This window comes from Desulfovibrio piger (genome assembly GCF_900116045.1).
In the GTDB taxonomy this organism is placed as follows: domain Bacteria; phylum Desulfobacterota; class Desulfovibrionia; order Desulfovibrionales; family Desulfovibrionaceae; genus Desulfovibrio; species Desulfovibrio piger_A.
Genome location: NZ_LT630450.1, coordinates 1,472,772 through 1,529,307, shown reverse-complemented (window position 1 = coordinate 1,529,307; position 56,536 = coordinate 1,472,772). Strand labels below are relative to the sequence as shown.

Here is a 56,536-nt window from a genome sequence, read left to right as displayed (position 1 = left end):
GCCTGGCAGGAGCTTTCGCGCCGCCTGGCTGCCGACGGCATCTCCGGGCCGCAGGTGGACGCCCTGCTGGCGGGCCTGCCGGCCACGCCCACCCAGTCGCCCATGGGCCGCAAGATCAAGGCCCTGTACAATCGCAAATTCTTCCCCGCGCCGCCGTCGGACAAGCCCCTGGCCCAGTATTACAAGGGCGTGGTCACGGATGCCAACGCGCGTCTGTGCCGCCGGTTCATCACGGCCAACAGCACAGCCTTCCGGCAGGCGGAGCAGCGCTACGGCGTGCCTTCGTCCATCGCGGCGGCCCTGCTGTTCGTGGAGACCCGCCTCGGCAAGGTGCTGGGCGATACCTCGGAGAACGCCTTCTACACCCTGGCCAGCATGGCCGTGAGCCGGACGCCGGAAAGCATCAGCGACTGGCTGCCGCAGCTGCGCGACCATGCGCAGCACATGGACTGGATCGCCGAGACCATGCCCAAACGCGCGGACTGGGCCTACAAGGAAACCAGGGCCCTGGTGGAACACATGCTGCGCGACCGGGTGCCGCCGGAGCATCTGCCCGGTTCCATCTACGGCGCCGTGGGCCTGTGCCAGTTCATGCCGTCCAATATCGCCACCTACGGCGCGGACGGTGACGGCGACGGCCGTGTGGACCTGTTCACCGTGCCCGATGCCGTGGCCAGCCTTTCCCACTATCTTGCCCGGCACGGCTGGAAGGCCGGCCTCTCCCGCGAGCGCCAGCACGCCCTGCTGATGCGCTACAACCACTCCACGGTCTATGCCAACACCATCCTGGCCCTGGCGGACCGTGTCGCCGCTCTGAAGTAATCCGGGGGACGGCAGGTTCGCCTGCCGTCCTGCCCGCGCGGGGCCGTGCCCCCGGCCCGGACCGCCCCGGCGCTCTGGGGCGGGCACGTTTCCCCCCCTTTCCCGGGGCCTTCCGTCGCTCCGCCGATCCTTTCCGCCGTTCCTGACATCCCGCTGACGCGCCCTGTGGTGTGCTCTGACCGGCTCCACCGTACGGGCCGGAGCCGCCCGGCCTGCGGGCAACTCCCGCGGCGGGTCCCCCATCCTTCCTTTGCGCAGGTAACTGACATGACGTTTCTCCCGACCTTGTTGAAAGCGGCCGCGGCCCTTTTCATGCTCGTCATCCTGATGCTGCTGCTCCAGCTGGACCTGACGGCCTTCCAGACCGTGGAAGTGCTGGCCCCCGGCCGGGGCTGGCTGGCCTTCGTGGCCCTGCTGGCCCTGGAGGCAGTCGCCGTGCTCTGGCTGGGCCTGTCCTGGTTCGCCCGCAAGCCCCGCCTGGTGCTGCGGGACGATCCCTCGGAGGCGGAACGCCGGGACTTTGCCCGGGAACTGGAACGCCGCCTGAAGAAGAACCCCCATGTCCGCGCCGCGGGCATCCGCGCCACGGATGGGAACTTTCTGGAAAAAGCCCTCGACGTGCTGGACGCCCGCGCCGGGGAAGAGATCCGCAGCAACGCCAAACGGGTGTTCCTGGGCACGGCCCTGTCCCGGAACGGCCGTCTGGACGCGCTCATCGTCTTCATCTCGCTGGCGCGCATGGTCTGGCGTGTTTCGGGCATCTACAACCAGCGTCCCTCCCCGGCGGAGCTGTGGAGCGTCTACAGCGCGGTCTCCTCGGCCACCTTCATCTCCTTTTCCATCGAGGCCCTGGACATCCCCCGGACCATCACCGAAAGCATGAACGAACTGCTGCCCGCGGTCACGCCCGCCCTGGCGGCCTCCAGCGTGCCGCTCATGGGGCCCATGATGCAGCAGTGCACGTCCGCCGTCATCGACGGGGCGGCCAACTGTCTGCTGGCCATCCGGGCCGGGGTGGTCACGCGCAGCGCCTTCCGTTTCGCGGCCCTGGGCAGGGAAGAGGCCCGGCAGCAGGCCTGTGTCCGGGAGGCGGGCACCATGCTGGCGGAGATCTCCCGGGAGACCGTGGGGGCCATCGTGGACGGCTTCCGCAGGCAGCTGGCGGACCTGCCGGCCTCCGTGGGGCAGAAGATCTCGGAGACCGTGGGCACCATGACCGGCAGCGCCCTGGAAAAGACCCGGGACGCCGCCCGGAGCGTGGCACGCGGCGGCAGTGCCGTGGCAGATGCCGTGAGCTCCGGCGCCGGTGCGGTCATCGGTGCCGGGCAGGCCGTGGCCGGAGCCGTCAGCAATGGGGCCGGCGTCATGGCGGATGCCGTGGGCAGCGGCGCCCATGCCGTCATCCATGCCGTGGGCGACTGTGCCGCCACCGCGGAACAGGCCGTCCTGCGCGGGGGCAGTGCCGTCATGGAGAGCGTCGGCAGCGGGGCCGGGGCCGTGGCGGGCATGGTGAGCAGCGGGACCAGCGCGGTCATCGGTGCGGTGAGCGATGGTGCCGCCGCTGCCGGTCAGGCCGCGGCACGGGGCGGCAATGCCGTGGCCGGTGCCGTGAGCTCGGGCGCCGGTGCGGTCATCGGTGCCGGTCAGGCCGTGGCCGGGGCCGTCAGTCATGGGGCCGGCGCCGTGGCGGATGCCCTGGGCAGCGGGACCAGCGCCGTCCTGGGGGCCGTGCGGGGCATACTGCCCGGCAACCGGAGGCGGGAGGCCACGGCGGACGAGCGCTTCGTCCTGCATCTGGCCCTGGTCTGGTCGCAGGGACGGCCGGGCTGGCAACGCCGCCGCCAGCTGGCCCGCCTGTGCGATGCGGAAGGCGTGGGCGCCGGGCTGCGCACGCTGGTGGACAGGCACCCCGATCTCGACCTGCTGGAACCGCAGCTGTCGTTCTGGCGGGGCAGGGTGGAGGAGGTGCTCGCCTGCAGCCGGGCCCTGGGACTGGAACGCGGCACGGCGGCCGTGGCCTGGCTGGCGGAACTGGATCACCGGCTGGGGCTGGGCGGCAGCCTGCAGGGCGGCCATGAGGCGCCCGCCACGGGCTGGAAGCGCCTGCGGAAGCGGCCGTAGGGGCCGGGCGCCCCGTGCCGTCCTGCGGAAGCTCCGGCAAATAACCGCTGTTTTGTGACGATGGTCACAGTGCGGGCCGGGAAAATATGCTGTAGTCGCGTCAACAGACCTCATCCTCTCAGACAAGGAGTCCCCCATGTTTTGCAATCAGTGTGAACAGACTTCCAAAGGCAAGGGCTGTACCCGCCTTGGTATCTGCGGCAAGAACGAGGCCGTGGCCATCCAGCAGGACAAGCTGGTGTGGCAGCTGCGCGAACTGGCGGCCGTGGCCCTGATGGCCCGTGAGGCCGGCATCGTGGATACCGCCACCGATGATTTTGCCTTCAAGGCCCTGTTCTCCACCCTGACCAATGTGAATTTCGATCCTGTGTCCCTGCGCGCCGTGCAGGAAGAATGCCTGGAGCGCACCACCGCCCTGGCCGCCCGCGTGCCCGGCGCGCCGGCGCCCACGCCGCTGGCTGCCCTGGACCTGCGCGACACGGCCACCGACCACCTGTCCGGCGACGAGGACGTGCGTTCCGCCATGCAGATCCTGCTCTACGGCCTCAAGGGCGTGGCCGCCTATGCCGACCATGCCGCCGAGCTGGGCCAGCGTGATCCCGATGTGGCCGCCTTCCTGTATCGCGGCCTGCGCGCCGGCACCGAACTGGACCCCGAGAGCCATGACCTCAACGGCTGGCTGGGCCTGGTGCTGGAATGCGGCAAGGTCAACCTGCGCGCCATGGAACTGCTGGAGGCGGGCAACACCGGCACGTTCGGCACGCCCGTGCCCACGCCCGTATCCCTGGGCCGGCGCAAGGGCAAGGCCATCCTCATCTCCGGGCACGACCTGCCCGACCTGCTGGCCCTGCTGGAGCAGACCCGTGACACGGGCATCAACGTCTATACCCACGGCGAGATGCTGCCCGCCCATGCCTATCCGCTGCTGCACGCCTTCCCGCATCTGGCCGGCCATTACGGCACGGCCTGGCAGAACCAGCAGAAGGAGCTGCCCGACTTCCCCGGTGCGGTGCTCTTCACCACCAACTGCATCCAGGACCCCAGGGGCTATGCCGACAAGGTCTTCACCTCCGGCAACGTGTCCTGGCCCGGCCTGACCCATTGCAAGGGCCGTGATTTCTCGGCCGTCATCCAGAAGGCCCTGGAGCTGCCCGGTTTCGCGGAAGACGTGCCCGGCAGGGAAGTGCTGACCGGCTTCGGCCGCGAGACCCTGCTGGGTGCCGCGCCCGCCGTGCTGGACGCCGTGGCCCAGGGCAAACTGCGCCACATCTTCCTGGTGGGCGGCTGCGACGGTGCCCGTCCCGGCCGCAACTACTACACCGAACTGGTGGAGAAGATCCCGGCCGACTGCCTGATCCTGACCCTGGCCTGCGGCAAGTTCCGCTTCTTCGACAAGGAGCTGGGCAGCCTGGGCGGCATCCCGCGCCTGCTGGACGTGGGCCAGTGCAACGACGCCTACGCTGCCGTGCGCGTGGCCCTGGCCCTGGCCGATGCCCTGAAGTGCGGCGTCAACGAGCTGCCGCTGTCGCTGGTGCTTTCGTGGTACGAACAGAAGGCCGTGAGCATCCTGCTGACCCTGCTGGCCCTGGGCGTGAAGAACATCCGCCTCGGCCCCACGCTGCCTGCCTTCGTGTCCCCCAACATCCTCAAGGTGCTGGTGGAGCAGTGGAACATCATGCCCGTGACCACGCCTGACGAGGACCTCAAGGCCATCCTGGGCTAAGACGCTCCGCAGGGGAAGGCCGTGACAGCGGCCTTCCCCTCGTTTTGTGGGGCCCGGCGGGGCCGCTTTCCCCGTCCGGCCTTCCTTTCCCGCCCCTGTGTCCGTGCAGGGGCCAACCTTCGTGGAGGTCGCGCATGGAACGGTGCAAAGGAAACCGTGATCCCCAGAGCCTGCGGGATGCCGTGGGCCAGAGCCCGCTGGGGCATCTTCTGGACGCGTCCCAGCTGGCCCTGCTGCTGGGCACGGGCCGTCTTGCCGTGATGCGGGCGGGCGATGTGCTCTTTCGTGAAGGCGACAGGGCGCGGCATGTGCCCTTTGTCCTGTCCGGTGAGGTGAAGCTGGTCAAGATGGGCCCGCAGGGAAAGGAATATGTGCTGCATCTGACCCGCGGCGGGGCCTTCCCCGATCCGGGGGCCCTGTTCTACGAGGCCCCCCTGCCGGCCACGGCCGTGGCCCTGGGGCCGGGGCGCCTGCTCTGGCTGGAGCGGGCCACCATGGACAGGCTGCTGGACGAGAATCCCCGGCTGGCCCGCTGGCTTTTGCAGGTGCTGGCTGCCCGGCAGCGCCTGTTCGTCAACAAGGTGGCCGGCTCGCAGGGGGTGATCTCGGTCTCCCGGCGGGTGGCCGGATGGCTGCTGCACCGCTCCCGCATGGAGGCGGGCCGCCGGCAGCTGGAACTGCCCGGTACCCGGGAGCTCATGGCCCGCCTGCTGGGCCTGAGCCGCGAGAGCCTGAGCCGGGAGCTCAACAAGCTGGCCCGGGAAGGAGCCATCCGCCTGGAGCGGCGGCGGGTGGAACTGCTGGACATGGCCGCGCTGGAACGCCGGGCCCAGGACTAGGGGCCTTCCCGGGCGCGGGGTCCCGCTCCGGCGTTGCCTTCCCTGTCCCCGGACGGCCCGGGACAGGGGCCCGGTCCCGGCCGTGCCTTTTTTGAATGACGCCTCCGCCGCGGCGTGTCCCCGGCCCGGGGCAGCGCGGCACAGGCCTGACCGAGGGCGGCAGCCCGCAGCATACCAGACATGACAGACATCCATCCGCATCCCGTGCCCCCGCATATCCTGTGCTCCAGCATCACCGGCAATACCCGCTCCCTGGCCGATGCCCTGGCCGGAGCCACCGGGGGCCCCGTGTTCCCCGCCGGGCATCCGCCCCTGCTCGATCATGCCGGGACGCTGCTCCTGGGCTTCTGGGTACGCCGGGGCCTGCCCGATGGCCGCAGCCTGCGCCTGTGGCAGGACATACGCGGCAGGCGGGTCTTTTTTTTCGGCACCCACGGCACGCGTCCCGGCTCGGAGCATTCCCGCCACTGTCTGGCGGCGGCCCGCCGCCTGCTCCAGGACAACGGCAACGAGGTCCTGGGCGGCTTTTTGTGCCAGGGGCGGGTCAATCCGCAGCTGGTGGCCCTGGCGGGCAAGCCGGGGCACCATCCCATGACGCCCGCCCGTGCGGCCCGTCTGGCCGAGGCCGCCCGCCATCCTGACGGGGCGGACCGCCAGGCGCTGGTGCGCTGCTGGGACTGCTGCCGCCAGGGGCTGCCCCTGCCCGGGGCCGATGCCGCCGGGGAGCTGGACGGCGGCCACTTTTTTGCCTGGTCCGCCGGGACGGGACGCTTGTCCTGAGCCCGCGGCCGTTACCCGCAAGGGGAGGAGAGAACATCATGCACCAGACCGTCAGCCGCGTGGAACTGAGCGCGGACCCGGCCCTGCCCGGCGAGATCCTCAACAGGGCGGAATCGCTTTTCGTGGCCTTCCAGACCGGGGATTTCCCCTATGTGCTGCCCTTCAACCATGTCTGGCTGGACGGGCGCATCTATATCCATTGCGCCTTTGCAGGCCGCAAGATCGACGTGCTGCGCCGGGATGCCCGGGTGGGCTTTTCCACGGCGGTGGACGTGCGCATCATCCGCGAAAGGTCCACCACCCACTTCCGCAGTCTTTGCGGTACCGGCCGGGTGAGCGAAGTGACCGATACGGAAGAGAAGCGCCGGGCCCTGGACGCCATCAGCCTGCGCTTCGACGCGCGCTGCCCGCGCCCCGCGCCCGATGCCGCCCTGGCCCGGGTGAACATCCTGCGCATCGATGTGGAGAGCCTGACCTGCCGCCACAAGGACGGATCGCGCCGCAAGGACAAGGAATAGGGGAAAGTTTGTGCTTTTTAGCACAAACTGGAGAAAAGGCCTTGTCTTGTGCGGGGAAAGTCCTTACATTGAAATCGTAAGGGAAAAAGGCTGCGCCGGCTCTGGAGCCGACGGGGAAAGGGCCATCCCCCTTTCCGATGGAACCGGATTTTCAACATTTTACTTCTGTCCGTCTGGGCGGTAATGGAGCGTACCATGAAGGAAATCAAGAAGATTCTTTGCGCGGTTGACCTTTCCGAACACAGCGCGGCCGTGGCAGAGTACGCCACCATGCTGGCCAAGGGCCTGGGGGCCAGCATCATCGTCGTCTACACGGCTCCCTCGTTGAGCCAGTATGTGGGCTTCCATGTGCCGCCCAACACCATCGAAAACTTCGTGGGCGAGATCGTCTCCGGTGCCGAAAAGTCCATGGACGCTTTCGTGGCCGAGAACTTCCCCGGCGTGGAAGCCAAGGGCCAGGTGCTCATCGGCTACGCCGCCGAAGAGATCCTGACCCGTGCCAATGACGAAGGCGCCGACCTCATCGTCATGGGCACCCACGGCCGCAAGGGCATCGACCGCATCCTCTTCGGTTCCGTGGCTGAAAAGGTCGTCAAGAACGCGTCCATGCCTGTGCTGACCGTTCGCCCCACCAACTAGGCCATGTCCCGCCGGATCGGGGACTGACCACGGTTTCTCGGGCCGCCGCACCTGCGGCGGCCCTTTTTTTCTTTGCATCTGGAGTCTGTATGTACACCTGCGCCGTCCGCCCGGAAATAGCCGCCCTGAGCGCCTATGTTCCCGGCATGTCCATTGCCGAAATTCAGGAGAAATACGGCCTTGCCAAGGTCGTCAAAATGGCCAGCAACGAGAACCCCCTGGGCGTCTCGCCCCTGGTGAAGGAAGCCCTGGGCCTGCACGCCGGGACCGCCTTCCGCTATCCCCAGGGCGGCAATCCCCGCCTGGTGGCGGCCCTGGCCCGCACGCACGGCGTCAGCCCCGACCAGGTGGTGGTGGGCAACGGCTCGGACGAGATCATCGACATGCTGATCCGCATGCTCCTGGTGCCGGGCAAGCATTCCGTGGTCTGCTTCGATCCCTGCTTCAGCATCTATCCCATCCAGGCGCAGGTCTGCGGCGTGGAAGTGCGCCGCCAGCCCCTCAACCCGGATTTCAGCTTCGACCTCGACGCCCTCTTCGCCCTGGTGGATGACGGCACCCGGCTGGTCTTCGTGACCACGCCGGACAACCCCTCCGGCTACTGCCCGCCGCTGGCCGACGTGCGCCGCCTGGCGCAGCGCCTTGGCGAGCGCTTTCCCCACTGTCTGCTGGTGGTGGACGAGGCCTACATGGACTTCGCGGGCGACAGCCCCGAGGACGAGGCCCGCTTTTCCCTGCTGGCCTCCGGTGACGTCCCGGACAACGTGGCCATCATGCGCACCTTCTCCAAAAGTTACGGCCTGGCCGGACTGCGCCTGGGCTACGGCATCCTGCCCGCGGAGCTGGCCCAGTATTACTGGCGGGCCCGCCTGCCGTTCTCGGTCAACATCCTGGCCGAGGAAGCCGGCATCGCCGTGCTCCAGGACAGCGCCTTCCGGGCCGCCACGCTGGCATGCGTGCGCGCCGGTCGCCGCCGCCTGACCGAAGGCCTGCGCGCCCTGGGCTGCACGGTGTGGCCCAGCGCCGCCAACTTCATCATGCTGCGCCTGCCCGAAGGCTGCGGCACGGCGGCGGCCTGCTTCGAGGCCCTGCTGCGGCGCGGCATCATCATCCGTCCGCTCAAGAGCTACAGCCTGCCCGAACATCTGCGCGTGAGCGTGGGCAGCGACGAAGAGAACAGGGCCTTCCTCGAGGCCATGCGGCAGTGGATGCAGGAGGTGCGGGCATGAGGACGACCCTGCCTGTGGTGACCCTGGACGGCCCCGCCGGTGTGGGCAAGACCACGCTGGCCCAGCAGCTGGCCGAGAGCCTGCACGTGGCTTATCTGGATACCGGTGCCATGTTCCGTTGCCTGGCCCTCAGGCTGGGCCCCGGCGCGGAGGCCCTGCCCGAAGAGGAACTGCGCGAAAAGTGCCGCCAGTGGACCTTCAGCCTGTCCGGCAAGGGAAGGGCCTCCACGGTATGCTGCAACGGCGTGCCCGTCCGCGGCGAGATCCGTACCGAGCAGGTGGGCATGCTGGCCGCCCGCATCGCCACGGTGCCCGTGGTGCGCGAGGTGCTGCGCGAGGCCCAGCGGGCCATGGGCGAAGCCACGCCGCTGGTGGTGGAAGGGCGCGACATGGGCACGGTGGTCTTTCCTGACGCCCGTTTCAAATTCTTTCTGGATGCCTCCCCCGAAGTGCGGGCCCTGCGTCGCCTGCGCGACCTGGCCGCCCGCGGGGTGGAAGCCGATCTGGTGACGCTCACCGAGCAGATCCGCCAGCGGGACTCCCTGGACCGCAACCGGGCCGTGGCGCCCCTGCGTCCCGCTGCCGATGCCGTCATCGTGGATACCTCGGAGCTGGACATCGCCGGTGTGCTGGGCGTGCTAGTGCACCGCATCAGCGTGCACGAAGGCAGCGTGACCCTGCTGCCGTAGGCGGAAGCGGCGGACGCCACAGGACATGATGACGGGCCGGAAGGGAGATCCCTTCCGGCCCGTTCGCGTTCCTGTTGCGGCCGGAGAGGCGCGGGAGGCGGAGCCGACGACCTCTTGCGGCAGGCAGTTCCCTGTCCGGGAGGTGAAAGAGAGTGCCGCGCGGCAGGGGCGGCCGCATACGTTTCCCGGGCTTTCCCCGCAGTCTTTGGGCACCCGGTGCGTCCGGGAGGCCGGGGAGGGCCCCGCGCGGCGTGGCGACGCTGGCAGACGCGCGCCGTGGCAGGGGGGACAGAGAAGGGGACCTCACCGCCGGAGCGGGAGGTCCCCCAAAAATCGGCCTGTGGCGCGGGGGCCGTCTAGGCGTGGTGGCGGCGCTGCAGGTGGTCGCGCAGGATGATGGCCAGCAGGTTCATGCCCAGCACCAGCAGGATGAGGACCAGGCCCGTGCCGTACTGGAGCGGGCGGGTCTTCTCGATATCCGTACCGGCGGTGGCCAGCACATACATGTGGTAGGGCAGGGCCATGACCGAGCTGAAGAGGGAATCCGGGTTCTTGGGCGTATAGAAGACCGCGGCGGTGAACATGATGGCCGCCGTTTCACCGGCAGCGCGGGCCACGCCCAGGATGGCGCCGGTGAGCATGCCCGGCATGGCGCAGGGCAGGACCACGCGGGCGATGGTCTGGGCCTTGCCCGCACCCAGGGCCAGGGAGGCCTGGCGGTAGGTATCGGGCACGGAGCGCAGGCTCTCCTCGGCGGTGCTGATGATCACGGGCAGGGTCAGCACGGCCAGGGTCAGCACACCGGACAGGATGCTGACGCCCATGCCGCAGAAGGTCACGAAGAACGAAAGCCCGAACAGGCCGAAGACCACCGAGGGCACCCCGGCCAGGTTGTTGACCCCCAGACGCACCATGCGGGCGAAGGGGGCGTTGCCCGCGTATTCGTGCAGGTAGACGGCCGTGGCCACGCCCAGGGGGAAGGCCAGCAGCAGGGAGCCCAGGGCCAGGATGGCCGTGCCCACGATGCAGGGCAGGATGCCGCCGGCGGTCATCATCTCGCGGGGCGGTGTGCTGAGGAATTCCCAGCTGAGGGCGGGCAGTCCCTGCACCAGCAGGAAGAGGCAGATGGCCACCAGCAGGATGACGTTGAAGGCGGCCACCAGCCGCAGGGTGCCGAGCATGGCGCCCTGGACGAAGAGGCGGCGGCGCGGATCGGGTGTCGCAAGAGGCATGGAAGGGCTCCTTAAAGGCTGGCCGAGCCCACCTGACGGTGTTTTTCGGCGATGCGGGAAGCGATCATGTTGAATGCCAGCGTCATCAGGAACAGGACGATGCCTGTGGCGAACAGGGCGTAGTAATGGTCGCTGCGGAAGGGGGCTTCAGCCATTTCGGCGGCGATGGAGGCGGGCATGGGCCGCACGGGGTCCAGCAGGGACTGGGGCAGCATGGCCGCGCCGCCGGCCGCCATGAGCACCACCATGGTCTCGCCCATGGCGCGGGACATGCCCAGCATGATGGCCGTGCCGATGCCGGACAGGGCCGCGGGCACCACCACGCGCACGATGGTCTCCCAGCGGGTGGCGCCCAGCGCCAGGGAGGCCTCGCGCAGGGAGCGGGGCACGGCGCGCAGGGCGTCCTCGGAGACGGAGCAGATGGTGGGCAGGCTCATGACGGCCAGCACCAGCGAGGCGTTGAGCAGGTTGAGGCCCGTGGCGGCGCCCAGCACGTCCTGGAGGAAGGGGGCCAGCACCACCATGCCCAGGAAGCCCAGCACCACCGAAGGCAGGGCCGCCAGCAGTTCCACGAAGGGCTTGATGACGCGGCGGGCGAAGGGCGGCGCTATCTCGGCCAGATACACGGCCGTCATGACGCCCAGGGGCACGGCCAGCAGCGAGGAGAGCACGGTGACGGCCACGGAACCCACCAGCAGCGGAAAGATGCCGAACAGGCCGGGATCTTCCGTGGGGTACCAGAGGTCGCCCAGCAAAAAGTCCAGCGGGCTCACATGCCGGAACAGGGGCAGGCCTTCGGTGAACAGGAAGATGACGATACCTGCCAGCGCCAGCAGGGACGAGGCCGCGATGGCGGTGAGGCAGATGCGGATGGCCCGCTCGCGGGAAGAGCTGAACATGGTTTTCTCCGAAGGTTTCCTTGCGGGACGCGCCCGCCGGAGGAAGCGGGAAAAAAGCGGAAAAAGGGGAAAGGGGAGGCAGGCCGGCATGATCGGCCAGGCCGGCACGGCCCTTTCCCCTTGCGGGGGACCGGGCAGGGGGCCCCGGAAGGAGAGGGGGGGCCGCCCGCCCGGCGCTGCGGGGCTTAATGCTGCAGGGGGACGTAGCCCACGGCCAGGACGTCCTTCTGGCCCTTGTCGGCGGCCAGCAGGTAGTCCACCAGCTTCTTCACGCCGCCCTTGGGCTCGCCGTCGGTGAAGATGTAGAGTTCGCGGGCGATGGGCCATTCGCCGTCCAGGGCGGTCTTGGCGTTGGCGGTCACCTTGCCCACGGTCAGGCCCTTGACGCTCTTGTCAAGATAGCCCAGGCCGATGTAGCCAAGGGCGTTCTTGTTCTTGGCCACGGCCTGCACCACGGTGCCGTTGGAGGCCTGCATCAGGGCGGCGGGGGTCACGCGTTCCTTCTTCATGACCAGCTCCTGCCAGGATTCAAAGGTACCGGAAGAGGTATCGCGGGAGATGACCACGATGGGGGCATCCTGGCCGCCCAGTTCCTTCCAGTTGCGCACCTTGCCGGCGTAGATGGCGGACAGCTGTTCCAGGCTCAGGTCCTTGACGGGGTTCTCGGGGTTGACCACGGGCACGATGGCGTCCACGGCCACGGGGATGCGCACGGGCTTCACGCCCTTCTTTTCAGCGGCGGCGCGTTCCTTGTCCTTGATGTCGCGGGAGCTCATGGCCACGTCGCACTGCTTTTCGCCCAGGGCCTTGATGCCGTTGCCGGAACCGCCGCCGGAGATCACCAGCTTGATGTCGGGGTTGGCGGCCATGAAGGATTCGGCGGCCTTCTGCATGACGGGCAGCACGGTGGTGGAGCCGTTGACGACGATATCCTGGGCGTGGGCGGCCACGCTCAGACCCAGGGCGGCACAGGTAAGGACCAGAGTTTTGGCGAGATTCATGATAGTGCTCCTTCAAAAGGAAAAAAGTCGTTGCTTCGGCTCGATCCCGAAGCACCTTCCTTTTCCTCAGGCATTGTTACAGGAATGTGACGCCACGGCGAAGATGCGGAGACACTTTCAGCCCCACGGTTTTTGCCGCCCCGTCACACAATTGTAACCTTCCGGGCGCATTGCTGGCGCATGGGAAAGGCACTACTTCTCCAAGGCAAAGGATGACTCCATGCAGCGTATACTTGTTATTGAAGACGAAAATGATATCCGCCAGCTGCTGCGCTTCAACCTTGAGCGCGAAGGCTTTGCGGTACTGGAAGCGGCCGACGGGCTGGGAGGGCTGCACATGGCGACCTCCGAGCTGCCCGATCTGGTGGTGCTGGACCTCATGCTGCCCGGCATGGACGGCTGCGATGTCTGCCGCAGGCTCAAGGCCCAGCCGGTCACGGCGGCCATCCCCGTGCTCATGCTCACGGCCCGCGGCGAGGAAGTGGACCGCATCGTGGGCCTGACCCTGGGGGCCGATGATTATGTGGTCAAACCTTTCAGCGTCCGGGAGCTGGTGTTGCGCATCCGGGCCATCCTGCGCCGCGGCAGCCGTCCCGGCATGGGGTCGGCCCTGTGCCGCGGGGCCCTGCTGCTGGACGTGGAGGCCCACCGCGTGACCCTGGACGGGCAGGAAGTGGCCCTGACGGCCACGGAGTTCCGTCTGCTGGAAGACCTCATGCGGCATGCGGGCGCCGTGCGTACCCGCGAACAGCTGCTCAATGCGGTCTGGGGATATTCGTTCGAAGGCTACGCCCGTACGGTGGACACGCATGTGCGCCGTCTGCGGGCCAAACTGGGTGAAGAAGCCGCCGCGCTGGAGACCGTGCGCGGCGTCGGTTACCGCTTGAGAGGCTGAGATGACGGGGATGTTCCGTTCTTTTAGGGCCCGGATCTTCTGGGCCATCCTGCTGGTGGCCGCGGTGGCCGCAGGGCTCTCCCTGTGGCTGACGCGTGAATGGCTGGAAGAGCGCCAGCTCGACGAGGCGCGCACCGGCCTGCTGCGCGAGGCGCGCGTGGCGGGCGAGCTGATGCTGCGCGGCGAAAACGATCTGGCGGCCCTGACCCGTGTGCTCGACCTGCCCGACCTGCGCCTTTCCCTGCTGGATGCCGACGGCAGGGTGCTGGCGGAGACCGGCGGCGTTTCGCCCGAAGGCATGGACAACCACGGCGACCGGCCCGAAGTGGTGCAGGCCCGCAGCGGGGGGGAAGGCTATTCCCTGCGTGCCAGCGGCACCCTGCACAGGAATTTTGCCTATGCGGCCCGCCGCCTGCCTGACGGGCGCGTTTTGCGCCTGGCCCTGCCGCTGGACAGCGTGAACCTGCTCATCCAGAAGCGCCTGCACGTCTTCGCGCCCATGATCCTGCTGGCCGTGGTGCTGGCCGTGGTGCTGGCCGCCTTCATCTCCGGCGCCATGCGGCGTTCCCTGGGACAGATGGTGGACGTGGTCTCGGCCATTTCCCGCGGCCGCCTGCAACGCCGCCTGCGCCGTCTGCCGGGCACGGAATTCGCCCCCCTGGCCGAGGCCGTGAACCGCATGGCCGACAGCATCGGCGAACAGGTGCGCATCGCCTCGGACAAGACCGCCCAGCTGGAAAGCGTGCTCAACACCATGAGCGACGGCGTGCTCGTCCTGGGCCCGCAGGGCCGCATCCGCCGCTGCAACGGCGCCTTTGCCCGTCTCTTCCCCCAGGTGACCGACATGGCGGGCAGCCCGGTCATCGAGGTGATCCCCTCGCCCGAACTGCAGGATGCCGTGGATGCCCTGCTGCGTTCGGCCCAGGTGGCGCGTACCGCCTCCGGCAGCGGTGACGAGGATCTGGACGTGCCCCGTTCCCTGCGCCAGGTGCAGCTGCATCTGGGCGGCCGGGCCTTTTCGGTGCTCATTTCCCTGCCCGTGCTGGCCGATGCCCGCCTGGGCGCGGTGCTGGTCTTCCGCGACATCAGCGATTTGATGCAGCTGGAACGCATCCGCAGCGATTTCGTGGCCAATGTCTCCCATGAGCTGCGCACGCCGCTGACCGCCATCCAGGGCTATGCCGAGACCCTGCTCAGCATGGATTCCCCGGAACAGGCGCAGCACTTCGCGGCCATCATCTACCGGCACAGCTGTTCCCTGGCCCGCATGCTGGAAGACCTGCTGGTGCTGGCCCGTCTGGAAGGCCAGGGTGGCGCCCTGGAGCTTTGTCCCACGGAATGCGCCGCCACCCTGGAGGAGGCGGGCAGCCTGTGCCAGAGCCGCCTGCAGGAACGCAGTCTGCGTCTGGAAGGGCATCTGGAAGAGCTGCCCCTCGTGCTGGCCGACGACCGCCTGCTGACGCTGGTGTTCCGCAACCTGCTGGAGAACGCCTGCCGCTATGCCGAGGAGGGCACGGCCATCCGCGTCACGGGCCGGGTGGAAGGTGACGACGTGGTCATCCGCGTGGTGGACGACGGCGCCACCATCCCCGCGGACGACCTGCCGCGCATCTTCGAGCGCTTCTATCAGGTGGAACGCCATCGCGGGCAGAACTCCACGGGCCTGGGACTGGCCATTTGCAAACATGTGATCGAACGGCACGGCGGCCGCATCTGGGCTGAAAGCCCGGCCGAGGACGGCAGCACGGCCATCATCTTTACCCTGAGGCGCGCGGACGCCCCCCGGACGCCCGCGCAGGAGTAGTTATGGCAACAGCACTTTCGGCGCAGAAGATCAACGTCTACTACGGCGCTTCCCACGCCCTGCAGGACGTCAGCCTGGATTTCGAGACCGGCGGCGTCACGGCCCTCATCGGCCCTTCCGGCTGCGGCAAGTCCACGTTCCTGCGTTGTCTCAACCGCATGAACGACCTGATCCCCGGCTGCCGGGTGGAAGGCCGCATCATGCTGGACGGCGAGGACGTCAACCAGCCCCGCACCAATGTGGTGCGTCTGCGGCAGAAGGTGGGCATGGTCTTCCAGAAGCCCAACCCCTTCCCCAAGAGCATCTTCGAGAACGTGGCCTACGGCCTGCGCGTCAACGGCGTCAGGGACGAGAACCTCATCACCGAGAAGGTGGAGCTGGCCCTGCGCCGCGCCGCCCTCTGGAACGAAGTGGAAGACCGCCTTTCCTCCTCGGCCCTGGGCCTTTCCGGCGGCCAGCAGCAGCGTTTGTGCATCGCCCGCGCCCTGGCCGTGGAACCGCAGGTGCTGCTCATGGACGAGCCCGCCAGCGCCCTGGACCCCATCGCCACCCGCAAGGTGGAAGAGAGCATCGTGGAGCTCAAGGAAGGCCTGACCATCATCATCGTGACCCACAGCATGCAGCAGGCGGCCCGCATCTCCGACAGGACGGCCTTCTTCTACATGGGCCGTCTGGTGGAAAGCGACAGCACGGACGTCATCTTCACCCGTCCGTCCCAGAAAGAGACGGAAGACTACATCACAGGCAGGTTCGGTTAATGGTTCTTCAGGATTACACGCCCCAGCACATGCTGGCCACGCTGCGCACGCGCCTGCTGGTCATGTATGCGCAAGTGGACATCGCTTTGGAAGAGGCTGCGCGCTCCTATGAAAAGGGCGAGGCCGTGCGCGCCATCGCCGTCTGTGACGGTGATACGGCCATCGACGCCCTGGAAAACGAGATCGACGAGCTCTGCCTGCGCCTCATGGCCCGCATCAAGCCCGTGGCCGGTGATCTGCGCTTCGTGGTGGCCGCCCTGCGCATGGTGGTGGATCTGGAGCGCATCGGCGACGAGGCCGTGACCGTGGCCGAGCAGACCGTGCTCATGGAGGATGTGCCCGGGCGGCGCATCCTGACGGACGAGGTCTGCGGCATGATGCAGCGGGCCCGCGAGGCCTTCATGCGCGCCATGGACTGCTTCCGCGAAGGCAACGGGCAGGAGGCCCTGGCCCTGCGCAACTGCGAGGACGAGGCCCTGCAGAACGAGATGCGCATCGTGCAGCGCCTGCTGGAGCTGCTGCGGCAGGAAGAAGACAAACGCCCCGATCCCCAGCTGGTCATGCATACCCTGCTGGTAGTGCGTGCCCTGACCCGCATCTGGCGACGCTCCGTCAATCTGGCCGAGCAGGTCTACTTCATGCAGCACGGCCAGAGCCTCAAGCACAGTGCCGACAAGAAGTAACACATCATCTTCCCTTGTTTTCCGGTAAAAGCGGGTGCAGGCCACTGCCCCGCTTTTTTTGCATGAAAGAAAACCTCCCGCTAGGCGGGAGGTTCAAAAAAGCTTAAAGCTTTGCATATGTTATAAAAACTCCTTTTGATCTGCTGCCATCACGTCGCGGTCTGGCAACTGCGACAATGAAGCAAATCAAAAGGAGGTCACCGTGGGTGACACCAGAAGTTTAGCCCATACAAAAGGGAACTGCAAATATCATATCGTAGTTGCGCCTGGCATCGCCGCCAGGTTTTTTATGGAGAGAAAAAGCGAGCCGCAGGCGAAATTTTCGCGTAAACTGTGTGAATGGAAAGGGGGCAACATCATCAAGGCCGAGTGCTGCCCTGACCTTGTCCGCATGCTGCCCGAAATTCCCCCCAAAACGAGTGTCTCTGGAGTTATGGGATAGTTGAAGGGGGAAAGCCGCTCCCCTTCCTGCCTAGGACTTCCTGAGCATGATGTCCAGGATGACCTTGTCGGCCTCCTTCATGCCCGTGGAGCCCAGGCGGCCCAGGTTGGCGATGCAGACTTCGATATCGTCGTCGGTGATGCCTTCGTTGCCGGGCACCACGGAGCCGTCCAGGGCCAGCATGACGGCCTGGATGCCCGCGCCCACGGCGGTGGCCACCTTGAGGGCGCAGCTGCTCTTGGCACCGTCGCAGATCATGCCGGCCACATTGCCCACCATGTTGCGGATGGTGCGCTCCATGACCGCCAGATCGCCGCCCAGCAGCAGGGCGATGCCGCAGCCGGCGGCCGTGGCGGCCACCATGGCACCGCAATGGGCGGAAAGGCGGCCCAGGTGATGCTTGATGTGGATGGAGGTGAGGTGGCTCATCATCAGGGCGCGGGCCAGTTCCTCGTCGCTGCTTTCCTGCCGGATGGCGCAGGCCACCACGGGCATGGTGCAGGTGATGCCCTGATTGCCGCTGCCCGAATTGCTCATGACGGGCATCATGACCCCGGCCATGCGGGCGTCGGCCGCGGCGGCGGTCAGACGGATGGCAAAGGTGGGCAGGTCATCGGAAAGGATGTGCCTGCGTACCCGGGCATCCATGGATTTGCCCACGCCCAGGCCGTACTGGCTGGAAAGGCCTTCCTCGGCCACCTGGCGGTTCATGCGCGCGGCCTCAAGGATGAAGCTGATCTCTTCCAGCGGCGCGGTGGTGGCGAATTCGTAGACCCGGGCCAGGGTCAGGGGCCAGTCGGCGGGCGCGGCCTCGCCGGCTTCCGCGGGCCTGCGGTCTTCCACCAGGGCCCCGTCCTGCCAGACGCGGGTGATGTTGTCATGGCTGTCGCGCAGCTCGGCGGCGGCGCTGTGCCCGGCGGTATGGGCCGTCACCAGGCAGTACAGCAGCAGGTCGTTGTCCGGCAGGTGCAGCTCCACGGCCCCGGCGGCCACCATGGCCCGGGCGGCGTCGGCCTGCGCGGGGTCGAGGGAGGCCAGGCATTCCAGGCCAAGGGCGCTCTTCCCGCCCAGGGCACCGGCCGCGGCGGCGATGGCCAGGCCCATCTCGCCCGTGCCGGGGACCATGACGCCCATGCCGTTCTTGAGCAGATTGGCGCTGACGGCCACGTCCAGGCGTTCCGGCGTCCGGCCCAGCGCCTCGGCGGCACGGGCCGCGGTCAGCGCCACGGCGATGGGTTCGGTGCAGCCCAGGGCGGGCACCACTTCCTGATGCAGCAGGGCCAGGATGGCCTGCCTGTCGGCAAGAGACAGACTCATGCATTCTCCGGGCCTGAGGCCCACGATGTAGAAGGTTGGCGCAAGGGGCGGGAGACAGGCTCCCGGGGACAGCGGGCAGCGGCCTTCCCGGGACAGCACGGCGCGGCCAGCGGGGCGGCGTTTTCGGCGGATGTCCGTTCAGGAATCCCGGCAAGACGGGGGACGCACGGGCAGCGCGAAGGGGGAAGGACTGCCGCAGAGGACACGACAGGACGGGAAGGGCCCGGAGACAGGGGCCGGAGCGTGCCTGCCGCCGGGCCCCTCCCCGTCAAACGATGGGAACCGAAAAAACGGCTAGACCTTTTCCGCCGGGGCCACGTCCTGCAAGGGCCCCAGTTCGCCATTGCGGTTGAACAGGCCTTCCAGCATCAGGGTCAGGGCGCCGTCGCCGGTCACGTTGCAGGCCGTACCGAAGCTGTCCTGCAGGGCGAAGATGGCGATGAGCAGGGCCACCCCGTTGGGGTCGAAGCCCAGCACGCCGGTCACGATGCCCAGCGACGCCACCACGGTACCGCCGGGCACACCGGGGGCGCCCACGGCGAAGATGCCCAGCAGCACGCAGAAGAGCAGCATGGTGCCCACGGACGGCAGGGAGCCGTAGAGCATCAGGCTGATGGTCATGACGAAGAAGGTCTCGGTCAGCACGGAGCCGCACAGGTGCACGGTGGCCCCCAGGGGCACCATGAATTCCACCATGGTACGGCTGAGGACGGGGGACTTGCGGGCGCATTCCAGGGCCACGGGCAGGGTGGCGGCGCTGGACATGGTGCCCACGGCGGTCAGGTAGGCAGGCGCGTAGTGGCGGAAGACCTGCGAGGGATTGCGGCCGGACAGGGCGCCGCCGATGCCGTAGAGCACGGCCAGCCAGATGAAGTGGCCCACGATGACGATGAGCACCATCATGATGAACACGGGCAGATGCCGGCTGAGGGAGCCCTCATAGGCCAGGCCCAGGAAGGACAGGCCCACGAAGAAGGGCAGGATGGGGATCATGATGCGGTTGACCAGGGCGGTCATGATGCGTTCCATCTCGCAGAAGATCTTGCCCAGGGTCTCGGACCTGGTCCAGACGATGGCCACGCCCATGGTCAGGGCCAGCACCAGGGCGCTCATGACGCTGAACAGCGGCGGGATGTCCAGGCGGAAGACCATCTCGGGCAGGGAGCGCAGGGTCTCGGTGCTGGTGGCGATGGAGAGGTTGGGGATGATGCAGTAGCCGGAGATCATGGAGAACAGGGCCGCGCCCAGCGAGGAGATGTAGGCCAGGCCCACGGCCACCAGCAGGATCTTGCTGGCGTTTTGCCCCAGGCGCACGATGGCGGGCGTGATGAAGCCCACGATGACCAGGGGCACCAGGAAGAAGATGATCTGGCCGAAGATGTGGCGCAGGGAGACCACCACATCCATGACGTGCCTCAGGGAACCTTCGGCGTTCTCGCCGATGTACAGACCAAGCAGGGCACCGATGATGATACCGCCCAACAATTTGAGAATAAGGGAAAAATCGCCGACCTTAGCAGCCATCCTGCACCTCCGGGGGTTAAGATACGCAAACCGTGGACACCTTGGCTACCGTAGCGCAGGCCAGAGGCTTTTGCAATTTGATTTGCTTCATTGTTGCGGTTGCCGGACCGCGACGTGATGGCAGCAGGTCAAAAGGAGTTTTTCTCCTATATAAAAATTTTAAGTTTTTTTGAATATTCCGCCTAGCGGGAGGTTTTCTTCCATACAAAAAGGAGGCCTGCAAAGCAGGCCTCCTGCGGATGTCCTCGATCAAAGGGGGAACGGCGTCCTAGCGGGGACGGGGACCATCAGGCCGGTGATCGGGCCGCGGGCCGTTGGGACGCGGGCCGGGGCGGGGGCCATCGGGGCGCGGGCCGCGGCCGTCATGGATGCCGGGGCGGGGACCGGGACGGTCGCCGGGGCGATGATAGCCCGGACGGGGGCCATCGGGGCGCGGACCGCGACCGTCATGGATGCCGGGACGCGGGCCCGGGCGGTCACCGGGACGGTGATACCCCGGGCGGGGACCGGGGCGGTCACCGGGACGATGGTAGCCCGGACGGGGGCCGGGAGGCGGTCCCTTCTTGTAATGCTTCTTGGGACGGGGCTTGTCCTTGTGCCAGCCTTCATGACGGCCGTTGTCGTTGCGGGCCACCAGGGTACCGGGCATGATGCCCGCATGGTCGGCATGATCCGAGACCACGGGCATCCCGCCGGCCACATGCTGCGCGGCCTGCCCATCATCCGCGAGAGCGAACGTGGCCGTACAGGCCAGGACCAGGGCCGGCAACAACAGACGAAAGTTCTTTGCTCTCATGGCATAACTCCTTGCGAGTCGGGGACTGCCCGTTGCGGGCAGCTCTGCCCCACGTTTCCCGCATAGCACTCCTGAAGGAGTGGAGCAAGGCTAAATATTTTTACAGGTATTGGAAAAAGCTTTCATTTTCTCCCAAAGCGCAGGGCCGGGGCCCCCAGTCCCAGCGCCGCAGCCTGACGGGCCACGGCGTCGGCCTCCGGCCGGACATACCAGCGGCCTTCCACTTCGTATTCCTTGGCGGGCAGGCCGGTTCCGCCGCATGTGCAGGTCGTGGCCCTGCGGGGCAGCACCAGGCGCTGCAGCAGCTGGCGCCGCAGGCCCAGGGTGTGCGTGTGGCGCAGGACGGCCCGGGCGACGTCTTCCGTATCGGCGGGGCGGCAGAGCACCCGCAGCAGGCCCGCGGGCCGGTTCTTCTTGCCCGTGCCCGGCAGCCAGAGCACGTCCAGCACGCCGTCGGCGGCGGCCAGCATTTCCAGGGCCGTGCCCAGTTCCTCGCCGGTCAGATGGTCGAGATGGCATTCCAGCTGCATCACGTCCTCGTCGCCTCCCCGGCCGTGATCGGCCTGCCGGGGCTCCCGGCCCTCCACGAGCCAGGCCCGCAGGCCGGTGGGGGCCGGACGTGCGCCGTAGCCCGTGCCCAGGGCCAGCAGACGGCCTGCCGGACCGTCCACGAACTCGTCCACCAGCACACGGGCCAGGGCCGCGCCGGTGGGGGTCACCAGTTCCGTCTTGGCATCGGTGGGATGCACGGGCAGGCCGCGCATGAGGTTGGCCGTGGCGGGCGCCGGCAGGGGGATCTCGCCGTGGGCGCAGGTGATGCTGCCCCCGAACCAGGGCAGCGCACAGGCCGTCACCCGCTCCACGCCCAGCCGGTCCAGGGCCCAGCAGGCCCCCAGGATGTCCACCAGGGTGTCCACGGCGCCCACCTCATGGAAGTGGACCTTTTCGGGGGCGATGCCGTGGGCCTCGGCCTCGGCCAGGGTCAGGGCCTCCAGCACGGCCAGGGCCCTGCGGCGCACCCTGTCCGGCACGGGCACGGCGGCGAAGATGGCGGCGATGTCCGCCGGGTGCCGCAGGGGCTGGCCCTCCGCCTCCCAGCCGACCTCCACCCGGCAGCCGGGCCCGCCGCCCCGTTCTTCCCGCCAGACCTCCAGGCGGCAGGCCACGCCCGCCTGTGCCAGCAGGTCCGGCAGGGGGGAAAGGTCCACACCAAGATGGGCAAGGGAGGCCAGGGTCATGTCCCCGCTCATGCCGTGACTGCAATCAAGAAAAAGATGCTGCATCTGAAATGGCTCCGTCATGAAAATCCGCGCTGCCCCGTCTGCCTACAGGCTTGTTTGTGGGCGCGGCTTGGTATAAGGTGAAAGGACAGGACAGAAAAGGGAACGTTCCCGCCCGCGGCATGCCGCAGGGTCTCTGTTCAACAGGAGGATCCATGCTCGTAGAAAACTGGATGGCCACCAACGTCATTGCCGTCAAGCCCGACACGTCCCTGCTGAAGTGCCGCAACCTGCTCAAGGAGCACCAAATCCGCCGCCTGCCCGTGGTCGACGACCAGAACCGGGTGGTGGGCATCATCTCCGACAGAGACGTCAAGGGCGCGTCGCCCTCCAAGGCCACGGCGCTGGAAGTGCATGAAATGCAGTACCTTCTGGCAGAGCTCAAGGCCAAGGACATTATGACCGCCAAGCCCGTCACTATCAAGCCCTGGGACAGCGTGGAACAGGCGGCCATCCTCATGATGGACAAAAGGTTCGGCGGCCTGCCTGTAGTCGCCGAAGACAACAAGCTGGTGGGCATCATCACCGACCAGGACATCTTCAAGCTGCTGATCAACATCACCGGCGCCCGCGTGCCCGGCATGCAGTTTGCCTTCGAGCTGCCCGACACCCCCGGCAGCATGCGCGTCATTTTCGATACCCTGCGCAAGCACAGCGCCCGCATCATCTCCGTGCTGTCCTATTATCTGGACGGCGACAAGCGTCAGGTCTATGTCCGCATCCGCAGCGTGGACGACAAGGCCGTCGAAGACGCCCTCGTCAAGGATCTGGAAGCCACCGGCACGCTGCTGCTGGCCGCGCCCTATGATGTGGCCGGTTAGTGCCCCCTGCAACATCAGAATATAGAGAGCAAATCTTCGTATCTGCGTAGGTTTTGGCGGTTTTTTCGGGACTTGCCAAGATTGTTTTTTTGTGGCAAAAGAAGTGTGCATTTGCGATTGCAGAGCTTTCGCAATCAATGGGGAATGAGCCGAATACAAATATGCTTCGGCTGTCTGGCCGGGCCGCAAGGCCCGAATAGAGCAAACGTCCAAGGAGGACACGCATGGCTGAAATTAGCTTTCAGGGCAAAACCTTCGAAGTTGATGAAGACGGCTTCCTGCTCCGTTTCGACGACTGGTGCCCGGAATGGATGGAATTCGTGAAGGAATCCGAAGGTATCGCTGAAATCACTCCTGACCACCAGAAGATCCTGGACTTCCTGCAGGACTACTACAAGAAGAACGGTATCGCTCCCATGGTCCGTATTCTTTCCAAGAACACCGGCTACAAGCTGAAAGAAGTGTACGAACTGTTCCCCTCCGGCCCCGGCAAAGGCGCCTGCAAAATGGCTGGCCTGCCCAAGCCCACCGGCTGCGTGTAGTTCCCAGCATTGCTTGAAAGGCGGGGCCTCGTCCCGCCTTTTTCCTTTCAGGCGTCCCCTCCCGCAGGCGGACGCCTTTTTCTTTCCCGGTCCGCGGCGCTCCGCCCTCCCTTTACGCGCAGTCAAAAAAACGGTATCCGCCTTGCCATGAACGTAAAAAAAGTCTTCCTCTGGTCCTTCGGTCTGCTGTTCACGCTGGGCATCCTCGGCTGCGCCGCCGTGGCCGGCCTGTTCTACTGGGCCTCGCGCGACCTGCCCGACCTGGAACGCCTTACCGGTTACGAAGCCCCGCAGGCCACGGTCATCCTAGCCCGTGACGGTTCCATCATCGGCACCCTCGCCACGGAAAAACGCTACAGCATCACCCTCAAGGAGATGTCCCCCTGGCTGCCCATGTCCTTCCTGGCCGCGGAAGACGATTCCTTCTACCAGCATCACGGCGTCGATCCCGTGGCCATCGCGCGCGCCTTCATCTACAACCTGCGCAACAAGGCCGCCGGCGGCGGCCAGCAGGGCGGCAGCACCATCACCCAGCAGATCATCAAGCAGCTCCTGCTGAGTTCGGAACGCAGCTACACCCGCAAGATGAAGGAGGCCATCCTGGCCTACCGGCTGGAACACACCGTCAGCAAGGACGACATCCTCCAGACCTACCTCAACTATATCTATCTGGGGCAGCATTCCTACGGCGTGGAGGCCGCGGCCCGGACCTATTTCGGCAAGCACGCTTCCGACATCACCCTGGCCGAGAGCGCCGTCATCGCCGGCCTGCCCCAGGCCCCCAGCCGCTACAACCCCTTCCGGCATCCCGATGCCGCCAAGGCCCGCCAGATGTACGTCCTCGGCCGCCTGCGCACCCTCAAGTGGATCACCGAGGAGCAGTACCAGCAGGCCATCAACGAGCCGCTGGTCTACTGGAGCATGCCCGAGAACCGCGGCGGGGCCTCCAAATGGTATTTCGAGGAAGCCCGCCGCCTGCTGGTGGAATTCTTCACCGAGGAGAACCTGCGCACCCTGGGCATCGATACCCTGAAGAGCGGCGAGGAATACGTCTATACCGCGGGCCTCACCGTGCGTACCGCCATGGACCCCGTGCAGCAGGACGCCGCGGGCGCGGCCCTGCGCCGCGGTCTGGAAGAGCTGGACAAGCGCCAGGGCTGGCGCGGCCCGGTCAAGAAGCTCTCCCCTGCGGAGGTGACCGAATTTACTGAAAAAAGCACCTTTGCCCCTGCCGACCTCATGGGCAAGGCCTGGGTGCAGGCCGTGGTCACGGCCGTGGACGCCAAGGGCGCCCGTGTCCTGCTGGGCAAGGGCTATACCGGCTACATCCCCGTGGCCAACATGTCCTGGGCCCGTACCCCCAACCGCAAGATCTCCGGCTGGGGCGCTCCCGCCGTGCGCGACGCCCGCAAGGTGCTGCACGTCAACGACCTGATCATGGTCTCGGCCGCGCCCGTGACCGTCCAGGCCGAGGGCGGCAAAAAGGGCAAGCCCGCCACCAGGACCGTGGATTTCGATGCCGCCACGGCCTCGCCGCAAAAGCCCATCACCCTGCTCCTCCAGCAGGAGCCGCTGGTGCAGGGGGCCCTGGCTTCCGTGGAGACCCAGAGCGGCGATGTGGTGGCCCTCATCGGCGGCTACCAGTTCGGCGACAGCCACTTCAACCGTGCCACCCAGGCCCGGCGCCAGCCCGGTTCCAGCTTCAAGCCCGTGGTCTACTCCACGGCCCTGGACTTCGGCTTCACGCCCACGTCCTCGGTGCTGGACGGCCCCTTCGTCTATGTGAACCCCTACACCAACGAAGTCTGGCGGCCCGGCAACTACGAAAAGAACTTCCGCGGCATCATGCCGCTCTATGAGGCCCTGACCCTTTCCCGCAACACCTGCACCGTGCGCCTGGCCCACAAGGTTGGCATCAGCAACGTCATCCAGCGTGCCAAGATGCTGGGCCTCGAGCCCCACTTCCCGCAGGAACTGTCCATCAGCCTCGGCGCCGTGGCCGTCTCGCCCCTCAACCTGACGCAGGCCTACGCCGCCTTCGCCAACCAGGGCCTGGGCGTGCGCCCGCGCATCATCACCTCCATCACCGACAACAACGGCCGCGAGCTCTACCGGCAGGACATCCAGCACTGGCAGGCCCTCACCCCGCAGAACGCCTACCAGATGGCCACCCTGCTCAAGAACGTGGTCAACTCCGGCACCGGCAGCCGCGCCCGTGTGGAAGGGCACGTCATCGCCGGCAAGACCGGCACCAGCAACGACGAGAACGACGCCTGGTTCGTGGGCTTCTCGCCCTCTCTGGTCACGGGCGTCTATGTGGGCTTCGACCAGCTCCAGTCCCTGGGCAAGCAGGAGCAGGGCGGCCGTACCGCGGCCCCCATCTTCCGCTATTACCGCAGCCAGATCGAGGACCTGTACAAGGACCAGCCCCAGGACTTCATCATGCCGCCCGGCATCACCATGCAGGACGGCCTGGCCTTCCAGGGCGTGCCCGGTCCCGGCCTCTCGGCCATCGACAATGCCAGCGAGGACCCGGCCACGGGCAGCAGTGCCCCGGCGGCCCCCGATACCTCCGGCGGCGGCGAGGACCTCATGCGGCAGATGTTCTAGCGCCGCGCCGCCGCGATGCTTGCGGGGGGCCTTCCCCGGATGCGCTTTGTCCGGGAAGGTCGCTCCCCCGGCAGGGGAGCAGCTCCCCCACGCGGCACACGCACCCACCGCGGGGCCTCCGTCCGCCGGAAGGAGGCCCCGCCTGACGTACACGCACGAAGCCCCCGCAGCCAGGCTGCGGTCCGCGCCGCCGCACGTCACGGATCCGCCCTGCCCGCCTTTTCCCGGACGGGCAGGCCTGAACGCTCACGAAAGGCCCCGGCCGCCCGGCAGCTCCTGCCCCGCGGCGCCCCTTTCCGGGCAGCGCCCGCGCCCTGCCCCCATCCACTCCAACCACAAGGAAACACATGATCCCCTACGGCTCTCTGGTGGTCTACGTCACCCCCAACAAGGACCGGCGCTACATCAAGCGCCTTGAGGAAGGTCAGGACTGGCACAGCAACGACGGCGTCCTCAGCGCCGAAGCCGTACACGACGCCAGCTTCGGCAGCGAAGTGCGCACCAGCCTGGATATCCCCATCCGTGTGCTGGAAGCCACCCTGCACGACCGCCTCAAGGGCCTCAAGCGCCAGACGCAGATCATCTATCCCAAGGATATCGCCTACATCTGCCTGCGCCTCGGCGCCGGTCCCGGCCGTACCATCATCGAGGCCGGTTGCGGCTCCGGCGGCCTGACCACCGGCCTTTCCTGGTTCTGCGGCCCCACCGGCCGCGTCGTCAGCCACGAGGCCCGCGAAGAATTCATGAAACTGGCCCGCCGCAACCTCGAATGGGCCGGCGTGGGCGACAATGTGGAGATCGTCCACCGCGACATCGCCGACGGCTTCTGCATCGACAACGCCGATGCCCTCTTCCTTGACGTGCGCACCCCCTGGGAATACCTCGACCACGCCGTCAAGGCCGTGAAGCCCGGCGCCACGTTCGGCTTCCTCGTGCCCACCGTGGACCAGGTCAGCAAGCTGCTCATGGGGCTGGAAAAGGGCCCCTTCGCCGATATCGAAGTCTGCGAGATCCTCATGCGCAACTGGAAGCCCGTGGCTGACCGCCTGCGCCCCGAAGACCGCATGAACGCCCATACCGGCTTCCTCATCTTCTGCCGCCATCAGGAACGCAGCGCCGACTTTGAATACAGCCGGCCCCTGGGCACCCGCCAGCGCAAGCAGGAAGCCGCCCGCCAGGCCCGCCTTGCCGAAAGCGGCGCCAATCCTTACGACGATGGCGAGACCGCCGGCGACGACGAATAAGTGCCGGCAATATGGCGGCGTTGAACGGGAGAGGGGCGTTTTTTGTGGCAGGTCGGCAAAGGCATTTTTTGCCGCACACCGCAAGCAGGATGCCCTTTTCCCGCGGCTGCCCGGCAGTCGAAAGATGACCGGACCTCTTTCCTGGGCGGTGGTTTATGAGAGCCACCGCCCTTGCTGTCTCTTTATTGGTCAGCCGGGAAAAATCCCTCCTTCGGGGAAAGAACCGCCGCAACAGGCCGTTGCCCTGTTCGTGCAGCGCACGTTCCCCCGGACAGCCCGGATGGCGGGAGCAACGTTTTCCCTGGAGGGCCTCATTGACCTGCCGGAAGCCGAGGAATTCCTTGCCCCTGCCACAGGTCAAGGTATGCCGGTAGGGTGCGGGGACGCAGGAAAGCCCTTTCAGGCAGGAAGAGAGGCACTCCACATGTCGTGTCCGGCCAAATGCCGCCATGGGGAAGCCGTTTTTGCGTTCCACAGCCGTCAGGATATAGCCTGAATGCCGATGGCCATATGAGACATTCCCAGTGAATGGACAGTGGTCCGGGCGGTCGTCCATGTCGGACAAATCGGGCAGATGGCGAACAGCAGATTTGGTGAGTGCAGGCCACAAAAAGCCCTCCATGCGGAGGGCTTCGTCATTCCCGACGGGCGACAGGCTTCCGGGACTGTCATCGGGAGGGGCACGGCATGTCTGCAACCGGGCGGGATGCCGTCCTGTCTGAAAAATGCGCTACGAAGGGTGAGGACCGGGAGGAAGGGGCCTCTCTTCTCATGCGGGAGAAGCCCCTTCCGTCGATGTCCGTTTCGTCTGTGTCCGGCCTCAGGCCTGGGCCGAAGCGGTTGTCGTATCTTTTTCCCTGCGGGCGGCGTTGCGGCGGCAGGCGTCGTTGAGGTCGCGTTCCAGCAGGGCCACGATGGTGAAGCGGTTGATGAAGGCGCGGGCGAACTGCAGGTAGTTCAGATACAGGTCGCTGCTGCGCATGGACAGGCCTTCGGTGTCGATGCGCTGCAAAAGCTCGATCTGGATCTTGCTGATGCGGGAAGAGCAGTGGTCGGCATAGGCCGAGAGCTCGGCACGGGAGCCTTCGCCCGCGGCATAGGCCCGGAAGTGGCGGGCGGCGTCTTCCAGGATGCCCAGCATCTGTGCCAGATTGTCGCCCAGCGCGCCGCTGTAGGGGCGGTGGCGGTTGGCGATGTGGTTGGCGGACATGCCCAGCACCGAGCGCAGTTCGTGGCTCAGTTCCTTCATGCCGTTGAAGATGCGGTAGTAGATATGCCGCGCCTCGTTGTCCAGATCGTCGCCACCGCCGCGCAGGGCCATGCGGTAGTAGGAACCGCGGGAGCGCGAGATGTCTTCGAAAAGGTTCACGGCTTCGTTCTTGCAGCGGTTCAGGACCTTCTCGTCCTCGGCCTGGAAGGCGGTGAGGCCCTCGCGCATCAGGCGTACGGCGGTATCGATGCTTTCGTCCACCGAGGCGCCGATATTGGCGCGGATGCTGTCCTTGTCGGTGTTGTCGGCCACGATGTCGAAGCTGCTCTCTTCCTTTTTCTTGCCGAAGAAGTTGGAGCGCACCAGGCTGACCACGGCCACCAGCATGAAGATGACGGCCACCACGCTGCCGCCCTCGAACAGGGCCCAGGTGACCAGGGCGCAGGCGCTGAAGGCGCACATGGCGGTCAGGAACCAGCCGCTGATGACGGCCAGCACGCCGGAGATGCGGTAGACGGCGCTCTCACGGTTCCAGGCGCCGTCGGCGAAGGAGGAGCCCATGGCCACCATGAAGGTCACATAGGTGGTGGACAGGGGCAGCTTGAGGGACGTGGCCGAGGCGATGAGGATGCTGGAGACCACCAGATTGATGGCCGCACGCACCTGGTCGAAGGGCAGCACGGGCGCGCCCTTGACCTGCTCCACGGGCCGCATGCGGCTTTCGAGGGCGGTGAAGAGCGAATGGGGCAGGATCTGGTGCAGGGTCTTGCTGGCGCTCAGGCCCGCGCGCACGATGAGGCGGCCGGGCAGGGAGGAGCCGAACTGTTCCTGATCGCCGCGGGTGCTGCTGCTCAGGTTGATGGAGGTCTGCACCACGCGGTGGGCCTTTTTGGAGAACCACAGGGTCAGCACCATGATCAGGCCGGAGAGCAGCAGGTAGAAGGTGGGCGTCTGCACGGCCTTGCGCAGGCCCTCCATGGTGAAGGCATCGGCGGCCATGCCGCTGGCGGTGAACTGCTGCCAGCTTTCCCAGGCGGCCAGGGGCACGCCCACGAAGTTGACCAGGTCGTTGCCGGCAAAGGCGAAGGCCAGGGCAAAGGTGCCGGCCAGGATGACGATTTTGAAGATATTGACGCCGCGGCGCACCATGAGCAGGTGCAGCACCACGCTCAGGCCCGCGAACAGCACCAGCAGGATGGGCAGGGTGTGGGCATTGATCCAGGCCAGATATTCCGGCTTCATGAAGGACGCGCCCTTGGCGCCTTTCATGATCAGGAAATAGAAGATGGCCGTCAGGGACAGGCCGCCGAAGATGCCGCCGATGCGGCGGTACATGCGCTCATAGTGGAAGGTGAAGATCAGGCGGGTGATGTACTGCACCACCACCCCGGCCACGAAGGCCACCACCACGGAGATGAGGATGCCGGACACGATGGCCAGGGCCTTCTGGCTGTTGATGAAGTCCCCCAGCTGGGAGAGCAGGATGTCCGAGGTGGAGATCTTGATGAGGGCCGCGGCCACGGCACCGCCCAGCAGCTCGAAGACGATGGACACGGTGGTGGAGGTGGGCAGGCCCATGGAGTTGAAGGCGTCCAGCAGCAGGACGTCGGTGATCATCACGGCGAAGAAAATGATGATGATCTCGTTGAAGGTGAACATCTCGGGATTGAAGACCCCGCTGCGGGCGATCTCCATCATGCCGCTGGAAAAGGTGGAGCCCAGCAGCACACCGATGCTGGCCACCACCATGATGACCTTGAAGCTGGCGATGCGCGAGCCTATGGCCGAGTTGAGGAAGTTGACGGCGTCATTGCTGACGCCCACGAAAAGGTCCACGGCGGCCAGGATGGCCAGAAATACCAGTATGAGCAGAAAGATGCTTTCCACGTCCTGTCTCCTGCGGAATAGTCTGAGAATGAGGCCTATTCTGTGTAGGCAGGTTTTGTTACAACTTGGTGACGGCGGCGGGGAAAAGCAGGGGAGAGAAGGGCCGGGAGAGTGGGGGAGGCGAGTTTTTTATGTATGCTTCAGCGTGTTGCGGCAGCAGTGTGGAAAAGCCACCCGTTACCGGGTGGCTTTTCCTTCATGTCATGATGAAAAATGGCGAAGCCGCTCCACGAACATGCGCCAGCGATACCGTGCGGCCTTGCGGCCTTTGCGCAATGCATCCAGCGGCAGCATGCACAAGGGATAGAGTACATTGGCACAGCGGAACCAGAGCGGGAAGGCATGTTTCTTGAGCAGATACATGCGGCCGGCCGCGTAGCTGGCAATCTTGGCATCAGACGGCACATGCGTATCCGGCGAGGGATGGAAGACCCTGATGGACGGGCAGCGCCAGACAGGAGCACGCTTGTGCGCTTCCAGCAGATAGTCCGTATCTTCACCACAACCATAGGGAAGGCCTGTACCGGGGCCAAGGCGGGGATCGAAGCGGAGGTCTTTTACGACTTCGGCCCGGAAGAATTGTAGATATGTTTCTCCATTTTTAAAAGTCCCGATTTGACTCACGGGAGTATCCTGGCCACAGGGAGGAGAAACCGGGGATGTATCAATACTTTTCCCCATCACAGTTCCGGCCTGGGGATGACGCTGGAATGCTTCTGCAACCTGGGCCAGAGTATCAGGGGCATACCAGCAGTCATCGTCGGGGAAGATGATAAACTCTTCTTCTCCAATGAGTGAAAGAAGGGCATTACGTGCGGTGGAAACGCCCCTTGATGGCAGCAGGATACGGGTTATCTGCAGGTCCGCATGCTTCTGTAACATGGCATCCAGCGTACCGGGTGCATTCTGGTCGGCAAGATAGATGTGGAAGGCCGTACAGGTCTGCTGTTCCAGAGAGGTCAGCAGTCTGTCCAGTTCCGTGACGCGGCCCACCGTGGCGATACAGAGAGCGAGATGGGGCTTTGGGGGGAGGATCGGCAAAGAAGGTGGACATTGTTCCAGCGACCAAAGACGAGGCTTTTTTTGCAGTATGCGTGGAATATCCGCAACGGCGCAGGCTGTTCTTTTCCCAAAAATATGAGAAATCAGGGTAATGCATTTCCAGAAGGAAAAGCGGGCAATAATTTTCAGAGGAATACTGCTGGAATAAAATTTCCGGGAAATGTTGAAAAACTCTGCTTCTCTTATAGTCATATATGCAAGAGAAGAGCTGACCCCCCCGACAGACATGCGAATACAGGCTGTTTTTCCAAAACAAATATTGTTTCTTGTCAGGGTGCGACAAACGAAATCATAATCTCCAGCAATTGAATAGCTTATATCGTACCTGTTGTTAGAGAAAATATCATGTCTATGGAAAAGTCCCTGATGGGGAAGACACATTCCATTTTTCAAATCAATCGATGGATTATTCGACGGAGCAACTTGATTCAGAAACTCACCAGAGCAAAGAACAATCTCTACAGGTACTGCATAATAGATATACTCATCTGAGAGTTGTTCCAAGTAATGCATGGCCTCTTTAAGTGAGTCTTGATGGCAGAATGTATCACCAGCTCCCATGAAAATGATCCATTTGCCAAGTCTTGCTTGCCATTGATCAAGGGCCTTGTTCCATGCATCATAAATGCCACGATCTTTTCTGCTGTCAGCAAGGATTTCCGGCAGGCGGTTACGGTACTGTTCTACGATTTGCATGGTAGCATCTGAGGAACTGCCATCTTGCACGATCCAATTGAAGTCATGACAGGTCTGGGAAGCCAAGGACTCCAGCAAAGGCGGCAAGGCCTTTTCAGCATTGTAGGTTGATGTGATGATAGTGAAAAATGGAGGCATGATTAGCGGTTCCGGTAGCGACGATAGAGGGAGCGGAAAAGGGCTGCAACCAACAAAGGCCAGCCAGCGAGTGTGCCAATGGTGGTGCAGATACCCCCTGCAATAGCATGGGAAAGCAATTTTTTTTGCTGCTGCCTGCTGGGATGTGGATATTTGGACCATTCCTGCCGCATGAAGGCTGGACTTTTGACAATGTTGGGAACCTTATCCAAGGGTAAACGGCTTTTTTCAAGACTGCGTGGGCGCTCTAAGACTTCTCCATAAAGCTTTTCATAACGCTGGGTAAACAGTTCCAAATTAAAGCGTTGGGCGGCACTGATCTCCGCTTCTTTGCTCATTTTTTCCCGTAGGGTAGTATCTTGGAGCAATGTTGCAGCGGCTTTTGTCAATGCTGTTCCGTCATGTGTGGATACCAGCAGGCCGTCCAGCCCATCCCGGACAATCTCTGGAACGCCGCCTGTAGCAAAGCCCACAATGGGAGTTCCACAGCACAGACTTTCGATACAGACCAGAGGGTGGTTGTCTGCCAGTGTCGGATAAAGGAGCAAATCAAGTGCTGCATACAGACGAGCCAGTTTGGCAGGCTCATGCACATAGCGAATATGCTGTACCCAGCCAGCCCCCTGCAATTCCGTAGGAGTGCTTTTGACGCCGATATTCAGGAAATAAAGGCTCGGGAATGTTTTTTTCAGCTCCAGGATCGTCTCCAGAGCATATCGCCCCCCTTTCCAGGGATTGGCCAGGCCTCCATCCGCACAACCACCTACCAGCAGGGCATCTTGGGGAAGTCCAAGCAGACGACGAGCCTCCTGCTGGTCTAGAGGGCGATAAATGGATGTGTCCGCTCCATTGGGGATGCAGACCAAAGGTTGCTCCTTGAGCAGGCTTTTTTCTGTCAGTCGCTGCAACCAGACAGAGGGAGTCACCAGATACAGGGAACTGTGGGTATAGATGGTGCGCTTGTCCTGCCAGAGTTGCCGGGTGGCATCACGCCATAAACGGGGATACGCGGAGAGAGACGGGCAGCTTCCACAGCCAGTTTCAGGCAGCCAGCGCTTACAGTCTAAAGAATGTGCACAATGTCCTGTCAGGGCCTGCATATCATGCAATGTCCAGACCGTGGGCTTGAGCGCGGAAAGAAGAGGCAGGGACCAAAGGTTGAAGTAGCCGCCGTGCAGGTTGTGCAGGTGTATGATGTCCGCTTGCTGAAAAAGCGAGGAGCGGACGAGCGCATGATTTTTTTGAAAACCATAGTCCTGTTGCCCTCGCCAGGTCGTCCAGGCATGGAGTCCCGTATACTTGGCTGCCTTCAAATCAGGTGCCTGCCCGAAGGCTGGAGCACCGGTCAGGATGGCAGAAGCCATCCCCTGTCTCCGCACCATATCAGCCAGTCGTTGCATGACTACTGCTGCGCCACCTGCAGAAGCATGCGTATTAATATGCAAGATGTTTTTCATGTACATCTTTTGCTAAGGAATCAAATTTTTTCCTGACAGCATACGACTCAGCTTATTGATAGCGCGCACGGGCAGGGAACGCTTTTGCCCTTTATAGCAGGCAAGGTAGGTTTCGAGGATGCGCGCATCCACGCTAACATCGTCCATAAAACAAGGATGTTCCACAGCCAGAGAGATATCACTGTCCCAATACGCCGTAGCCGTAGTTGTGTGTGTGCCACTGCCCATGCCGATATTGAGCGCATAGGAACGTACAGGATTTATGCCGACCATATCTTTTTTGAAACGGGCATAGTCGACACGGATGTCCCAAGTATCGAGGTTTCCTTCCATTTGGGCATCCAGCATGGAGCTGAGATCATCTCCGCCAGCATTGAAGGCCTTGCGCAGCTGCGGAGAATTTTTGAATGTCTGATAATCCTTCACGTCCCAGTCGATATATTGGAAGCGGTCGCGCCAGGAAGCCCAGCCCCAGCAATTGAAGCGCGGGATGGCATAGACATCGTAAGGATAATTCGCAGGTAAATTCCGGGCAATGTGCGGTGGCGTCCAAGCGGCGATATTGAAGACCTTTTCGTTGTCCGCATAGCGAGCCAATCCTGCGGAAAGGAAGCGCAGCGTATAGGGCGAGGTCACAATATCGTCTTCAATGACTATCAATCGCTCATACAGGCGGAACATCTCTGTCAGACCATCGATAACGGAAGCCGCGCAGCCCATGTTTTTCGGCCGTTCCACCACTTCCACAGAGGCAAAGCCCTGGGCTTTTTGGGCCAGTTCACGTACAGCACGTGTGCCCGGTTCATCCTTTGCATGGCGGGGGCCGTCGCAAAAGATCGTCAGTGCAGCTTTGTTCGCCAAGTCATTAATAGACAAGGCTACTAGTGTACGCTGAAGCAAGTCAGGACGATTGAAGGCAAAAACAGCAACTTGCATCACTAAGCTTCCTTTTTATATTGTATATATATTTTTTCTAGAAAAGCGTCATTTAATTTTTTCAATAATATGATGAGTGTTTTTTAAAACATAACTTATTTTTGCGTTTCCTGTTACATGGCTGGAAAATATATTGTGTAGTGAGTCTGTTTTTATTTTATTTTTCTTTTAATTTTTTGAATAGTCATTATTGATGTCTTTATGGGTAAGTGTTATGGGCAGGCTCTTTGAATCTATAGCATGCACAGGAATCGGGTACAAAACTAATGTTATCTTCTATGCTTATATTTGTTGGGTGATATTTATTAAATGTATATAATTTATAATTCTATATGTGAAGTATTTTTATTTCGTATATCATTTTTTTTATGATATATTTTGTTAATTCTTTATATTTGTTTGTAATAAAAGGGGTATTTAGTATTGATTTAATTTTTATTCCTCTTTTCCTGATAAGGCTTTGTATAAATATAAAAATTGCCATTTTATTTAATTTGTTAGATTGTATTTTTTTAGATTGTGCGTTAAATTCGATAAGTTTAATAAGCCATTGCTTTATTTCCTGAGTGCTATAATCCTTGCTATTGGTGCCCTGATTGCTTATTGCTTCATTGATAAGAATATCATGCTCTGTTAGATTATTTTTTAGAATCATTGAGAGTATATTTATTTTTGTATTTAAATAGAACGAGTTTGAACTTTTCTTGTCTTTATAGCGATACAGAAGAAGTACTTTGGGGATGTTATGGAATTTCGATGTACCAGTAAGTAACATTCGCGCCCAAAGTTCATAGTCCTGGCTTCTATCAAAGGTCTCATCATAAAGATTATTTCTTGCGACATCTGTCCTTATCATGACAGTAGGGTGAATCATAGGGTTAAAAAAAGGCAAGGCTGAGCAGATTGTATCATGATCGACTGGTACAGAGTATCGCCTGTTGGTTTCGCAGAAACCTTGGGCCCAGGTGCCGCAGACATCTATATCAGGATTATTTTTCATAAATTCATATTGAATCTCAAACCTTTTGGGAAGAGCTATATCATCTGCATCCATTCGCGCTATAAGAGGGGCTTGTGCAAGACAAATACCTTTATTTAGTGTTTTTGCAAGCTTTAGATTAGTCTCGTTATGAAAAACTTTGATCCTGCTATCTCGTTGTGCATAATCTCTTAGTCTATGAAGACTATTATCTGTAGAGGCATCATCAATAGCAATAATTTCAAAATCAGAGAATGTTTGAGTTATGAGAGAGTCGAGGCACTCTATCAAATATTTTTCTGCATTATGGACTGGAAGTAAAACTGATATTTTAGGAATTCTCATAGTATTCCTCTACATGATAATCCATTCTTTACAAAATATATCTTTGTATTTTTCAAATTTTTCATCTGCAAACCATTGAGCTGGAGCTATTGTCAGGCCCTGCTGGGTTCCTAACCAAGCTCCCCACCAAGAGAATGTTGAGTTTGCAATGACGTGATGCTTGCATAAAGACATAAGATGCATATCATGATATGGATGATCTGAAAAATTTAAATTAACAATAATGGGGATATTTTTTCTATAATCAAAATATTCCTTTACCCATGCAGGATCATCGCTAAAAACAAAAATAGTTATTTCCCCATATATATCTTTGATATAGTCTAGTGCATCTTTATAAAATGACAGCGGGATATTCCCATGACAAGATTGAGCACGCTTATCAGTGACATAATCGCCACGCCGGATGTGGACTGCAACACTGTCAGGCGCGCTTTTAATTTTTTGCGCTAAAAAAATCGCTTCTCCCTCAGGTAAAGTGGGAAATGTAAAATCTTGTTTAATTTTAATTGTATATGGAGAAAAAAATTTTTCACTTTGCCAGTATCCGGATAAATACGCAGGAGGATTTACCAATTCTATTTGTGGCCAATAAGCAAAATACGGTTGTATGATAGTTGATTCGGCAGGGAAAAAATAAGAGAGGATACGTTTTCCAATCCTTTTCCATTTTTGTATAGCATATCGATTATAGTATGATATATCTTTAGAAGAGGCTATATGGGGAAAAATATCTAGTAGATATTTTCGTTTAGTGCAGCCTGTCATAGGGCCTGAAAACCAGCTGATATCCAAAATAAGGGGGACGTGATGCCGTAAAGATAAGGCGCGTCCCATGGCGTACTGGAACATCTGGTTGCCGAGCCCCCCACACATTTGAACAGTAATATGGCTCATATACTCATCTCTGTAGATTTTTTTTGCAGTTCAAAACAGCCACAACCATATTTTTGGCCAGATATGTCATCGGGAGATGCAAACTCTATAAACTCTCCTGAATCTGTTATGAATGAAAACTTGTTTATTATAAAATTATCGAAATATGATATAAATATATTATAAGAGTATATCCTATGCGCATTATATTGTATCCTTGAGATATCCCCCATAGGAACAACTACAAAAAGTCTTCCCTCAGGTTTGACGACCCGTTTAAGCTCAGAAATTGCCTTAAGATCTCCCTGAGGATCAAAAGGGTCACCATAACGCTCAAGACCTATATGTTCAAGAACATGCATACATGAAATGCTTTCTATGGAATTTGATTCAAAATCAAGAGCAAGCAAATCAGCTTTATCTGTTTTTAAATTACTTAGTTTAATTTGCGCAGGACGATAGTCATAAAATTCTGTGGGGAGATACGCAGATAACGCAGTCACGAAGTACAGTGATGAACTAATATCGATATGCTTTGAGGGAGAAAATTTATTTATCTGTCTGATGGCCCATGCTGTATGATAGATATAGTGATAATCGAATCCTGTTGTTCCTGTATTATCAGCTAAACAGGGGAAGCAATCTCTCCACCTACACAAAAAACGTCCATCCTCCAGGGAATTTTTTTTCTTGAAAAAATCGATGATGAAAATAAAGAGTCGATAATATCGTTTACTGCATTCCTGGATAGGATTGATAAAAAATTTTTTTATAATTTTCAGGAACATATTATTTCCTCTTGGCAAAAATTTGGTAACCAAAACAGAGTAGTTCGTTGGTCTGATGTGCCTTTTCTATATTTTTTAGTAAATAACGATTGATAATTTTTTTGGCTATTTTTTCAAATAAACTTAATTTGGATAGGTTGTATTTTTCTACGATATAAGGAATTCTATTCAACTCTTGATGCAGATAAGAAAGAAAATTGCCATTTGAAGTGAGCTCAATGATTTCGAAATCGTATGTAGGGAGATGTTTTTCATACCAATAACGATTAAATCCTGTTATGAAGTGATAGGGAGCAAAGTGTGTCAAGGAACAGAATGGAGCAGTAAGAATAAGATATCCTCCAGAGTGCACGATTCGAGAAAACTCTTGGAGAGCTGCCAGCGGATCAGGAAGATGTTCGAAAACTTCAATGCACATCACTGCATCAAAGCTAGCGCTCTCCACAGGGATAGCTGTTATATCAGAAATGATATCGAGTTTTGTCTGATCCCAGGTATCTGTTTGCAGACCGTGCCCATCCCCTTGGCCATCATATTGAGCAAAATCTTGAGATACATATCGTAAATGTGAACAATATTTTTTTTTGCCGAGCTCTCCAGCTCCGGCATCCAAAATTTTTGAATTTGCAGGGATTTTTTTGAGGGTTCTCTCAATCCAGTATTCTCGATCTAATGCATAGTTCATTGTATGTTCCTATTAAAATTTGTCTGAGGTATATTTTTTTAATATATTTTTGCTGTTGCCAGCCATATAGATTTCTCCATTTTTTATCCAGTATAGCCAGTCACATTTTTCGACTGTTGTTAAGCGGTGTGCAATAATGATAACCGTCATCTGCTTACGAAGGTTTTCAATTGTTTTTTGAATATCATGTTCAGTCATTGTGTCGAGGGCTGAGGTAGCCTCATCAAAAATAATAAGCTGCGGTCGGCTATAGAGAGCACGAGCAATTGAGACACGCTGTAGCTGGCCACCGGAAAGGCGTACGCCTCGTTCTCCAATAATGGTATCAATGCCATCTTCTAAGTCATCAAGAAAGTCTATAGCTGCCATGCGGCAGCATTCTTCCACGCGCCGGCGGTCGATCTTTTGGCCCCACTGGCTGAAGGCGATGTTCTCGGCCAGACTGCCGTTGAGCAGAAAAGGACTTTGCGGCACATAGCCAATGCTCCGCATCCAGCCCGCGCGCAGGCTGTCGTCCAGCTCCTGTCCGTCCACCAGTATCCTGCCGCTGCCAGGCCTGTACAGGCCGGTGAGCAGACTGACGATGGTGCTCTTGCCCGCGCCTGAGGGGCCGATCAGGCCGATCATGCTGCCCTTGGGGATGCGCAGGCTGATGTCCTGCAGAGCATTCTTGTGCCCTTCTCCGGTATTGGGGTAGCGAAAACAGACATGCTCGAAGCGGATTTCTTTCCGCAAGGGGCAGGGGCGTTCCTCAGCAGCAGGCAAGGGCAGTGCCTCAACCTCCTGCACCTTCTGAAGGATAGGGGCTACCGTGGGCAGCTGTTGCTGCATGATAAGCAGTCCCTGTACCACACGGTTCATGATGGGCAGCAGGCGCCAGGCTACGGCTGCCAATAGGGCCAGGGTAGCGCTCACATGGGCCAAGGTAGCCTCCTGCCAGTGCAGCAGTAGTGCAGTGCCCAGCAAGAGGCAGATCCCTACGAATTCCAGTATCCACGACGGTAAAGGTGGAAAGACCGGCAGCACGCTCTGTCCCTGCATATAACGCTGTTCCGTAGTGGCGTATTGATCGATGAACTTTTCCTGTTGCCCACAAATGAGGATATCCCGGATACCGTTGAGGCCCGTATGGATAAGTTTCATGGAAGTCTGCTGGGCATTGGCGCATTGCTGGCTGTATTTGTGCACCCAGCGACGGCTGCAGCGAAAGATACCTGTTGCAGCCAAACCGGTGATACTGACCACCAGCGTCCCGGCCAGGGGTGCCATACAGCAGATTGCCATCAGCAAGGTGGCTACCACCAGAAGCTGGGATAGTACCTGAAGGCTTTGGAACAGAAATGTGCCAGTATTGGCACGCCAGTTCAGGATAGTAATCAGATCACTGATCTTCTGACCAGTGTGCCAGATATAGGGTGCGCGCATATACCCCTGAAACAGGCGTACGCCCAGATGCATGCTGACCATTTGGCTGTAGCGGCTCTGGCGCCAGGTAAGCAGGGCCAGCATCACGGTCTTGAGCAGAGTGGTGCCGCACAGCAGGCAGAGAAGCAGGGCCAGCAACAAGCGGGGGTCATCCAGTGCCGGGCGCAGTACGGGCAGCCAGCCCACCAGCTGCTGCATGAAGGGATGCTGCACAATGCTTTGAGGAGAGGCCAAAACAACGCCCAGCAGAGAGACTGCCCCAGCCAGAGCGAATTCTGCCAGAGCCACGACGATCGTCAGGGCCATGACGATCCAGAAGCTTCGTTGCAAAGCTGGAGGCAGAACGCAATAAATTCGTTGAAAGGCCTCCAGGAGCTGGGCTTTCAGCATGACGTTCTCTTGTTAGCGGTAGTTGGTACAAAAATCCGCATAGGCCGCCCTCAGCCCTTCTTCCAGATCGATCCGCGGCTGCCAGCCCATGCCGAACAGCCGGCCGGAATCCATGAGCTTGCGTGGCGTGCCGTCCGGTTTGGAAGGATCGGTGAGGATCTGGCCGTCATAGCCCACCACGCGTGCCACCAGGCGGGCGATGTCCATGATGGTCATCTCCTGCTGGCTGCCCACGTTCACATGTTCGAAATCCGAATAATGTTCCAGCAGGAAGACACAGGCATCGGCCATGTCGTCCGCGTGCAAAAATTCCCGCAGGGGGGTGCCTGTACCCCAGATGCTCACCTGGGCAAGCCCCTGCATCTTGGCCTCATGGAAACGGCGGATCATGGCCGGGATCACATGGCTGTTTTCCGGGTGGTAATTGTCACCTGTGCCATAGAGGTTCGTAGGCATGGCGCTGATGGCATCAAAGCCGTATTGCTTGCGATAGGCCTGGCACATCTTGATGCCCGAGATCTTGGCCAGGGCATAGGCATCATTGGTGGGCTCCAGGGCGCCGGTGAGCAGGTATTCCTCTTTGATGGGCTGCGGGCAGAGCTTGGGATAGATGCAGGACGAGCCCAGAAAGAGGAATTTTTTTACGCCGTTCTGCCAGGCACTATGGATGACGTTGTTCTGGATCTGGAGGTTCTCATAGATGAACTGGGCCGGATAGGCGGCATTGGCGTGGATACCGCCCACCTTGGCCGCAGCCAGAATGACATAGTCCGGTTTTTCAGCGGCAAAAAAGTCGCGCACGGCCTGCTGTTCTGTCAGGTCCAGCTCCGCGTGGCTGCGAACGCACAGGTTCTCATACCCGGCACGACGCAGGGCGCGACAGATGGCGCTGCCCACAAGCCCTCGATGTCCGGCCACAAAAAATTTTTTGTCTTTCTGCATAGCGGATTAAATAAGGTTAGGTGATTCCTTAAGGGCTTGCATAAGCCATATATTTGCGGAGTCAGGAGAAATTTGCTCTGTTCCATTACCTGGAAAAAACGTCATTTCCCCCATAAAAATTTTTTCTGGTGTTTCAAATAAATCTATACGTACAAAAATAAATCGCTTTGAGACTTTTTCGGCAATACGAATCATTTCATCAAGCTTATTCGGTCGAGGCAGAGGTAGAGGGTATAGTGGAAAGTGGCAGCTAAATTTAAGTTTTTCCCAGGATTTCGAATAATAGCAGCGTTGATGATTAGTAAACCTATTGATATCAACTTGAATAGCTTTTACTATACCAGAAAAACAAAAAAATTTATAATCACTAACAGCACCTAAATTAAGCATCGGCTCCACAAAAAGCTTTGGTTTTATATTTTTGTAACTGGGTTCAGAAGATAGCTTGAAATAGTCAACTTTAAGCCACGCATTAGCTTGCTGCAAAACGCTATCTGTAATATCATTAGGAGAATTAAGAAATATGACTTGTCCAGAAGCATGATTGCTTTTTAATACACATGGATATGTTAATTTATTCGGAATAATATCTTCAGCAATGTTAAAAATTCCTTGGATAGGGACACAATATCCAGGACCAATCGTCTCTTTTATATATTCCTTACACTTTATTTTATCAGTATATTTTGAAAGGTCTACATTCCAAAGTTGTTTTTTTCTATAATATAAGAAATCGTTGAAACTTGACTTTCGTAAAGATTTGTTAGGTAACCGCCCGTGACTATTATAAAAATACATTAGTGCATTAAACGGCTGATATTTACGTAACAGATGTATTATTTTATGTTTAATTTTTTTAAGCATATACATTGCTATTCCTCGTGCTTGAAGCTGGTGAAACCGGCGTCCTCCACCACGGCGTCGCGCAGGGCCAGCTCCAGGTCGTAGCGGGCCATTTCCTGCACCATCGCCTCAAAGGTGGTACGCGGCTTCCAGCCCAGCTTTTCCCTGGCCTTGGCCGGATCGCCCAGCAGGGTCTCCACCTCGGTGGGACGGAAATAGCGCGGATCCACACGTACGATGGTGTCCCCTTCCTTGACACGGATCGTCAGTGCCTTGCCCCGGGCGGCCAGCGCGGCTTTGTCCGCGTCAACAGCCACCACGGTGGCGGTCTCTTCCAGGCCTTCCCCCTGCCATGCAAGGCTCAGGCCCAGCTCGGCGGCCGCGGCATTGACGAAATCCCGCACCGAGAACTGGCGCCCCGTGGCGATGACGAAATCGTCGGGCTGTTCCTGCTGCAGCATGAGCCACTGCATCTCCACATAGTCGCGGGCATGGCCCCAGTCGCGCCTGGCGTTCATGTTGCCCAGGTAGAGGCAGGAGGACAGGCCCAGCAGGATGCGCGCCAGGGCACGGGTGATCTTGCGGGTCACGAAGGTCTCGCCACGCACCGGGGACTCGTGGTTGAAAAGGATGCCGTTGCAGGCATACATGCCGTAGGCTTCACGATAGTTGACCGTGATCCAGTAGGAATAGAGCTTGGCGCAGGCATAGGGCGAACGGGGATAGAAGGGCGTCTTCTCCGTCTGCGGGATCTCCTGCACTTTGCCGAACAGTTCCGAAGTGGAGGCCTGATAGAAACGGGTCTTCTTTTCCAGCCCCAGCATGCGGATGGCCTCCAGAAGGCGCAGGGTACCCAGGGCGTCCACATTGGCGGTGTACTCGGGCGATTCGAAGGAGACCTGCACATGGCTCTGGGCCGCCAGATTGTAGACCTCGTCCGGCTGCACTTCCTGCATGATGCGGATCAGATTGCCGGCGTCGGAAAGATCCCCGTAGTGCAGTACGAACTTGCGGCCTTTCTGGTGCGGCCCCTGATAAAGATGGTCGATACGGTCCGTATTGAACAGGGAAGAGCGGCGCTTGATGCCGTGGACCTCATAGCCCTTGTTCAGAAGGAATTCCGCCAGATAGGCGCCGTCCTGACCGGTGATGCCGGTGATGAGTGCTTTCTTCATGGTGCTGTGCGTGTTGGAAATTGGGGGAAGGTCATCCCCGGATACGGATCTGGCCGACAGGGACGGAGGCAAAGCGCTCCTTGTCCTGCTCACCGGCATAAGGCCCCTGCTTGACTTCGATCATTTCCGACGGTTCGAGCATGGCAAAGCCGTGCCCCCCGTGGGCCAGCAGGACCACGTCCCCGGGCCGGAGGATCCGGCTTTCAAGGTAGGTCCGGCTGCCGGGCGCATAGATATCCATGCGCACCTTGCCCGACCGGACAAAAAGGACCTCCTGGGTCCACTCCACGGTACGCGGGACAGGATTGTGATCATGGGGGAGTATTTCATGCCCCTGCGGATGATTCATATATCCAAGCTGCTGGGAAAAAGTCCCCGGTGTGAAAAACTGTATGCCGTCGGCACGGTAAGCGGCCGGGATGATGAGGGCCAGCAACTCGTCATTATGCCGGATGGAAACGATATCTGCCATAGTGCTTCCTTGATTGAAGAGCGGAGGCATGCTCTTGGGTGGGCCGGTCAGGATGGGATGGATTTTGAACTGTTTGTAGACACTATTCTGTACCGGATAGCACATGTCGGGGCAAAGAAAAAGGGGTCACAGTCCAGAACCGTAACCCCTTGAATTATCTGTGGTGGAGAAGAGGAGACTTGAACTCCCGACCCCCGCCTTGCGAAGGCGATGCTCTCCCAGCTGAGCTACTTCCCCACATGGGCGCCGCAACGCGGCGTAGCGTGGTATGTATGCCATTCATGTGCCGGGGTCAAGTCTTTTTTGCGGGCGGCACGTCCGGCGGCAGGGGGCATGGCCGCCGTGACGGGAAGAGCCGGACTGCCGCGGGACCCGGCGCCTCCCGGAGAAAGGGGGAGAGGCTCCCGGCACGCGGCAGGGGGGCGAGGGCAACGTGCCGTGCCCGTGGCGCGCGTCGTTTTCCCCGGAGCGCTCTTTTGGCGGATGCGGGCCGTATCCATGCCGGGGCGCCCGCGAAACGGCAATGCCGCGCCAGGGCCTCCCGGCAGGCAACGTCCGCACGGGCCAGAGCGCCGGGCGGCCTTCCCGGGATCGCCTTCCTCCGGCCATGCGCTGCAAAAAAATCGGCCGGGCCGCCCCTGTGGGGCTTGGCTACCGCGAAAAAAAACGCTATAGAAGCCCGCTGGTGTCATTATGAAGGAATATCGGGATCATTATTTTCTCAAGGCCAAGCGCGAGAATTATCCGGCCCGTTCCGTGTACAAGCTCAAGGAACTGGACGCGAAGTTCAAGCTCTTCCGCCAGGGGATGCGCGTTCTGGATCTGGGCGCGGCTCCGGGCTCGTGGTCGCTGGGCGCCGCCGAAAAGGTGGGCCCGCGCGGGCTCGTGCTGGGCTGCGACATCCAGACCACGGAGACCGCCTTCCCGCCGCAGGTCACCTTCATGCAGGAGGACGTGTTCAACCGCTCCGATGCCTTTGAAGCCCGCCTGCGCGAGATGGGGCCCTTCGACGTGGTCATGAGCGACATGGCGCCCCGTACCACCGGGACCAAGTTCACGGACCAGGCCCGTTCGCTCGAGCTGGCCTGCGAGGCCCTGGAAGTGGCGCGCCTGCACCTCAAGCCCGGCGGCAGCTTCATCGTCAAGATTTTCATGGGGCCGGACATCCAGGAGATGCTCCAGCCCATGCGCCGCGCCTTCAAGGCCGTCAAATCCTTCAAGCCCAAGAGCTCCCGGGCCGAGAGCAAGGAGACCTTCTTCGTGGGCATGGGGTTCAGGGCCGAGGCGCGTCCTGCCGCGCAGGATGCGGGCACGGACGGAGCCGCCGACACCGGACGGGAGCCCGGCGCCCTCTAGGGGCGTCCCGTTCGCCGTTGTCCGGGCCGCTGCACCCGTGTGCGCGCCCGGAAAGGCCGGAAGCGTGCTCCCGTTGCCGGGATGTCCCGGTATCCCGGGCAGGGAACGGACGGGCCGCAAGGCCGTCTGTCTTTTTTCACCTTTTACATTCTCCGAGTTTTGGGAGGTTTTATGTCTGGGCACAGCAAATGGGCCAATATCCAGCACCGCAAGGGCCGTCAGGACGCCAAGCGCGGCAAGGTTTTCACCAAGGCCGCCAAGGAAATCATCATCGCTGCCAAGAACGGTGGCGATCCTGCGGGCAACCCTCGTCTGCGTGCGGCCATTGCCGCTGCCAAGGCCGTGAACCTGCCCAAGGACAAGATCGAAGCCGCCATCCGCAAGGGCACCGGTGAGGACGCGGGCGGCGACCTGACCGAATGCTTCTACGAAGGTTACGGCCCCGCCGGTATCGCCATCATGGTGGAAGTGGCCACCGACAACAAGAACCGCACCGTGGCCGAAGTGCGCCACCTGTTCACCAAGCACGGCGGCAGCCTGGGCACCGACGGCAGCGTGAGCTGGATGTTCGACCGCAAGGGCGTCATCACCGTGGAAAAGGCCGCCTACACCGAAGACCAGATGATGGAAGTGGCCATGGAAGCCGGCGCCGACGACGTCATCGACGATGACGATGTCTGGACCCTCCAGACCGCCATGGCCGACTTCGCGGCCGTGCGCGACGCCCTGGAATCCGCCGGTGTGACCATGCAGTCCGCCGAACTGGCCATGGTGCCCCAGAACCTGGTGGCCGTGGACGCCGAGGCCGCCCAGAAGGTCATCCGTCTCATGGAAGCTCTGGACGACAACGACGACGTGCAGAACGTCTACGCCAACGCCGACTTCCCCGAAGACATGGATATGGACTAGTCCGGTACGCTCCCGCCCCCCGGGCGGCAGATGTCCGTTTTTTGCCCGGCATTCCCTGAGTGCCGGGCTTTTTTTCTCTGGGGTGAGCTATGGCGGATACGTCTCTTGTGGTCCTGGGGGTCGACCCCGGCTCCCAGCGCACGGGCTGGGGCATCATCGCGGAGCAGTCCGGCGTGCTGCGTCTGGTGGATTGCGGCATCATCCGCACAACCTCCGGCGGCGAAAAGGAATTCTCCCGGCGGCTGGCCGTCATCTACCGGCAGCTGGCGGACGTGGTGGGCCGTTACCGTCCGCAGGAGGCCGCCATCGAACAGGTCTTCACGGCCAGGAACGCGGCCAGCGCCCTCAAGCTGGGCCAGGCCCGCGGTGTGGCCGTGGCGGCTTGTGCGGCGCATGGCATGCCGGTGAGCGATTATGAACCCACGCTGGTCAAAAAATCCGTGGTGGGCACCGGCCGCGCGGAAAAGGAGCAGGTGGCCTTCATGGTACGGCGCCTGCTCAATGTGCGCGGTGAGGGCTGGGCCCTGGACACCACGGACGCCCTGGCCGTGGCCATCTGCCATTTGACCATGCGCCGCCTGAAGCTCCTGGCCCGGCGCTGAGGCGAGGGAAGGGCGGCCTGCGTTGTTTTTTTGAGGGGAGGGGGCACCCCTCTGCTCGCGCGAGAGGGGTGCCCCCTCCCCTCAAGCTCCCCTCCCCCTCCCCAGCGCGCTTTATTACGCACGAAAAAAGACGCCGTTCGGCGTCTTTTTTTGTGCGATGGTCATGTCAGGTTCTCCGGTAGGCAGGCCGGAAGAAGAGCGGACGTCCTGTTTCCCGATATCCTCGCCCGACAGCCAGCGACGGGGACCTGCCATACCGATCAGAAGAAAAGGTTTTGGAAGGGTGGGGGTGTGGGGGAGGGAGAACCTTTTCACCGAAAAGGTTTCCCGCCCCCGCATCTTCTCTTTATTCCACGATGGTGGCGCGCTTGATGATGACGGGCTGCATGGGCACGTCCTCGTAATAGCCGCGGCTGCCGGTCTTGACGGCCGCGATCTGGTCCACCACGTCCTGGCCGCGGATGACCTTGCCGAACACGGCATAGCCCCAGCCCTGCGGGTCCTTGCTGCGGTGGTCGAGGAAGCTGTTGTCCCTGACGTTGATGAAGAACTGGGCCGTGGCCGAGTGCGGGTCGGACGTGCGGGCCATGGCGATGGTGTACTTGCGGTTGCGCAGGCCGTTGTCGGCTTCGTTCTTGATGGGGGCGCGGGTGCCCTTTTCGCGCAGGCTGGCGGTCATGCCGCCGCCCTGGATCATGAAGTCCTTGATGACGCGGTGGAAAATGGTGCCGTCGTACTGGCCGGCCTTGACGTATTCCAGGAAGTTGGCCGTGGTCATGGGGGCCTTGCGGGCGTCCAGACGCACGAGGATGTCGCCCATGCTGGTCTCCAGCTTGACCACGGGGTCCGGGCCCTGGGCGCGGATGTCCTGGGGGGCGGCCAGCAGGGCGCAGGCCAGCAGCAGGACGGGCAGCAGACGGGTGAAGAGCGTGGATTTCTTCATGAAGAGTTCTCCTTGATGATCTGTGGCACCATGCCGGTGCCGCAGGCGCACGGTAGCATGTGCCGGAGGGAGCGGCAAGGGAAGGGGCTGCCCGGCGCCTGCCATACAGACGGGACGCGGGACCGGGACGAGCCGGCAGCGGCAGGGGGAAGGAGCCCTGGCGGCACGGAAAAGCCGGGCCTGACCGGGCCCGTGCGGCGGGAGCGGGGCGCGGCCGTCATGCCGTCTGCCGGACATTCGGCCCGGCCGGAGGGATGCGGGGCTCCCGTGCCGTGGGCCGGACCATGACCGGCGGTCTGGCTTGCCGGGGCTTGCTTTTGCCCGGCATATCCCTATATGTTAAGCAAGGAATGAAAGTACGGCCGCGCATGCCGCGCGGCCAAATCCCGGAGGAAAAACATGACTGCTCGTACCATTGCGCAAAGCGCTGTGAGCGCCGTTTCCATCTATATGCGCCAGGTCTACATGTGGATGACCGCCGGCCTGGCCATCACGGCCGTGACGGCCTTTGCCGTGGCGTCCAGCCCCGACCTGCAGATGGCCATCCTGGGCAACATGGCGATCATGATCGCCCTCATCGTGGCCCAGTTCGGTCTGGTCATCGCCCTGAGCGCCGCTGTCCACAAAATGTCGGCCACCACGGCCACGGCGGTGTTCATCGCCTATTCGGCCCTGACCGGCCTGACCCTGTCCAGCATCTTCGTGGTCTATCCCATCGGCTCCATCGCCAATGCCTTCCTGACGGCCACGGGCACCTTCCTGGCCATGTCGGTGTACGGCACGGTGACCAGGCGTGACCTGACCGGCATGGGCAACTTCCTGATCATGGGCCTGTTCGGCATCATCATCGCGTCCATCGTCAACATCTTCCTGGCCAGCAGCATGATGGACTTCGTCATCAGCTGCATCGGCGTGCTGATCTTCACCGGCCTTACCGCCTATGATACCCAGAAGCTGCGCGTCTTCGGCATGAACGCCCCTGTGGACGACGCCACGGCCATGCGCCGCGGTGCCCTGCTGGGCGCCCTGGAACTGTATCTGGACTTCATCAACCTGTTCCTGATGCTGCTGCGCCTGTTCGGCGGCAACCGCGACTAGCGGGAAGGGTTTTTTCCAGCAGGGGGAAGGGAAGCCTTTTTCCAGGCTGGCGATGTCCGCAGGGCGTTCGGGCCCGATGGGCACGGCCTGCGGCCGCCTTCGGTGGCTGCCGGCGGTGAAAGTGGCTCGCTTCTCCACATCCCTCCTTCTTCCCAAGGGGCAGGGGAGGGGCTCCACGCCCTGTTGCAGAAGCAAGAGACATCGCTGACAGGGCCGGAGAAGGAGGGCCGCATGGCATGATGGCGGCCACCCCGTGCGATGACAGAGGGGCGGAAGGGTGACCTTCCGCCCCTCTTGTGTCTGCCGGCTTTGACAAGCGGGCCCGGGGCCCGTATGCAGGACGGACGGACATCGTGTGCAAACATCGCCGCCCTGTGCGGCGTACAAGGATCTATGAGCAAGAAAAACAACTATTTCGATCTTCCGGCCAGCCTTTCTGATACCGAGCTGCTGGAGATATTCCACGAACAGGAGCGCCCCCTGCGCCTGGATGCCCTGCTGCGGGTCACGGGCCTGCCGCGTGCGGCCCGCAAGATGCTGGAAGACCAGCTTTACGCCCTGGCTGACGAAGGCCGGCTGGTGCGCCTGCAGGGCGGGCTCTGGGCCCGTGCCGACGGCCTGCGCCAGGTGCGCGGCCGCTATATGGCCCTGCGCAGCGGCGCGGGCGGTTTCGTGACGCCCCTGGGCGACAACGGGCAGGTGGCCGGCCCGGACATCTTCATCCATCCCCTGCAGGCGGGCGATGCCTGGCATCGGGACATGGTGCGCGTGGCCCTGTCGCCGCGTTCGCATGCCCGCGGCAAGAGCCGGGAAGGCCGCATCGTGGAGGTGCTGGAGCGCGGCTGCCGCGAAGTGCCCGTGCATGTGATCCATGTGACCGGACGCCGTGCCCTGTGCCGTCCGGCGGACAGCCGCATGCCCTTCGATGTCAGCGTGGAGCTGCCCGGGGACATGGAGCGCCCTTCCGGCGGCTCGCTGCTGCTGGTAGCGCCGGAAAAGCGTCTGGCAGCCGACCTCTGGCAGGCGCGCCTGCTGCAGGCCGTGGGCCGGGAAGACGACATCGCCGTGCAGGAGGATCTGGTCAAGCTCAACCACGAGGTACCGCGGGAGTTCCCGCCCCGGGTCCAGGCCGAGGCCGACGCTCTGCCGTCCGCGCCCCAGCATGCCGACATGGCCGGGCGCGAGGATGTGCGCGCGCTGCCGCTGGTGACCATCGACGGCGCCGATGCCCGCGACTTCGACGACGCCGTGCAGGTGGAGGCCCGTCCCGGCGGGGGCTGGCTCCTGCGTGTGGCCATCGCCGACGTGAGCCATTATGTGCGCCCGCGCTCGGCGCTGGATACCGAAGCCCTGGCGCGCGGCAATTCCTGGTATTTCCCCACGTCGGTGGAGCCCATGCTGCCGCCCGCCCTGTGCGACGGCCTGTGCAGCCTGCGCCCTGACGAGGACCGGCTGGCCATGCTGGCCGAGATCCCCTTTTCCGCCACCGGGCAGCCGGGCAAACCGCGCTTCGCGGCGGTGGTCATGCGCTCGGCGGCCCGCCTGACCTACGATCAGGTCAAGGCCTGCCTGCTGGACAGGGACGGGCAGGCCCGTGCCGCGCTGGCCGCGGGACCGCGCGGGCAGGAAGTGCTGGACATGCTGGAGACGGCTTTCGGACTGTACCGTTGCCTGCGCGAGGCCCGGCAGCGCCGGGGCAGCCTGGATTTCGACCTGCCGGAACCGGAATACAGCTTTGACGGCAAGGGCCGCCTGCTGCGCGTGTCCCGCCGTGTGCGCCATGACGCGCACCGCCTCATCGAGGAATTCATGATCGCGGCCAACGAAGCCGTGGCCCGCCATCTGGGCGGCCTGAAAGCCGACGGCAGCGTGGAGGGCGCCCCGAAGGAGCCCTTCCTCTACCGCGTGCATCCCCAGCCCGATCCCGAGCGGCTGGAGAGCCTGTTCGATTCCCTGGAAGCCATCGACCCCGCTCTGGTGCCCGTGAAGCCCTCGGCCTCGGCCCTGCAGGGCATCCTGCGGGACGTGCAGGGCTCTGACCGGGAGTTCCTGGTGGGGCGCCTGTGCCTGCGGGCTATGCCCCAGGCCCGCTACCAGCCGGAGAACGAAGGCCACTTCGGTCTGGCGTCCCGTGCCTACTGCCATTTCACTTCGCCCATCCGCCGCTATGCCGACCTGCTGGTGCACCGGGCGCTCAAGGCCAGCCTGGGCCTGTACGGCGGCGCCCTGCCCGCCGGGCAGAAGCTGCTGCGCGTGGCCGACCAGCTCAACCGCCGCGAGCGGGACGCCCTGGACTGCGAGCGCGAGATGGCCCGGCGTCTGGCCTGCATGGCCCTTGAGGGCCGCGTGGGCGAGCGCTTCCGGGGCGTGGTGGCCGGCGTCAACGACTTCGGCCTGTTCGTGGAACTGAGCGAGATGCCCGTGGAAGGCATGATCCGCGTGGAGGATCTGGGCGACGACTGGTACGACTTCGATGCCCGCCGCCAGTGTCTGGTGGGGCAGCGCTCGGGCCTGTGCTGGAGCATGGGCCAGTCCCTGGAGGTGGTGCTGGCCGAGGTGCACAGCGGCCGTCTGGAGATCCGCCTGCTGCCCACGGAGCTGGGCGTGGCGGCCCGCCGCGGCGGACGAGTGTCGCGCGGGCGGCAGGGACGGCCGGGCAAGGCTCCGGCCCGTCATGCCAAATTGCCGCATCAGCGCCGGGGCCGTGACCGCGACGGGCAGCGCCCCGTGCGCGGCAAAGGCCAGGCCCGCCGGGACGGGGATCGCGGGGGGCGGCGTCCCGCGGGACGGGGGAGACGCGGATGAGCTTTTTCTCGCAAAAACAGCGCATGGGCGCGGCGGCCCTGATCCTGGCCGCCAGCACCATCCTCTCCCGCCTCATGGGACTGGTGCGCGACAAGGTCATCTCCTGGCAGTTCGGCGCGGGCAGTGAAGCGGACATGTACTTCGCGGCCTTCGTGGTGCCGGACATCATCAACCACCTGCTGGCCGGGGGCATCATGGCCATCACCATCATCCCCCTGCTGTCCCGGCGCTTCCAGGAGGACGAGGACGACGGCTGGCGCTTTTTCTCCTGCATCTTCTGCTGGATGGTGGTGGCCTCGCTGCTGGTGACGGGGGCGGGCATGCTGGGCGCCGAAGAGCTGGCCCGCATCACGGCCCCGGGCTTCGATGCCGCCCAGACGGCGCGGCTGGCCTTTTTCATGCGCATCATCCTGCCCGCGCAGGTCTTCTTCCTGTGCGGGGCCTGCGTCACGGCCCTGCTCTACATGCGGCGGCAGTTCCGCGTGCCCGCGCTGGCGCCCCTGATCTACAACGGCTGCATCATCGCGGGCGGCCTGCTGCTGCCCTGGCTGACGCAGGGCATGGCCCTGCCCGCCGAATGGGAACTGGGCGGCATGACCGGCTATTGCGTGGGCGTGACCGTGGGGGCCGGTCTGGGGGCCTTTCTGCTGCCCTTCCGGGTGGCCGCCGCCGGGGGGCTGCGCCTTTCGCCGGTCTTCCGGCACCCGCTGCTCAAGCGCTTTTTGATCATGGCCCTGCCCCTGATGCTGGGCCAGACCGTCATCTTTCTGGATGAGCAGTTCATGCGCGTGTTCGGCTCGCTGGTGGGCGACGGCGCCGTGAGCCTGCTCAACTATGCCCGGCGCATCATGCAGGTGCCGGTGGGCCTCATGGGACAGGCGGCCGCCGTGGCCTCCTATCCCTTCCTGGTCTCCCTGCTGACCAGTGGCGAGAAGGAGCGCTTCGACCAGACCCTGAGCGCGGCCCTGCGGGCCAGCGTGGGCCTCATCATCCCCTGCGCCCTCTGGATGGGCGTGGCCGCCCGGCCCATCATGGGCGTCATCTTCCAGGGCGGCCGCTTCGGCCTGGCCGAGACCGTGGCCAGCACGCCCCTGTTGCAGATCATGCTGGCCGCCACGCCGCTGTGGATCGTGTACATGGTGCTGGTGCGCGCCTTCTATGCCGACGGCGATACCCTGACCCCGGCCACCACGGGCACGGCCATGACCCTGCTGGCCCTGCCGGTCTATTACTGGTGGGCCGTGCCCCTGGGCGCGTGGGCCATCGCCCTGACCTCGGCGGTGAGCGTCAGCGCCTATGTGCTCTGGCTGGTGGCCATCTGGGCACGACGGCAGGGCACGGGCGCCTTCGCGGGCCTGCTTTCCCTGTCCGGCCGGGCCCTGTTGTGCTCCCTGCCCGCCGGGGCGGCCTCCTGGGCGGCCCAGTACGGGCTGGACAGCCTGCGCGCCTCCGGGGTGCTGGCGCTGCCTGCCGTGGCCCAGGCCTGTCTGGCCTGCGCCGCCAGCGGTCTGGCCTTTGCCGTGGTCTTCCTGCCCTTGAGCTGCAGGCTGGCACCCGGCATACTGGAACCTGTCTGGCGGCGGCTGCGGCGCGGCCGTGCCCAGGGGCAGGCCTAGGGAGGACGACGCACTGTCGTTCTGGCCGGGGCTTCGGACAGCGGCCTGTCCCCCACAGGAAGGCGTGCCCCGGGCGGGGCGCCCGCCGCCATGCCTGTTAGCCCTGTGGCGGGCTGCATGGTTTTTCCATCACCATCGAGGAGACGAAGATGCAAAAAATACTGCTGGCAGGCCTGCTGATCCTGTTGCTGGCCGTTCCTGCGCCGGCCGCGGAGAAGGAAGTGGCCGGGGTCTTTTTTCCTCTGCCTGAGGGCTGGAGCGTCGTGGAGGAAAACACGTCCGGGACCACTTCCACGCTGCTGCTCCGGCAGGCGGACCGCCGGACGGCCATAGCCGTGATGGTGGCCGCCGATGCGGGCCTTGCCCCCGCCCAGATCGCGGCGGAGCTGGCCTCCGTGACCGGAGCCACGGCCGATCCCGTGGAGCGGGAGGGGCAGTACAGCTTCCCCATCAAGAAAGACGGTCAGGAGGGCGTCTGTTTCCTGGCGCAGTCCAACGGACGTTTCGTCCTGGTCAGCGTGCTGGGCGAGCTGCCCCCGGCCGCGCCCCTGCTGGAAGGCATGCGCTGCCCGGCTGATCCCGGCCTCGTGCTGCGCTGAACCTGCCCTGTCCTGAAAACGGAAAACGTCCCTGTGCTCTGTCACAGGGACGTTTTTTTATGGTCCGTTGCCGGAGCGGGATATTGCAAAATGGAACAGTCGGTCTGCCTCCCTCCCGGTCATCCGGGCTAGAACAGTTCCCGTACCAGCGCCCCGGCCAGCACGCGGCCCTGGTCATCGTAGATGGCGGCCACCTGTCCGGGGGCACTGGGGAATTGCGGTTCCGCCAGCGTGATGCGCAGGCCGTCGTCCGTGATCTCCACCCGGGCGGGGGTGGGGCGCTGGCGATGGCGCAGGCGGGCCAGCAGGGTGTCCGGCCACTGTTCGGGCGGGCAGAGCAGGTTGACGGGGCCGGTGAGGCAGCCGTGCATGCCCAGACGGGCCCTGCCGCCCACCACGAGGGTATTGTCCTCTTCCTGCTTGCGCAGCACATAGAGGGGCTCGCTGTGGGCGATGCCCAGGCCCCGGCGCTGGCCTTCGGTGTAGCGCCACAGGCCTTCATGCCGGGCCAGCGGGCGCAGCGCGGGGCGGCCGTCGCTGCCGGCCTCTTCCAGCAGGACGGGGCCGCCGCCGGGCAGGGACAGGCCTTCCGCCTGCCAGCGCCGTTCCAGAAAGGCCCGGTAGGCATCCTCTCCGGCGGGGATGAAGCATATCTCCTGGCTTTCCTGCGGCACGGGCACGTCCAGGCCCGCCTCCCGCACCTGGGCGATGCTGGCGGCCTTGTCCTGCCGGGCAAGGGGGAACACGGCCCGGCGCAGGCGCTCCAGGGGCACGAGGGAGAGGAAATAGCTCTGGTCCTTGGACAGGTCGGCCGCCGCGGCCAGCAGCGGGCCGGAAGGGCCCTCCTGCAGGCGGGCGTAATGGCCGGTGGCGATGCGGTCGGCCCCCAGGCCCAGGGCGGCGTCCAGCAGGGCCCCGAACTTGATGGCCCGGTTGCAGAGCGCGCAGGGATTGGGCGTCCGGCCCCGGGCATAGGCCCGCACGAAGGGCGTGACGACCTCCCTGTCGAAGACGGCGCGCATGTCGGCCACATGCAGGGGGATGCCCAGCTGCCCGCAGGCTGTGCGCAGGCCTTCCACCGCCTGACGGCTGGCAGGGGGCAGGGGCGCGTCCAGAGCTTCCGCCGCCGTGAGCAGACGGGGGCCGTCATGGGCCGGGCGCGGGCCGGAGGATGCGGCATCGGGCAGGAAGAGCCCGTGCAGGGCCAGGACGTCGTGTCCCTGTCCGCGCAGGCGCAGGAGGGCGCAGAGGCTGTCCACGCCGCCGCTGACGGCAACGGCCAGTTGTGTCATCAGAAGGTCTCCTTGGCGTCCGGCCGGGCCGGAGGAAGATGCGAAAACAGCCCGCCAGAAAAGCTGACGGGCTGCGGAAAACCTTGGGCCGGAAAGCGGCTTACAGGATCTGGGTCAGGAACTGGCGCAGGCGCGGATGGCGCGGCGAGTTGAACAGGGTATCGGGCTTGCCCATCTCCAGGATCTGGCCGTGGTCCATGAAGATCAGGCGGTCGGCCACGGTGCGGGCAAAGCCCATTTCGTGGGTCACGCAGATCATGGTCATGCCTTCTTCGGCCAGGCTCACCATGACGTCCAGCACTTCGCCCACCATCTCGGGGTCCAGGGCGGAGGTGGGCTCGTCGAAGAGCATGATGTCCGGCTGCATGGCCAGGGCGCGGGCGATGGCCACGCGCTGCTGCTGGCCGCCGGAGAGCATGGCGGGGTAGACGTTGGCCTTGTCGCTGATGCCCACTTTCTTGAGCAGCTTCAGGGCCATGGTCTCGGCTTCGGCCTTGGGGATGTTCAGCAGCTTGCGCGGGGCCAGGGTCAGGTTCTGCAGCACCGTCTTGTGCGGGAAGAGGTTGAACTGCTGGAAGACCATGCCGAGGTTGCGGCGCATCTCGTTGATGTTGTTGGACCTGTCGTTGATGTCCTGTCCGTTGACGATGATGCTGCCGCCGTCGATCTCTTCAAGACGGTTGATGGAGCGCAGCAGGGTGGACTTGCCGGAGCCGGAGGGCCCGATGATGACCACGCGCTCGCCGGGAGCGATATCGAGGCTCACATCCTGCAGGGCCGGGAGCTGCCCGAAGTACTTCCAGACATGGCGGATGCTGATGATGGGCTCGGTGCTATTTTTTTCTGTCATAGTGGTTGAGCCTCGCTTCGATGATGCTGACGATCTTGGAGAGGATGAGGGTGATGATGAGGTACACCAGGGCGACCACGGTGTAGGACTCGAAATAGCAGTAGCTCTTGGAGGCAAAACTGCGGGCGCGCTGCATCAGGTCGGGCATGCCGATGACGGAGACCAGGGCCGTGTCCTTGAGCATGGCGATGCATTCGTTGCCCACGGGGGGGATGATGGTGCGCCAGGCCTGGGGCAGCACCACATAGAACATGGTCTGCACGCGGTTGAAGCCCAGGGAGCGGGCCGCTTCGGTCTGCCCGTGGGGGATGGCCAGGATGCCCGCGCGGAACACCTCGCCCATGTAGGCGCCGTAGCAGAAGCTCAGGGCGATGACGGCGGAGGTCACGCCTTCCATCTTCACCAGCATGGAGATGGCGAAGTAGATGTAGAAGATCTGCACCAGCAGGGGGATGCCGCGGATGACTTCCACATAGGTGGAGGCCAGCAGGTTGAAGAAGCGGTTGCGCGAGATGCGCCCCAGGCCGGTCAGCAGGCCCAGCGGCACGGCACCGCAGATGGAGTAGGCCGTCACCTTGAAGGTGAGGAGCAGGCCGTCAGGCAGGAAGATGATGGCATCACGGTAGACCTGCGGTCCGGTGGTGCAGAGCAGCACCAGGGTGATGACGGCACCGCACAGGGCGATGGACCATGCGTTGATGAGCCGCCATTCGCGGGGGTTGGGGATGGACGGGCCGTCCGTCACCATGATGATGTTGCCTTTGCTTTGCCCTTCGTCTTTCATTGTACAGGTTGCCCCTTGTATGCGGGAACGCCGGAAGGGCCCGGAGGCCCTTCCGAACAGGTGTCACAAATTGGGGACCGGCGGGGCCGGTCGCGACGGCTGCCCTAGTCGGCAGTGCCCATCCATTCGACCTTCAGCTTGTTCTCGGTGCCGTCGGCCTTGATCTCG

General features: G+C 62.4%; 50 protein-coding genes and 1 tRNA gene (2 of these 51 only partly in view). 25 read left to right on the top strand and 26 right to left on the bottom strand.

Annotated elements, in window-relative coordinates; translation table 11 throughout:
• From DESPIGER_RS07080 to cmk, 9 genes are all read left to right on the top strand, one after another.
• Positions 1–822, top strand: the 3' portion of a protein-coding gene (locus tag DESPIGER_RS07080) for a lytic murein transglycosylase (RefSeq protein ID WP_072334883.1). The gene continues 279 nt to the left of window position 1, outside the view; 822 of the gene's 1,101 nt are visible here — the last part of the coding sequence; its start codon lies off the left edge, out of view; its stop codon occupies positions 820–822.
• Positions 823–1,134: 312 nt separating this feature from the next.
• Positions 1,135–2,943, top strand: coding sequence for a hypothetical protein (locus DESPIGER_RS13185; RefSeq protein WP_231927543.1), 1,809 nt, complete (start codon positions 1,135–1,137; stop codon positions 2,941–2,943).
• Between the two features lie 136 nt (positions 2,944–3,079).
• Entirely contained in the window at positions 3,080–4,666 is a 1,587-nt protein-coding gene (hcp, locus tag DESPIGER_RS07070) for a hydroxylamine reductase (protein ID WP_072334877.1), read from the top strand.
• A gap of 134 nt (positions 4,667–4,800) precedes the next feature.
• On the top strand, positions 4,801–5,505 hold the full coding sequence (locus tag DESPIGER_RS07065; protein ID WP_072334874.1) for a Crp/Fnr family transcriptional regulator: 705 nt from the start codon (positions 4,801–4,803) through the stop codon (positions 5,503–5,505).
• Positions 5,506–5,685: 180 nt separating this feature from the next.
• Positions 5,686–6,285, top strand: coding sequence for a flavodoxin family protein (locus DESPIGER_RS07060; RefSeq protein ID WP_072334871.1), 600 nt, complete (start codon positions 5,686–5,688; stop codon positions 6,283–6,285).
• Between the two features lie 38 nt (positions 6,286–6,323).
• Positions 6,324–6,803 carry a pyridoxamine 5'-phosphate oxidase family protein gene (locus DESPIGER_RS07055; RefSeq protein ID WP_072334869.1) on the top strand — a complete coding sequence of 160 codons (480 nt, stop codon included), beginning with the start codon at positions 6,324–6,326 and terminating at the stop codon, positions 6,801–6,803.
• A 195-nt stretch (positions 6,804–6,998) separates the two neighbouring features.
• Positions 6,999–7,442: a universal stress protein gene (locus DESPIGER_RS07050; protein ID WP_072334867.1), complete on the top strand. Its 444-nt coding sequence runs from the start codon at positions 6,999–7,001 to the stop codon at positions 7,440–7,442.
• An 89-nt stretch (positions 7,443–7,531) separates the two neighbouring features.
• Entirely contained in the window at positions 7,532–8,671 is a 1,140-nt protein-coding gene (gene hisC / locus DESPIGER_RS07045; protein WP_072334865.1) for a histidinol-phosphate transaminase, read from the top strand.
• A complete protein-coding gene (gene cmk / locus DESPIGER_RS07040) occupies positions 8,668–9,360 on the top strand; it encodes a (d)CMP kinase (protein WP_072334863.1) in 693 nt (230 codons plus the stop codon). Before hisC ends, cmk begins: the two co-directional genes overlap by 4 nt.
• Positions 9,361–9,716: 356 nt before the next feature.
• Here the strand turns inward: cmk and pstA are convergent, their stop codons facing one another.
• The 3 genes from pstA to DESPIGER_RS07025 all read right to left on the bottom strand — a co-directional run bounded on the left by pstA (position 9,717) and on the right by DESPIGER_RS07025 (position 12,492).
• Positions 9,717–10,592, bottom strand: coding sequence for a phosphate ABC transporter permease PstA (gene pstA, locus DESPIGER_RS07035; protein ID WP_407934724.1), 876 nt, complete (start codon positions 10,590–10,592; stop codon positions 9,717–9,719).
• Between the two features lie 11 nt (positions 10,593–10,603).
• The gene (gene pstC, locus DESPIGER_RS07030) at positions 10,604–11,491 is read right to left on the bottom strand and encodes a phosphate ABC transporter permease subunit PstC (RefSeq protein ID WP_072334861.1); all 888 of its coding nucleotides are present in this window, start codon (positions 11,489–11,491) and stop codon (positions 10,604–10,606) included.
• A 185-nt stretch (positions 11,492–11,676) separates the two neighbouring features.
• A complete protein-coding gene (locus DESPIGER_RS07025; protein ID WP_072334859.1) occupies positions 11,677–12,492 on the bottom strand; it encodes a PstS family phosphate ABC transporter substrate-binding protein in 816 nt (271 codons plus the stop codon).
• Positions 12,493–12,712: 220 nt separating this feature from the next.
• On the opposite strand from DESPIGER_RS07025, the gene DESPIGER_RS07020 reads away from it, so the two are divergent.
• The 5 genes from DESPIGER_RS07020 (at position 12,713) to DESPIGER_RS07000 (ending at position 17,074) form a co-directional block, all read left to right on the top strand.
• A complete protein-coding gene (locus DESPIGER_RS07020; protein WP_072334856.1) occupies positions 12,713–13,387 on the top strand; it encodes a response regulator in 675 nt (224 codons plus the stop codon).
• 10 nt (positions 13,388–13,397) lie between these two features.
• Positions 13,398–15,191, top strand: coding sequence for an ATP-binding protein (locus tag DESPIGER_RS07015; RefSeq protein ID WP_231927542.1), 1,794 nt, complete (start codon positions 13,398–13,400; stop codon positions 15,189–15,191).
• Positions 15,192–15,193: 2 nt separating this feature from the next.
• Positions 15,194–15,949 carry a phosphate ABC transporter ATP-binding protein PstB gene (pstB, locus tag DESPIGER_RS07010; protein WP_072334849.1) on the top strand — a complete coding sequence of 252 codons (756 nt, stop codon included), beginning with the start codon at positions 15,194–15,196 and terminating at the stop codon, positions 15,947–15,949.
• On the top strand, positions 15,949–16,632 hold the full coding sequence (locus tag DESPIGER_RS07005; protein WP_072334847.1) for a phosphate signaling complex PhoU family protein: 684 nt from the start codon (positions 15,949–15,951) through the stop codon (positions 16,630–16,632). The genes pstB and DESPIGER_RS07005 overlap by 1 nt, the downstream gene beginning before the upstream one ends.
• A 202-nt stretch (positions 16,633–16,834) precedes the next feature.
• Positions 16,835–17,074, top strand: coding sequence for a transposase (locus DESPIGER_RS07000; protein ID WP_162273854.1), 240 nt, complete (start codon positions 16,835–16,837; stop codon positions 17,072–17,074).
• A 30-nt stretch (positions 17,075–17,104) separates the two neighbouring features.
• Here the strand turns inward: DESPIGER_RS07000 and DESPIGER_RS06995 are convergent, their stop codons facing one another.
• The 4 genes from DESPIGER_RS06995 to DESPIGER_RS06980 all read right to left on the bottom strand — a co-directional run bounded on the left by DESPIGER_RS06995 (position 17,105) and on the right by DESPIGER_RS06980 (position 22,012).
• The gene (locus tag DESPIGER_RS06995) at positions 17,105–18,391 is read right to left on the bottom strand and encodes a serine dehydratase subunit alpha family protein (RefSeq protein WP_072334841.1); all 1,287 of its coding nucleotides are present in this window, start codon (positions 18,389–18,391) and stop codon (positions 17,105–17,107) included.
• A gap of 294 nt (positions 18,392–18,685) precedes the next feature.
• Complete coding sequence (locus DESPIGER_RS06990; RefSeq protein ID WP_072334838.1) at positions 18,686–19,915, bottom strand: dicarboxylate/amino acid:cation symporter; 1,230 nt, start codon at positions 19,913–19,915, stop codon at positions 18,686–18,688.
• Positions 19,916–20,183: 268 nt separating this feature from the next.
• The gene (locus tag DESPIGER_RS06985; protein WP_156831648.1) at positions 20,184–20,711 is read right to left on the bottom strand and encodes a hypothetical protein; all 528 of its coding nucleotides are present in this window, start codon (positions 20,709–20,711) and stop codon (positions 20,184–20,186) included.
• A 122-nt stretch (positions 20,712–20,833) separates the two neighbouring features.
• Entirely contained in the window at positions 20,834–22,012 is a 1,179-nt protein-coding gene (locus tag DESPIGER_RS06980; RefSeq protein WP_231927541.1) for a LarC family nickel insertion protein, read from the bottom strand.
• A gap of 134 nt (positions 22,013–22,146) precedes the next feature.
• Between DESPIGER_RS06980 and DESPIGER_RS06975 the strand changes: the two genes are divergently transcribed.
• From DESPIGER_RS06975 to DESPIGER_RS06960, 4 genes are all read left to right on the top strand, one after another.
• On the top strand, positions 22,147–22,812 hold the full coding sequence (locus DESPIGER_RS06975; protein WP_072334829.1) for a CBS and ACT domain-containing protein: 666 nt from the start codon (positions 22,147–22,149) through the stop codon (positions 22,810–22,812).
• Between the two features lie 224 nt (positions 22,813–23,036).
• Positions 23,037–23,354: a TusE/DsrC/DsvC family sulfur relay protein gene (locus DESPIGER_RS06970; protein WP_072334826.1), complete on the top strand. Its 318-nt coding sequence runs from the start codon at positions 23,037–23,039 to the stop codon at positions 23,352–23,354.
• Positions 23,355–23,501: 147 nt separating this feature from the next.
• Complete coding sequence (locus tag DESPIGER_RS06965; protein WP_072334823.1) at positions 23,502–25,964, top strand: penicillin-binding protein 1A; 2,463 nt, start codon at positions 23,502–23,504, stop codon at positions 25,962–25,964.
• Between the two features lie 347 nt (positions 25,965–26,311).
• Positions 26,312–27,208: a tRNA (adenine-N1)-methyltransferase gene (locus tag DESPIGER_RS06960; RefSeq protein ID WP_072334820.1), complete on the top strand. Its 897-nt coding sequence runs from the start codon at positions 26,312–26,314 to the stop codon at positions 27,206–27,208.
• An 820-nt stretch (positions 27,209–28,028) separates the two neighbouring features.
• On the opposite strand, the gene DESPIGER_RS06955 is transcribed toward DESPIGER_RS06960, so the two are convergent.
• From DESPIGER_RS06955 to DESPIGER_RS06890, 14 genes are all read right to left on the bottom strand, one after another.
• Positions 28,029–30,305, bottom strand: a complete 2,277-nt coding sequence (locus tag DESPIGER_RS06955) for an inorganic phosphate transporter (RefSeq protein WP_072334818.1) — start codon at positions 30,303–30,305, stop codon at positions 28,029–28,031.
• Positions 30,306–30,506: 201 nt separating this feature from the next.
• Entirely contained in the window at positions 30,507–32,201 is a 1,695-nt protein-coding gene (locus DESPIGER_RS06950; RefSeq protein ID WP_072334815.1) for a glycosyltransferase family 2 protein, read from the bottom strand.
• A gap of 2 nt (positions 32,202–32,203) precedes the next feature.
• Positions 32,204–33,658 carry a glycosyltransferase gene (locus DESPIGER_RS06945; protein ID WP_162273853.1) on the bottom strand — a complete coding sequence of 485 codons (1,455 nt, stop codon included), beginning with the start codon at positions 33,656–33,658 and terminating at the stop codon, positions 32,204–32,206.
• Between the two features lie 12 nt (positions 33,659–33,670).
• Complete coding sequence (locus DESPIGER_RS06940) at positions 33,671–34,594, bottom strand: hypothetical protein (RefSeq protein WP_072334810.1); 924 nt, start codon at positions 34,592–34,594, stop codon at positions 33,671–33,673.
• Positions 34,595–34,922: 328 nt separating this feature from the next.
• Positions 34,923–35,918: a glycosyltransferase family 2 protein gene (locus tag DESPIGER_RS06935; protein ID WP_072334807.1), complete on the bottom strand. Its 996-nt coding sequence runs from the start codon at positions 35,916–35,918 to the stop codon at positions 34,923–34,925.
• Positions 35,919–35,927: 9 nt separating this feature from the next.
• Positions 35,928–36,815, bottom strand: a complete 888-nt coding sequence (locus tag DESPIGER_RS06930) for an alpha-1,2-fucosyltransferase (protein WP_072334805.1) — start codon at positions 36,813–36,815, stop codon at positions 35,928–35,930.
• On the bottom strand, positions 36,812–37,582 hold the full coding sequence (locus DESPIGER_RS06925) for a DUF268 domain-containing protein (protein ID WP_072334802.1): 771 nt from the start codon (positions 37,580–37,582) through the stop codon (positions 36,812–36,814). Before DESPIGER_RS06925 ends, DESPIGER_RS06930 begins: the two co-directional genes overlap by 4 nt.
• 1 nt (position 37,583) lies before the next feature.
• On the bottom strand, positions 37,584–38,267 hold the full coding sequence (locus tag DESPIGER_RS06920; RefSeq protein ID WP_072334799.1) for a class I SAM-dependent methyltransferase: 684 nt from the start codon (positions 38,265–38,267) through the stop codon (positions 37,584–37,586).
• Positions 38,268–38,279: 12 nt separating this feature from the next.
• Complete coding sequence (locus DESPIGER_RS06915) at positions 38,280–40,082, bottom strand: ABC transporter ATP-binding protein (RefSeq protein ID WP_072334795.1); 1,803 nt, start codon at positions 40,080–40,082, stop codon at positions 38,280–38,282.
• Positions 40,083–40,094: 12 nt separating this feature from the next.
• Positions 40,095–41,024 carry a GDP-L-fucose synthase gene (gene fcl / locus DESPIGER_RS06910; RefSeq protein WP_072334792.1) on the bottom strand — a complete coding sequence of 310 codons (930 nt, stop codon included), beginning with the start codon at positions 41,022–41,024 and terminating at the stop codon, positions 40,095–40,097.
• Positions 41,025–41,030: 6 nt separating this feature from the next.
• Positions 41,031–41,894, bottom strand: a complete 864-nt coding sequence (locus DESPIGER_RS06905) for an ATP-grasp fold amidoligase family protein (protein WP_072334791.1) — start codon at positions 41,892–41,894, stop codon at positions 41,031–41,033.
• 2 nt (positions 41,895–41,896) lie between these two features.
• On the bottom strand, positions 41,897–43,042 hold the full coding sequence (gene gmd / locus DESPIGER_RS06900) for a GDP-mannose 4,6-dehydratase (RefSeq protein ID WP_072334788.1): 1,146 nt from the start codon (positions 43,040–43,042) through the stop codon (positions 41,897–41,899).
• A gap of 31 nt (positions 43,043–43,073) precedes the next feature.
• The gene (locus tag DESPIGER_RS06895) at positions 43,074–43,514 is read right to left on the bottom strand and encodes a hypothetical protein (RefSeq protein ID WP_072334785.1); all 441 of its coding nucleotides are present in this window, start codon (positions 43,512–43,514) and stop codon (positions 43,074–43,076) included.
• A gap of 161 nt (positions 43,515–43,675) precedes the next feature.
• Positions 43,676–43,751: transfer RNA gene (locus tag DESPIGER_RS06890), tRNA-Ala, on the bottom strand.
• 456 nt (positions 43,752–44,207) lie between these two features.
• Here DESPIGER_RS06890 and DESPIGER_RS06885 point away from each other — a divergent pair.
• From DESPIGER_RS06885 to ruvC, 3 genes are all read left to right on the top strand, one after another.
• Positions 44,208–44,870 (top strand): RlmE family RNA methyltransferase, encoded by a 663-nt coding sequence (locus DESPIGER_RS06885; protein ID WP_072334782.1) that lies wholly within the window; start codon positions 44,208–44,210, stop codon positions 44,868–44,870.
• A gap of 171 nt (positions 44,871–45,041) precedes the next feature.
• Positions 45,042–45,779, top strand: coding sequence for a YebC/PmpR family DNA-binding transcriptional regulator (locus tag DESPIGER_RS06880; RefSeq protein WP_072334780.1), 738 nt, complete (start codon positions 45,042–45,044; stop codon positions 45,777–45,779).
• Between the two features lie 89 nt (positions 45,780–45,868).
• Complete coding sequence (gene ruvC / locus DESPIGER_RS06875; RefSeq protein WP_072334777.1) at positions 45,869–46,381, top strand: crossover junction endodeoxyribonuclease RuvC; 513 nt, start codon at positions 45,869–45,871, stop codon at positions 46,379–46,381.
• Positions 46,382–46,727: 346 nt separating this feature from the next.
• Here the strand turns inward: ruvC and DESPIGER_RS06870 are convergent, their stop codons facing one another.
• On the bottom strand, positions 46,728–47,324 hold the full coding sequence (locus DESPIGER_RS06870; protein WP_156831647.1) for a peptidylprolyl isomerase: 597 nt from the start codon (positions 47,322–47,324) through the stop codon (positions 46,728–46,730).
• 399 nt (positions 47,325–47,723) lie between these two features.
• Between DESPIGER_RS06870 and DESPIGER_RS06865 the strand changes: the two genes are divergently transcribed.
• The 4 genes from DESPIGER_RS06865 to DESPIGER_RS06850 all read left to right on the top strand — a co-directional run bounded on the left by DESPIGER_RS06865 (position 47,724) and on the right by DESPIGER_RS06850 (position 53,442).
• On the top strand, positions 47,724–48,422 hold the full coding sequence (locus tag DESPIGER_RS06865; protein ID WP_072334773.1) for a Bax inhibitor-1/YccA family protein: 699 nt from the start codon (positions 47,724–47,726) through the stop codon (positions 48,420–48,422).
• 393 nt (positions 48,423–48,815) lie between these two features.
• Positions 48,816–51,227, top strand: a complete 2,412-nt coding sequence (locus tag DESPIGER_RS06860) for a ribonuclease R family protein (protein WP_072334771.1) — start codon at positions 48,816–48,818, stop codon at positions 51,225–51,227.
• Positions 51,224–52,843, top strand: a complete 1,620-nt coding sequence (murJ, locus tag DESPIGER_RS06855; protein WP_072334768.1) for a murein biosynthesis integral membrane protein MurJ — start codon at positions 51,224–51,226, stop codon at positions 52,841–52,843. Before DESPIGER_RS06860 ends, murJ begins: the two co-directional genes overlap by 4 nt.
• 149 nt (positions 52,844–52,992) lie before the next feature.
• On the top strand, positions 52,993–53,442 hold the full coding sequence (locus tag DESPIGER_RS06850; RefSeq protein WP_072334764.1) for a hypothetical protein: 450 nt from the start codon (positions 52,993–52,995) through the stop codon (positions 53,440–53,442).
• 128 nt (positions 53,443–53,570) lie between these two features.
• Here the strand turns inward: DESPIGER_RS06850 and mnmA are convergent, their stop codons facing one another.
• From mnmA to DESPIGER_RS06830, 4 genes are all read right to left on the bottom strand, one after another.
• Positions 53,571–54,734 (bottom strand): tRNA 2-thiouridine(34) synthase MnmA, encoded by a 1,164-nt coding sequence (gene mnmA / locus DESPIGER_RS06845; RefSeq protein ID WP_072334761.1) that lies wholly within the window; start codon positions 54,732–54,734, stop codon positions 53,571–53,573.
• A 100-nt stretch (positions 54,735–54,834) separates the two neighbouring features.
• Complete coding sequence (locus tag DESPIGER_RS06840) at positions 54,835–55,584, bottom strand: amino acid ABC transporter ATP-binding protein (RefSeq protein ID WP_072334758.1); 750 nt, start codon at positions 55,582–55,584, stop codon at positions 54,835–54,837.
• Complete coding sequence (locus tag DESPIGER_RS06835) at positions 55,568–56,368, bottom strand: amino acid ABC transporter permease (protein ID WP_072334755.1); 801 nt, start codon at positions 56,366–56,368, stop codon at positions 55,568–55,570. The genes DESPIGER_RS06840 and DESPIGER_RS06835 overlap by 17 nt, the downstream gene beginning before the upstream one ends.
• Before the next feature lie 104 nt (positions 56,369–56,472).
• On the bottom strand, positions 56,473–56,536 hold the 3' end of the coding sequence (locus DESPIGER_RS06830) for a basic amino acid ABC transporter substrate-binding protein (protein WP_072334751.1). 677 nt of this gene lie beyond the right edge of the window; the window shows 64 of its 741 coding nt (coding positions 678–741); the start codon falls outside the window, past its right edge — the gene reads right to left on this strand; its stop codon occupies positions 56,473–56,475.

What these genes read in the sequence shown, in the direction of transcription:
- DESPIGER_RS13185 (WP_231927543.1), top strand. Translation starts at nt 1,135, where the DNA reads ATGCTCGTCATCCTGATGCTGCTGCTCCAGCTGGACCTGACGGCCTTC.
- hcp (WP_072334877.1), top strand. Translation starts at nt 3,080, where the DNA reads ATGTTTTGCAATCAGTGTGAACAGACTTCCAAAGGCAAGGGCTGTACC.
- DESPIGER_RS07065 (WP_072334874.1), top strand. Translation starts at nt 4,801, where the DNA reads ATGGAACGGTGCAAAGGAAACCGTGATCCCCAGAGCCTGCGGGATGCC.
- DESPIGER_RS07060 (WP_072334871.1), top strand. Translation starts at nt 5,686, where the DNA reads ATGACAGACATCCATCCGCATCCCGTGCCCCCGCATATCCTGTGCTCC.
- DESPIGER_RS07055 (WP_072334869.1), top strand. Translation starts at nt 6,324, where the DNA reads ATGCACCAGACCGTCAGCCGCGTGGAACTGAGCGCGGACCCGGCCCTG.
- DESPIGER_RS07050 (WP_072334867.1), top strand. Translation starts at nt 6,999, where the DNA reads ATGAAGGAAATCAAGAAGATTCTTTGCGCGGTTGACCTTTCCGAACAC.
- hisC (WP_072334865.1), top strand. Translation starts at nt 7,532, where the DNA reads ATGTACACCTGCGCCGTCCGCCCGGAAATAGCCGCCCTGAGCGCCTAT.
- cmk (WP_072334863.1), top strand. Translation starts at nt 8,668, where the DNA reads ATGAGGACGACCCTGCCTGTGGTGACCCTGGACGGCCCCGCCGGTGTG.
- pstA (WP_407934724.1), bottom strand. Translation starts at nt 10,592, where the DNA reads ATGCCTCTTGCGACACCCGATCCGCGCCGCCGCCTCTTCGTCCAGGGC.
- pstC (WP_072334861.1), bottom strand. Translation starts at nt 11,491, where the DNA reads ATGTTCAGCTCTTCCCGCGAGCGGGCCATCCGCATCTGCCTCACCGCC.
- DESPIGER_RS07025 (WP_072334859.1), bottom strand. Translation starts at nt 12,492, where the DNA reads ATGAATCTCGCCAAAACTCTGGTCCTTACCTGTGCCGCCCTGGGTCTG.
- DESPIGER_RS07020 (WP_072334856.1), top strand. Translation starts at nt 12,713, where the DNA reads ATGCAGCGTATACTTGTTATTGAAGACGAAAATGATATCCGCCAGCTG.
- DESPIGER_RS07015 (WP_231927542.1), top strand. Translation starts at nt 13,398, where the DNA reads ATGTTCCGTTCTTTTAGGGCCCGGATCTTCTGGGCCATCCTGCTGGTG.
- pstB (WP_072334849.1), top strand. Translation starts at nt 15,194, where the DNA reads ATGGCAACAGCACTTTCGGCGCAGAAGATCAACGTCTACTACGGCGCT.
- DESPIGER_RS07005 (WP_072334847.1), top strand. Translation starts at nt 15,949, where the DNA reads ATGGTTCTTCAGGATTACACGCCCCAGCACATGCTGGCCACGCTGCGC.
- DESPIGER_RS06995 (WP_072334841.1), bottom strand. Translation starts at nt 18,391, where the DNA reads ATGAGTCTGTCTCTTGCCGACAGGCAGGCCATCCTGGCCCTGCTGCAT.
- DESPIGER_RS06990 (WP_072334838.1), bottom strand. Translation starts at nt 19,915, where the DNA reads ATGGCTGCTAAGGTCGGCGATTTTTCCCTTATTCTCAAATTGTTGGGC.
- DESPIGER_RS06985 (WP_156831648.1), bottom strand. Translation starts at nt 20,711, where the DNA reads ATGAGAGCAAAGAACTTTCGTCTGTTGTTGCCGGCCCTGGTCCTGGCC.
- DESPIGER_RS06980 (WP_231927541.1), bottom strand. Translation starts at nt 22,012, where the DNA reads ATGACGGAGCCATTTCAGATGCAGCATCTTTTTCTTGATTGCAGTCAC.
- DESPIGER_RS06975 (WP_072334829.1), top strand. Translation starts at nt 22,147, where the DNA reads ATGCTCGTAGAAAACTGGATGGCCACCAACGTCATTGCCGTCAAGCCC.
- DESPIGER_RS06970 (WP_072334826.1), top strand. Translation starts at nt 23,037, where the DNA reads ATGGCTGAAATTAGCTTTCAGGGCAAAACCTTCGAAGTTGATGAAGAC.
- DESPIGER_RS06965 (WP_072334823.1), top strand. Translation starts at nt 23,502, where the DNA reads ATGAACGTAAAAAAAGTCTTCCTCTGGTCCTTCGGTCTGCTGTTCACG.
- DESPIGER_RS06960 (WP_072334820.1), top strand. Translation starts at nt 26,312, where the DNA reads ATGATCCCCTACGGCTCTCTGGTGGTCTACGTCACCCCCAACAAGGAC.
- DESPIGER_RS06950 (WP_072334815.1), bottom strand. Translation starts at nt 32,201, where the DNA reads ATGCCTCCATTTTTCACTATCATCACATCAACCTACAATGCTGAAAAG.
- DESPIGER_RS06945 (WP_162273853.1), bottom strand. Translation starts at nt 33,658, where the DNA reads ATGAAAAACATCTTGCATATTAATACGCATGCTTCTGCAGGTGGCGCA.
- DESPIGER_RS06940 (WP_072334810.1), bottom strand. Translation starts at nt 34,594, where the DNA reads ATGCAAGTTGCTGTTTTTGCCTTCAATCGTCCTGACTTGCTTCAGCGT.
- DESPIGER_RS06935 (WP_072334807.1), bottom strand. Translation starts at nt 35,918, where the DNA reads ATGAGAATTCCTAAAATATCAGTTTTACTTCCAGTCCATAATGCAGAA.
- DESPIGER_RS06930 (WP_072334805.1), bottom strand. Translation starts at nt 36,815, where the DNA reads ATGAGCCATATTACTGTTCAAATGTGTGGGGGGCTCGGCAACCAGATG.
- DESPIGER_RS06925 (WP_072334802.1), bottom strand. Translation starts at nt 37,582, where the DNA reads ATGTTCCTGAAAATTATAAAAAAATTTTTTATCAATCCTATCCAGGAA.
- DESPIGER_RS06920 (WP_072334799.1), bottom strand. Translation starts at nt 38,267, where the DNA reads ATGAACTATGCATTAGATCGAGAATACTGGATTGAGAGAACCCTCAAA.
- DESPIGER_RS06915 (WP_072334795.1), bottom strand. Translation starts at nt 40,082, where the DNA reads ATGCTGAAAGCCCAGCTCCTGGAGGCCTTTCAACGAATTTATTGCGTT.
- fcl (WP_072334792.1), bottom strand. Translation starts at nt 41,024, where the DNA reads ATGCAGAAAGACAAAAAATTTTTTGTGGCCGGACATCGAGGGCTTGTG.
- DESPIGER_RS06905 (WP_072334791.1), bottom strand. Translation starts at nt 41,894, where the DNA reads ATGTATATGCTTAAAAAAATTAAACATAAAATAATACATCTGTTACGT.
- gmd (WP_072334788.1), bottom strand. Translation starts at nt 43,042, where the DNA reads ATGAAGAAAGCACTCATCACCGGCATCACCGGTCAGGACGGCGCCTAT.
- DESPIGER_RS06895 (WP_072334785.1), bottom strand. Translation starts at nt 43,514, where the DNA reads ATGGCAGATATCGTTTCCATCCGGCATAATGACGAGTTGCTGGCCCTC.
- DESPIGER_RS06885 (WP_072334782.1), top strand. Translation starts at nt 44,208, where the DNA reads ATGAAGGAATATCGGGATCATTATTTTCTCAAGGCCAAGCGCGAGAAT.
- DESPIGER_RS06880 (WP_072334780.1), top strand. Translation starts at nt 45,042, where the DNA reads ATGTCTGGGCACAGCAAATGGGCCAATATCCAGCACCGCAAGGGCCGT.
- ruvC (WP_072334777.1), top strand. Translation starts at nt 45,869, where the DNA reads ATGGCGGATACGTCTCTTGTGGTCCTGGGGGTCGACCCCGGCTCCCAG.
- DESPIGER_RS06870 (WP_156831647.1), bottom strand. Translation starts at nt 47,324, where the DNA reads ATGAAGAAATCCACGCTCTTCACCCGTCTGCTGCCCGTCCTGCTGCTG.
- DESPIGER_RS06865 (WP_072334773.1), top strand. Translation starts at nt 47,724, where the DNA reads ATGACTGCTCGTACCATTGCGCAAAGCGCTGTGAGCGCCGTTTCCATC.
- DESPIGER_RS06860 (WP_072334771.1), top strand. Translation starts at nt 48,816, where the DNA reads ATGAGCAAGAAAAACAACTATTTCGATCTTCCGGCCAGCCTTTCTGAT.
- murJ (WP_072334768.1), top strand. Translation starts at nt 51,224, where the DNA reads ATGAGCTTTTTCTCGCAAAAACAGCGCATGGGCGCGGCGGCCCTGATC.
- DESPIGER_RS06850 (WP_072334764.1), top strand. Translation starts at nt 52,993, where the DNA reads ATGCAAAAAATACTGCTGGCAGGCCTGCTGATCCTGTTGCTGGCCGTT.
- mnmA (WP_072334761.1), bottom strand. Translation starts at nt 54,734, where the DNA reads ATGACACAACTGGCCGTTGCCGTCAGCGGCGGCGTGGACAGCCTCTGC.
- DESPIGER_RS06840 (WP_072334758.1), bottom strand. Translation starts at nt 55,584, where the DNA reads ATGACAGAAAAAAATAGCACCGAGCCCATCATCAGCATCCGCCATGTC.
- DESPIGER_RS06835 (WP_072334755.1), bottom strand. Translation starts at nt 56,368, where the DNA reads ATGAAAGACGAAGGGCAAAGCAAAGGCAACATCATCATGGTGACGGAC.